Here is a 51746-nt window from a genome sequence, read left to right on the forward strand (position 1 = left end):
GTACTCAGGTTCTGGTACTGACGGGTGTTCCTTATGAAAATCTCGACCTACCGAAGCTGGACGATCTTTCTACCGGTGCGCGTTCCGAAAATATTCAACACACCCTGTATAAAGGCATGATGCTACCACTGGCTGTGCTGGCGGGCTTAACCGTGCTGGTTCGTCGCAACACCAAAAACGACCATCACGACGGAGGAGACGATCATGAGTCATGATCCACAACCGCTGGGCGGCAAAATCATCAGTAAACCGGTCATGATTTTTGGACCGTTAATCGTCATCTGTATGCTCCTGATTGTGAAACGTCTGGTGTTCGGTCTGGGCTCTGTCTCCGACCTGAACGGCGGCTTCCCGTGGGGCGTGTGGATCGCGTTTGACCTGCTGATCGGCACCGGCTTTGCCTGTGGCGGCTGGGCGCTGGCGTGGGCGGTATACGTCTTTAACCGTGGGCAATACCATCCGCTGGTGCGTCCGGCGCTGTTGGCGAGTCTGTTTGGTTACTCACTGGGTGGCTTGTCGATCACTATCGACGTGGGTCGCTACTGGAACCTGCCGTACTTCTACATTCCGGGTCACTTCAACGTGAACTCGGTACTGTTCGAGACGGCGGTCTGTATGACTATCTACATCGGCGTGATGGCACTGGAGTTTGCTCCGGCACTGTTTGAACGTCTGGGCTGGAAGGTGTCGCTCAAACGTCTGAACAAGGTGATGTTCTTCATCATCGCGCTTGGTGCGCTGCTGCCGACCATGCACCAGTCTTCAATGGGGTCGCTGATGATCTCGGCGGGCTACAAGGTGCATCCGCTGTGGCAGAGCTATGAAATGTTGCCGCTGTTCTCGCTGCTGACGGCGTTCATCATGGGCTTCTCGATTGTCATCTTTGAAGGTTCGCTGGTGCAGGCGGGTCTGCGCGGCAATGGTCCGGATGAGAAGAGCCTGTTCGTCAAGCTGACCAACACCATCAGTGTGTTGCTGGCGATTTTCATCGTGCTGCGCTTTGGTGAGCTAATCTATCGTGACAAGCTGTCCTTAGCGTTTGCCGGTGACTTCTACTCCGTGATGTTCTGGATTGAAGTCCTGCTGATGCTCTTCCCGCTGGTCGTTCTGCGTGTGGCGAAGCTGCGCAATGATTCCCGTATGCTGTTCCTGTCAGCACTGAGCGCGCTGTTAGGTTGTGCAACCTGGCGTCTGACCTATTCGCTGGTGGCATTTAACCCAGGCGGCGGTTACGCCTACTTCCCGACCTGGGAAGAACTGTTGATTTCTATTGGTTTTGTGGCTATTGAGATTTGCGCTTACATCGTACTCATTCGTCTACTGCCGATACTTCCTCCTTTAAAACAAAACGATCATAATCGTCATGAGGCGAGCAAAGCATGAGCCAGAGAATTACTATTGATCCGGTAACCCGTATTGAAGGGCATTTACGCATCGATTGCGAAATCGAAAATGGCGTCGTTTCGAAAGCATGGGCTTCCGGAACCATGTGGCGCGGCATGGAAGAGATCGTGAAAAACCGCGATCCGCGCGATGCATGGATGATTGTGCAACGTATCTGTGGCGTATGTACTACCACTCACGCGCTGTCTTCCGTTCGTGCGGCAGAGAGTGCGCTGAATATCGACGTTCCGGTTAACGCGCAATACATCCGTAACATCATTCTGGCTGCGCACACCACGCATGACCATATCGTTCATTTCTATCAGCTTTCGGCGCTGGACTGGGTGGACATCACTTCTGCACTGCAAGCTGACCCAACCAAAGCCTCCGAAATGCTGAAAGGCGTTTCGACCTGGCATCTGAACAGTCCGGAAGAGTTCACCAAAGTTCAGAACAAGATCAAAGAGCTGGTTGCCAGCGGTCAGTTGGGTATTTTCGCCAACGGCTACTGGGGTCACCCGGCGATGAAACTGCCGCCGGAAGTGAACCTGATTGCGGTAGCTCACTACCTGCAGGCGCTGGAGTGCCAGCGTGACGCTAACCGCGTCGTGGCTCTGCTGGGCGGTAAAACGCCGCACATTCAGAACCTGGCGGTAGGTGGGGTCGCTAACCCAATCAACCTCGACGGTCTGGGCGTGCTGAACCTTGAGCGCCTGATGTACATCAAGTCTTTCATCGACAAGCTGAGCGACTTTGTTGAGCAGGTTTACAAGGTTGATACCGCAGTTATCGCCGCGTTCTACCCTGAATGGCTGGAACGCGGTAAAGGTGCAGTGAACTACCTGAGCGTGCCGGAATTCCCGACCGACAGCAAAAACGGTAGCTTCCTGTTCCCAGGCGGCTACATTGAGAATGCGGATCTGTCCTCGTATCGTCCGATCACTTCCCATTCCGATGAATACCTGATCAAAGGGATTCAGGAAAGCGCGAAGCACTCCTGGTATAAAGACGAAGCACCGCAGGCACCGTGGGAAGGCACAACCATTCCTGCTTATGATGGCTGGTCTGACGACGGTAAATACTCGTGGGTGAAATCACCGACTTTCTACGGCAAAACGGTAGAAGTGGGTCCGCTGGCGAACATGCTGGTGAAACTGGCGGCAGGACGCGAGTCTACCCAGAACAAACTGAATGAAATCGTTGCAATTTATCAGAAACTGACTGGCAACACGCTGGAAGTGGCGCAACTGCACTCCACGCTGGGGCGTATTATTGGTCGTACTGTTCACTGCTGCGAATTGCAGGATATCCTGCAAAATCAATACAGTGCACTGATCACCAATATCGGCAAAGGCGACCACACCACGTTCGTGAAGCCGAACATTCCGGCAACGGGTGAGTTCAAAGGCGTTGGCTTCCTTGAAGCACCGCGCGGTATGCTCTCTCACTGGATGGTGATCAAAGACGGTATCATCAGCAACTATCAGGCAGTTGTTCCGTCAACCTGGAACTCTGGCCCGCGTAACTTCAATGATGACGTCGGCCCTTACGAACAGTCGCTGGTAGGCACGCCGGTTGCTGATCCGAATAAACCGCTGGAAGTGGTGCGTACCATTCACTCCTTCGACCCGTGCATGGCCTGCGCGGTACACGTAGTGGATGCCGACGGCAACGAAGTGGTTTCAGTGAAGGTTCTGTAATGCGTATTTTAGTCTTAGGGGTCGGCAATATTTTGCTGACCGATGAAGCCATCGGTGTGCGGATTGTCGAAGCGTTAGAGCAACGATACATTCTGCCGGATTATGTTGAAATCCTCGATGGCGGCACGGCGGGAATGGAGCTGCTTGGCGACATGGCAAATCGCGATCATCTGATCATTGCGGATGCCATTGTGTCGAAAAAGAACGCGCCGGGAACGATGATGATCCTGCGGGATGAAGAAGTTCCGGCGTTGTTTACTAACAAAATCTCTCCGCATCAGCTTGGCCTGGCCGACGTATTGTCGGCCCTGCGCTTCACCGGCGAGTTTCCGAAAAAGCTGACGCTGGTCGGCGTGATCCCGGAATCACTGGAGCCGCACATCGGCTTGACGCCGACGGTAGAAGCGATGATTGAACCTGCGCTTGAGCAGGTTCTGGCTGCGTTGCGCGAATCAGGCGTGGAAGCTATCCCACGGGAGGCTGCTCATGACTGAAGAGATAGCAGGTTTCCAGACCTCCCCGAAGGCGCAAGTACAGGCAGCGTTTGAAGAAATTGCCCGGCGTTCGATGCACGATCTTTCTTTTCTGCATCCTTCAATGCCGGTGTATGTTTCCGACTTTACGCTGTTCGAAGGTCAGTGGACGGGGTGTGTGATCACCCCGTGGATGCTGAGTGCAGTTATCTTCCCCGGCCCGGATCAACTCTGGCCGCTGCGCAAAGTGAGTGAAAAAATCGGTCTGCAACTGCCGTATGGCACTATGACCTTTACCGTTGGTGAACTGGACGGTGTTTCGCAATACCTCTCCTGCTCGCTGATGTCGCCGCTTTCGCACAGCATGTCGATTGAAGAGGGTCAACGCCTGACGGATGACTGTGCGCGAATGATCCTTTCGCTGCCGGTCACCAATCCGGATGTACCACACGCAGGGCGTCGCGCCCTGCTGTTTGGTCGCAGGAGTGGCGAAAATGCATGAGTTGTCGCTTTGCCAGAGCGCCGTTGAGATTATCCAACGGCAGGCGGAGCAGCACGATGTTAAGCGCGTCACCGCCGTGTGGCTGGAAATTGGCGCGCTCTCCTGCGTTGAGGAGAGCGCCGTCCGTTTTAGTTTTGAAATTGTCTGCCAGGGAACGGTGGCGCAAGGGTGCGATTTACATATCGTCTATAAACCCGCCCAGGCCTGGTGTTGGGATTGCAGCCAGGTAGTGGAGATTCATCAGCACGATGCGCAGTGCCCGCTCTGTCATGGCGAGCGGTTGCGTGTCGATACCGGCGATTCGCTGATCGTCAAAAGTATTGAAGTTGAATAAGACTGCGGACAACGCCTGAAAAGCGCACGGACGGTTCCCTCGCCCCTCCGGGGAGAGGGGTAAGGTGAGGGGAAACACCCAAAGGTTTTTTTCGCGTTTGTCTGCAATCGAAATAACCGGAGTTAACAATGTGTATTGGCGTTCCAGGCCAGGTGCTGGCTGTCGGTGAAGATATTCACCAGCTTGCGCAGGTTGAAGTATGTGGTATCAAGCGCGACGTGAATATCGCGCTGATTTGCGAAGGTAACCCTGCCGATCTGCTGGGTCAGTGGGTACTGGTGCACGTCGGATTTGCCATGAGTATCATCGACGAAGACGAAGCCAAAGCCACATTAGACGCACTGCGCCAAATGGATTACGACATTACCAGCGCGTGAAAATTAGCTTTCGTAGGCCTGATAAGACGCGGCAGCGTCGCATCAGGCATTGTGCTCGATTGCCGGATGCGGCGTAAACGCCTTATCCGGTCTACATCGGCCTTTATGGCTTGCTGCGACGAACACCAACCCTTACCCCTGACGCTTATCTTCCGTATTCGTCTCAAAATCACTGGCGTCATGGCGCTCATGCAACTGCTCGTTCAGCGGTCCGTTGGTGCGGTTAACAATACGCCCACGCTTCACCGCCGGACGTTCGCCCACTTCTTTCGCCCAGCGTTGCACGTGCTTATAACTGCCCGCATCAAGAAACTCTGCGGCATCATATACGCCGCCTAACACCACGTTGCCAAACCACGGCCAGATTGCCATATCAGCAATGGTGTACTCATCGCCCGCAACAAACTTATGCTGCGCCAGTTGCTTATCAAGCACGTCGAGCAGGCGCTTGGCTTCCATGGTAAAGCGGTTGATGGCGTACTCAATTTTCACCGGCGCGTAATGGTAAAAGTGACCAAAACCACCGCCGAGGAACGGCGCAGCGCCCTGTAACCAGAACAACCAGTTCAGTGTTTCCGTCCGTTTTGCCAAATCCTGCGGCAAGAAGTAGCCAAATTTCTCTGCCAGATAAAGCAGGATCGAACCAGACTCAAACACGCGGATTGGCGGATTATGCGTATGATCGCGCAGCGCGGGGATCTTCGAGTTCGGATTCACTTCCACAAAGCCGCTGGAGAATTGATCGCCATCGCCAATGCGAATCAGCCAGGCGTCGTACTCTGCACCAGTAACGCCCAGCGCCAGCAGCTCCTCAAGCATAATCGTTACTTTCTGACCGTTTGGCGTGCCCAGAGAATAGAGCTGTAACGGGTGCTTGCCAACCGGCAGCGTTTTTTCATGCGTCGGGCCAGAAACCGGGCGATTGATATTGGCGAATGCGCCGCCAGCAGATTTATCCCACGTCCAGACTTTCGCGGGCTGATAAGTATTGTCTGTCATACTGAATTGCCTTCTGAGTGGTAGTGTTGAAGCAGTGTAGCAGTTCGATTGCTATACAGATTGTGAATTTTTTAACCCTTTGCGCCAGCCGCTGCGTTGAGGTGTATGATAAGTCAGACCTCTGTCCGGTTAATGTCGCTGAGCAGGTAATCAGAGCACAACAATTACGCCAACTGCTTAGGTTGTATTGTTAAAGGTAAAGTGATGAGCAAAGGAACGACCAGCCAGGATGCCCCGTTCGGGACATTATTGGGCTACGCCCCAGGTGGTGTAGCAATCTACTCTTCAGATTACAGTTCTCTCGATCCGCAGGAATACGAAGATGACGCCGTATTCCGTAGCTATATCGACGACGAATATATGGGCCACAAATGGCAATGCGTTGAATTTGCTCGCCGTTTTCTCTTTCTGAATTACGGTGTGGTCTTCACAGACGTGGGTATGGCGTGGGAGATTTTCTCGCTGCGCTTTCTGCGTGAAGTGGTTAACGACAACATCCTGCCGTTGCAGGCATTTCCTAACGGTTCGCCGCGTGCGCCAGTCGCGGGTGCGCTTCTTATCTGGGATAAAGGCGGAGAATTTAAAGACACCGGCCATGTCGCCATCATTACCCAATTGCATGGCAACAAAGTTCGCATTGCTGAACAAAACGTGATTCATTCCCCGTTGCCGCAAGGGCAGCAGTGGACACGCGAACTGGAGATGGTGGTCGAAAACGGCTGCTATACCCTCAAAGACACGTTTGATGACACCACCATTCTGGGCTGGATGATCCAGACGGAAGATACTGAATACAGCTTACCGCAGCCGGAAATTGCAGGCGAGCTGCTGAAAATCAGCGGAGCGCGCCTGGAAAACAAAGGCCAGTTTGACGGTAAATGGCTGGATGAAAAAGATCCGCTACAAAACGCCTATGTGCAGGCCAACGGTCAGGTGATCAATCAGGATCCATATCATTATTACACCATTACCGAGAGTGCCGAGCAGGAGCTGATTAAAGCTACCAACGAGCTGCACCTGATGTATCTTCACGCTACCGATAAGGTGCTGAAAGATGACAACCTGCTGGCATTGTTCGATATTCCAAAAATCCTCTGGCCGCGTTTGCGCCTCTCCTGGCAGCGTCGCCGGCACCATATGATCACTGGTCGCATGGATTTCTGTATGGATGAGCGTGGCCTGAAGGTCTACGAATACAATGCCGATTCCGCCTCTTGTCATACTGAAGCGGGCTTGATCCTCGAACGTTGGACGGAGCAAGGCTATAAAGGCAACGGCTTCAATCCGGCGGAAGGGCTGATTAACGAACTGGCAGGCGCATGGAAACACAGTCGTGCACGTCCATTTGTCCATATCATGCAGGACAAAGATATCGAGGAGAACTATCACGCGCAGTTTATGGAGCAGGCGCTGCAACAGGCGGGCTTTGAAACGCGTATCTTGCGCGGGCTGGATGAACTGGGCTGGGATGCTGCCGGGCAACTGATTGATGGGGAAGGGCGACTGGTTAACTGCGTATGGAAAACCTGGGCGTGGGAAACGGCGTTTGATCAGATTCGTGAAGTCAGCGACCGTGAGTTTGCTGCGGTGCCGATTCGTACCGGGCATCCGCAAAATGAAGTGCGTCTTATCGACGTATTGCTGCGCCCGGAAGTGCTGGTCTTTGAGCCGCTGTGGACGGTGATCCCCGGCAACAAAGCGATTCTGCCGATCCTCTGGTCGCTGTTCCCGCACCATCGCTATCTGCTGGATACTGATTTCACTGTTAATGATGAACTGGTGAAAACCGGTTATGCCGTGAAGCCGATTGCCGGTCGCTGTGGCAGCAATATTGACCTCGTCAGCCATCATGAAGAGGTGCTTGATCAGACCAGCGGTAAATTTGCCGAGCAGAAAAACATCTATCAACAGTTGTGGTGCTTGCCGAAAGTGGACGGTAAATACATCCAGGTATGTACCTTCACCGTTGGCGGCAACTATGGCGGGACTTGCTTGCGCGGCGATGAATCACTGGTCATCAAAAAAGAGAGTGATATTGAACCGTTAATTGTGGTGAAAGAGTAATACATGTTGTAGCAACCTCGTACTGATTATAAAGAGTAATCAGTACGGGGATTAATCAAAATATTTAATGTTTATATATTTTATTATTTATTCATTTCACGCATGAATATATGGACTGACGAAATGTCTGTGTATTAATTATATCTAATAATTTTGAATGAATGCTTATTGTCTGATACACAAGAAATAACACTCTTTTTATCGTTAAAAATGATATTTCACTTTGCCCGCGCCGTGAAAGTCACTGATAATGCCTCCGTTCGTAAATTCAAAATGGCGTAATCTAATATATGCTAAATTTATTTGTTGGCCTTGATATATATACGGGGCTTTTGTTATTACTTGCTCTGGCATTTGTGTTGTTCTACGAAGCAATCAATGGTTTTCATGACACGGCAAATGCGGTGGCAACCGTTATTTATACCCGTGCCATGCAACCACAACTTGCTGTGGTGATGGCGGCATTTTTTAACTTTTTTGGCGTATTGCTTGGCGGACTTAGCGTCGCCTATGCCATCGTCCATATGTTGCCAACCGATTTGCTGCTGAATATGGGGTCAACCCACGGTCTGGCGATGGTCTTTTCCATGCTGCTGGCGGCGATTATCTGGAATCTGGGAACGTGGTTTTTTGGTTTACCGGCCTCCAGTTCGCATACTTTAATTGGCGCGATTATCGGCATCGGTTTAACTAATGCGATGTTAACCGGCTCATCGGTGATGGACGCGTTAAATCTGCGTGAAGTGACCAAGATTTTCTCCTCACTGATTGTCTCCCCAATTGTGGGGCTGGTGATTGCGGGAGGACTGATTTTCCTGCTGCGTCGCTTCTGGAGCGGCACGAAAAAGCGTGACCGTATTCACCGCATTCCTGAAGATCGCAAAAAGAAAAAAGGCAAACGTAAACCGCCATTCTGGACGCGTATTGCACTGATTGTTTCCGCTGCGGGCGTGGCGTTTTCGCATGGTGCGAACGATGGACAAAAAGGGATCGGTCTGGTGATGCTGGTGCTGGTGGGAATTGCGCCCGCCGGGTTTGTCGTCAATATGAACGCCTCCGGCTATGAAATTACCCGTACCCGCGATGCTGTCACTAACTTTGAACATTATCTGCAACAGCATCCTGAATTGCCGCAGAAATTGATTACGATGGAACCCCCGCTGCCTGCGACTCAGACGGATGGCACACAAGTGACGGAGTTTCACTGTCATCCGGCAAATACCTTTGATGCCATCGCGCGCGTTAAAACGATGTTGCCGGGCAATATGGAAAGCTATGAGCCGTTAAGCGTGAGTCAGCGCAGCCAGCTGCGCCGCATTATGCTTTGCATCTCTGATACTTCCGCGAAGCTGGCGAAACTGCCAGGCGTCAGTAAAGAAGACCAGAACCTGCTGAAAAAACTGCGCAGCGATATGTTAAGTACCATTGAATACGCTCCGGTGTGGATCATTATGGCGGTGGCACTGGCGCTGGGTATTGGCACCATGATTGGCTGGCGTCGTGTGGCGATGACCATCGGTGAGAAGATTGGTAAGCGTGGCATGACGTATGCGCAAGGCATGGCGGCGCAGATGACGGCGGCGGTATCTATTGGCCTTGCCAGTTATATTGGGATGCCAGTTTCCACAACACACGTACTTTCTTCGGCGGTAGCAGGGACGATGGTCGTGGATGGTGGAGGCTTACAGCGTAAAACGGTAACCAGCATCCTGATGGCGTGGGTGTTTACCTTACCGGCGGCGATTTTTCTGTCTGGTAGTTTGTACTGGATAGCATTGCAGTTAATTTAACCTTCCTGAAAATGCCCGGTACTGGCGATCGGGCATTTTCATCTCTGATTAGTGATAACCCCGTGCTGTCATAAAATCCGTAATCGCTTTTTCTGCGTCAACGAGTACCTGTTCCAGCGGCTGGTTGGCATCGATATCAACCAGTTGTGCACCGCCAAAGGTTAACTGTGGCGTTATGGCAATCTTCCTTGCCAGCGATTCCCGTTTATGGTCGGGTTTACGCGCGCAGGCAACTTCAAGGTCAACATTGAGTTTGATAACCAAATCAGGCTTATGACTTGCCATCCAGTGAAACGCTTTACGTTCCTGGCTTGCCAGCCATGAGACAAAACGACCGCCTTTAACGTTAGGTGGAAACACCGTACCATCGTAAGCGCCAGGAATTTGGTTCTGCGGAAAACGGTCGGTTAAAACAATTAACCCGCGACGACGACAGGCGAGCATATGACGAAAGCGCAGTAAGCGACGGGCAACAAACGCCGTAATTACCAGCGCCGGAACCGGCCCCGGTAATTTTTTTGCCGTTTTCACTTCATTTTTTTCAATGGTTTTATGCAGGGATTTTCCCATCAACGGTAGTTTTGTCACCGCGCGTCCGACATTCCCTGCCTGTTTTCCAAGATGAACTCTTTCGGCGGCACCATATTTTTCGACAACGGTAATAAGATGTTCACACACCGTTGACTTGCCTGAACCATCGCTACCAATAACGGCAATTAATGGAGGGGTTATTGACTGCATGAATATATCCTTAAATTTAAATATCCACCCAAAATATTTATTTGATTAATATGTTTTTATGAAAGTGTAATTCAGGTCAATACCACAATTAACCATTGTCACAATAAGATTGAGCAGATATTCTGAGCACGGACCACGTAATATTCAATACATTATTTGCTGCCGGGTTTTTCGTGAATCAACGTAATATGTCAATAATTAATTCCACGCCAGTGCGTGTTATTGCCATTGTGGGGTGTGATGGTTCAGGTAAATCGACTCTCACAGCAAGTCTGGTGAATGAACTGGCAACAAAAATGCCAACAGAACACATTTATCTCGGGCAGTCTTCCGGGAGAATTGGCGAATGGATATCACAGCTCCCCATTATTGGTGCACCTTTTGGGCGTTATCTGCGGGGTAAAGCGGCACATGTGCATGAAAAGCCGTCAACGCCGCCTGGCAATATTACCGCACTGGTTATTTATTTGCTTTCCTGCTGGCGAGCCTACAAGTTTCGCAAAATGTTGCGTAAAAGCCAGCAGGGTTATCTGTTGATTACCGACCGTTACCCACAGGTCGAAGTGCCAGGTTTTCGCTTTGATGATCCGCAACTGGCAAAAACCTCTGGCGGTAACGGCTGGATAAAAATGTTAAGGCAACGCGAGCTGAAACTATACCAGTGGATGGCGTCTTATTTGCCCGTGTTATTGATTCGTCTTGCTATTGATGAACAGACGGCATTTTCCCGCAAACCCGATCATCAACTGGCGGCGTTACAGGAAAAAATCGCCGTTACGCTACAACTGACGTTCAATGGCGCAAAGATACTGGAACTGGACGGGCGACAACCTGCTGATGAAATCCTGCAAGCCTCATTATGCGCGATTCACGCCGCGCTTTTCTGATCACCAAAATGGATAAGGGATGATTGAACGAATGGATGCACTACAAACGCAAACTGTTAACAGTACAACCGCGCCGCAACCCAACTACATTCCAGGGCTGATTGCGGTGGTCGGGTGCGATGGCACCGGTAAATCTACGCTAACCACCGATTTGGTTAAATCGCTGCAACAACACTGGCAAACTGAGCGTCGTTATCTGGGGCTGCTATCCGGCGAAGACGGCGACAAAATTAAACGCTTGCCGCTCGTTGGCGTCTGGCTGGAACGGCGTCTGGCGGCCAAATCCTCGAAAACCCAAAGCATGAAAACCAAATCTCCGGCGCTATGGGCGGCGTTGATTATGTATTGCTTCTCGCTGCGAAGAATGACGAATCTGCGCAAGGTTCAGCGGCTGGCGCAAAGTGGCGTTCTGGTGGTCAGCGATCGCTTTCCGCAGGCTGAAATTTCCGGTTTTTATTATGACGGACCGGGGATTGGCGTCGAACGTGCCAGCGGCAAAATCAACATGTTTCTGGCGCAGCGCGAGCGACGCTTATATCAACAAATGGCGCAATATCGTCCTGAATTAATTATTCGTCTGGGCATTGATATTGATACTGCCATCTCCCGCAAGCCAGATCACGACTATGCCGAGTTGCAGGACAAAATCGGCGTCATGTCGAAGATTGGCTATAACGGCACAAAAATTCTTGAGATTGATTCCAGAGCGCCCTACAGCGACGTGCTGGAACAGGCGCAGAAAGCGGTTTCTCTGGTGGCCATCGTTTCTGATCGCCGAAGTTTAACTTAAGGCTGGTGCCTATTTTTCATTTTTCAACGATAAGGTCAGGCTGAATTGGCGGGTTTTAACATCAAACATTGGTTTGCAGATGGAGCCTTTCGCACCATTATTCGCAATAGCGCCTGGTTAGGCTCCAGCAATGTCGTGAGCGCCTTGCTGGGCTTACTGGCGCTCTCGTGCGCTGGTAAAGGGATGACGCCAGCGATGTTTGGCGTACTGGTGATTGTGCTATCGTATGCCAAGTCGATCAGCGATTTTATTAAGTTTCAGACATGGCAGTTGGTAGTGCAGTACGGAACGCCAGCCTTAACCAACAATAATCCCCAACAATTTCGCAATGTCGTCTCGTTTTCCTTTTCGCTGGATATCGTCAGCGGCGCGGTGGCGATTGTCGGCGGCATTGCCTTACTGCCATTTCTTTCTCACTCATTAGGTCTGGATGACCAAAGTTTTTGGCTGGCGGCGCTCTATTGCACGCTCATTCCTTCAATGGCTTCCTCCACGCCGACCGGCATTCTGCGTGCGGTAGATCGCTTCGATTTGATTGCTGTACAGCAGGCGACGAAGCCTTTTCTGCGCGCAGCGGGGAGCGTAATCGCCTGGTATTTTAACTTTGGTTTTGCGGGGTTTGTTATAGCCTGGTACGCCTCGAATCTGGTTGGCGGCACCATGTACTGGTGGTTTGCTGCGCGCGAATTGCGCCGCAGAAATATCCATAACGCGTTTAAATTGAATCTGTTCGAGTCTGCCCGACACATCAAAGGGGCGTGGAGTTTTGTCTGGTCAACCAACATTGCCCACTCCATCTGGTCGGCGCGTAACTCGTGCAGCACAGTGCTGGTGGGGATTGTGTTGGGGCCAGCCGCAGCCGGGTTATTTAAAATTGCCATGACATTCTTCGACGCAGCCGGGACGCCGGCGGGTTTGCTGGGTAAAAGTTTTTATCCAGAAGTAATGCGCTTAGATCCGCGCACTACCAGACCGTGGTTGTTAGGCGTGAAGTCAGGGTTACTGGCTGGCGGAATCGGTGTTCTGGTGGCGCTCGCGGTGCTAATCGTCGGCAAGCCGCTCATTTCGCTGGTATTTGGCGTCAAATATCTCGAAGCATATGACCTGATCCAGGTGATGCTTGGCGCGATTGTTATTTCGATGCTGGGCTTCCCGCAGGAGTCATTGCTATTGATGGCGGGTAAACAGCGAGCCTTCCTCGTGGCGCAAACCATCGCTTCAATCGGCTACATCGTTTTGCTGTTCATGTTTTGTCATCTGTTTGGCGTGCTGGGAGCAGCGTTTGCTTATTTCGGCGGTCAATGTCTGGACGTGGCGCTCTCACTAATTCCGACCTTAAAGGCGTTCTTTCAGCGCCATTCATTGCTTTATAACGCAGCCGGAGAGAAATCCTGATGATGAGAAAATATTTCCCGCTTGAGGCGAGCGAGCGTTTATTTGTTGCGATTGAGGAAGATGATGTTGTTGACGCGCAGGTCAGTTTGCCGCCGACAATCGCCCTGGGTTGTACCGCCGAAATCATCCATGATAATTACGCGTTATGCCTGCAATTCTGGCTAAATGGCGTTGATCATAAGGAGTTGCTGCGTTTAATCCATAAACAAGCCAAAGGCGAGGGACTTACGGCTGATGAGCGCAAACAATTTAAATACATGCGAGCGCGCTATAAGCATTTACGTTTTGCTCAACGGTTGTATTTAAAGAAGCATCAGGCCGGATTTTTATTCGGCAAAACGACGGTATGTCTGGGCCATTTTCAGGATGGTTTTCGTAACGGTAAGAAAAATATCGTGTCGTATTACGGTAACCTGTTACGGATTTATTTAAGCTCTCCGGTCTGGTCGTTAGTGAACTGGTCATTACGCCATAGCCAGTTAGAAAGCGTGAACGGTTTTATTGCCTATCGGCAAAAGCAAATGCATATCCTGAAAGAGATTATTGCCAAACCGCGACTAACCGGCAGGGAATTTCATGATGTGCGAAAAATCATCAGTCAGCAGGTTTCTTATTACGACACCCTAAGATCGCTTGATCCTGAAAATAAAGAGGCGTTACAGATTTCTCGCTTCCTCGCTGCCATTAATGGTCTGATGGGGGATAAACACGACGACATGGTGGCGGATGATATGGAAAACCGCCGGTCATATGACGCACCGGTGGCGCTGGATAGCGATATTCGCCAGCGTTTAGAGCTGCTTATCTCGCGTTTTCCGCTATATCCGGAGCAATAATGCCATCTCGTCGGATTGTCGCTCTGATTATCGCACTCTTAGCACCAGGCACGGCGGCGCATAATTTCATCAATGGGAAGCAGGTTACGCCTGTTTATATCCAGGAAGGCGGCGAGCTACTGCTTAATAACGACGAAATTTACTACCAAAAGTGGAACAGTACGCAACTGAAGGGAAAAGTCCGCATTATCCAGTATATCGCCGGGCGCAAGTCGGCAAAGAAAAAGAACTCACTGTTAATCAAAGCAGTAGAAGTGGCGAACTTTCCGCAGGATCGTTTTCAGCCCACCACCATTGTGAATACCGATGATGCTATCTTTGGTACAGGCTATTTTGTGAGCGGTAAAATCGAGAAAAATAAACGCCGCTATCCATGGGCGCAATTCGTTATTGACGGCAATGGTCTGGGACGGGTTGCCTGGCTATTACCGGAGCAGAGTTCAACCATTCTGGTATTGAATAAAGCCGGGCAAATTCAGTGGGCAAAGGACGGCAGCCTGACGCCGGAAGAGGTAGATCATGTTATTGCGCTGGCGCAGAAGCTGATCAATGAATAAAAAACTCAAAGGATTTAGGGCGTTAGTGAGATGAAGCTGGTTGAACATTACATCATGCGCGGTACGCGCCGTCTGGTGCTGATTATCGTCGGTTTTCTGATCTTTATTTTCGCCAGCTATTCCGCACAGCGTTATCTGACCGAAGCGGCAAATGGCACTTTAGCTCTCAACGTTGTGCTGGATATCGTTTTCTACAAAGTGCTGATTGCACTGGAGATGTTGTTACCGGTTGGCCTGTATGTGTCGGTTGGCGTGACGCTTGGGCAGATGTATACCGACTCAGAAATTACCGCAATTTCTGCGGCGGGAGGCAGCCCGGCGCGTTTGTATAAAGCTGTTCTTTACCTTGCAATACCGTTAAGTATTTTTGTCACCGTTTTGTCGATGTATGGTCGGCCGTGGGCTTATGCGCAGATTTATCAACTGGAGCAACAGTCGCAGTCGGAGTTGGATGTCCGCCAGCTACGGGCAAAGAAATTTAATACTAACGATAATGGGCGGATGATCCTCTCGCAGACGGTTGATCAAGACAATAATCGCCTGACTGACGCGCTGATATACACTTCTACAGCCAATCGAACCCGCATTTTTCGTGCCCGCTCCGTTGATGTTATCGATCCCTCTCCGGACAAACCGACCGTCATGTTGCATAACGGCACAGCCTATCTTCTCGATCATCAGGGCAATGACGACAACGAACAGATCTACCGCAATCTACAATTACATCTGAATCCGCTGGATCAAAGCCCTAACGTCAAACGCAAAGCGAAGTCGGTCACGGAGCTGGCGCATTCTGTCTTTCCTGCCGATCATGCCGAATTGCAATGGCGACAAAGCCGTGGCGTGACTGCGTTGTTAATGGCATTGATGGCTATCTCTTTAAGTCGGGTAAAACCACGGCAGGGGCGATTTTCTACCTTATTGCCTTTAACGTTACTGTTTATTGCCATTTTTTATGGCGGAGATGTTTGCCGCACTCTGGTGGCAAACGGTGCAATTCCTGTTATCCCTGGTTTGTGGTTAGTGCCTGGACTGATGTTGACTGGTTTGTTGGTGCTGGTTGCTCGCGACTTCTCTTTACTGCAGAAATTTTCCCGATGAATGTCTTCAGTCGCTATTTAATCCGTCACCTGTTTCTCGGTTTTGCCGCTGCTGCAGGGCTACTGCTGCCGCTTTTTACCACCTTCAACCTGATTAACGAGCTGGATGATGTCAGCCCTGGCGGTTATCGCTGGACTCAGGCGGTGCTGGTGGTGGTGATGACCCTGCCGCGCACACTGGTCGATCTTGCGCCGTTTATCGCGTTATTAGGGGGGATTGTCGGTCTCGGGCAGTTATCGAAAAACAGTGAACTTACCGCCATTCGCAGCACGGGATTTTCCATTTTCCGTATCGCGCTGGTGGCGCTGGTCGCCGGAATGCTGTGGACAGTCTCGTTAGGCGCGATTGATGAGTGGGTAGCGTCGCCATTGCAGCAACAGGCGATGCAAATCAAATCGACCGCCACCGCGTTAGGGGTAGACGATGACATCACCGGCAACATGTTGTGGGCCAGACGTGACAATGAATTTGTGACGGTGAAATCGCTGAATGAACAGGGCCAGCCGGTAGGTGTGGAGATATTTCATTACCGCGACGATCTGTCACTCGAATCTTACATTTACGCGCGCAGCGCCACCATCGAAGACGATAAAACGTGGCTCCTGCACGGTGTGAATCATAAAAAATGGCTTAACGGCAAAGAAACGCTGGAAACATTAGATAATCTGCCGTGGCAATCGGCATTCACCAGTATGAATCTCGAAGAGTTATCGATGCCGGGTAATAGCTTTTCTGTCCGCCAGCTCAACCATTACATCCATTATTTGCAGGCAACCGGGCAACCGAGCAGTGAATATCGTCTGGCACTGTGGGAAAAGCTGGGACACCCCATCTTAACTCTGTCGATGATTTTACTGGCTGTGCCGTTTACCTTTAGCGCCCCGCGTTCGCCGGGAATGGGCAGCCGTCTTGCTGTGGGCGTCATCGTTGGCTTGCTTACCTGGATTAGCTATCAAATCATAGTCAACCTGGGATTGTTATTTGCGTTGAGCGCCCCAGCGACCGCGCTCGGTTTACCAATCGTATTTGTGCTGGTGGCGTTGAGTCTGGTGTATTGGTATGACAGACAACACTAAACCCGCCGTGGCGTAATACCACGACGGGTTAACATTACTGTTTCAGCGTGGCGAACGCCTGAATGATGGCATCGATTTGTTCGCGGCTGTGAGCGGCGTTAACGCTACAGCGCAGCAGCGTAATGCCTGCAGGCGCGGCAGGTGGCAGGATAAGATTCACATAAACGCCCAGCGAAATAAGCTCGCGCCAGATGCGTAAACCTTCCTCTTTCGAACCGATTATTACCGGCACTACCGGGCTAATATGTGAACTTAACTCATAACCCAGTTTTTGCAGACCGTCATACAGATGGTTGGCGTTATCCATCAATTTTTGCCGCAACTCTGGTTGTGTGGCAATGGTTCTTAACGACGAGCGCACGGTCGCAATGCAGGAAGGAGAAGGGGAGGCGGTAAAAATATACGGGCGGCTACCGTAGCGCAGCACTTCCATCGCTTCCGAGCCTACGGCAAAACCGCCGATAGAGGCCAGACTCTTACTGAAGGTGCCAACGATAATATCAACATCGTCCTCAACGCCAACGGCCTCAACCAGCCCGCGCCCCGTTGCGCCTAACACGCCAAACGAATGAGCTTCATCGACAATCAAATAACCGCCGAGACGACGTTTGATATCAACAATTTCCGCCAGCGGTGCAACGTCGCCGAGCATACTGTAGATGCCCTCAACGATGATAATCGCCTCTTTCGCCCGTTCGCCGAGGCGAATCATGCGACGTTCCAGATCGTTGGCGTCGTTATGGCGAAAACGAATAATTTCCGCGCCGCCGAGAGAGCAGGCATCATAAATACTGGCGTGGCTGTCGGCATCCAGCAACACTACGGCGTTATGGTCGGCAAGTGCGCTGATGACGCCTAAATTGGCGGTATAACCGGTTGAAAAAACAATAGCAGTAGGGCGATTGAAAAACTCAGCAATCTCTTTTTCTAACGCCAGATGCGGCGCATAGCTGCCATTAGCCATTCGAGAACCGGTGGTGCCGGTGCCTTGTGCCGCTAACGCAGCCTGACCTTCGGCGATGGCCTCGTTATTGAAGGTTAAACCGAGATAATTATTGGTTCCGGCCAGGATCACTTTTTTATTGCCGATACGCCCTTCGGTGGCGGAATAGACTTCATCAATACAGGTGCCAAACGGTGTTAAACCGTTATCACTAAATTGCAGTCGCTCGCCAGCAAGACGCGCATATTTATCGTATAGCCCCATTATTTATTCTCCAGCCATGGAAGTAGTGTTTCCATTAATTGCGCAGGGGTTTTGACATCCAGCAGAATATTAATAGGAATGGAAATATCGAATCTGTCTTCCAGCATCATTAAGAGATCCATCACCTTGATCGACTCCAGGCCAAGATCGTTGACGAGATCGCTGTCGGGCTTAATTTCCACACCGTTTTCGACCAAATCCTGTAAACAGGAAAGGATGTAATCCATTACTATTTCACGATTTACCATAGAAACGTTAACACACCTTTAAACAAGACAATCAAAATAGCCCGTTGCGTAATGCGTGTTCCAGGCTAATCCCGGGAAACCAGTTAATATCTTCAGAAATACGGTTATTACTTGCCGACCAGTCGGCATGGGTTAATTCACGAATTTTTGAGCGCGTCAGCATTGGCTCTTTACCAGACAGACGACTTAATGTTGTGCTGATATCCGCAAGGCAGGTGAGCAACGGTAGAGGAATGCCGACCATCCACACGGAACCACGACGGGCGGCAGCAGCAAGCTGTTGTACGCGTTGCCAGTCATAGCCTCCGGAGACGCCATCGCATAATTCATATGTTTGCGTTGGTATAGTTTCGGCGCTTAACCACTGGCCTACAGCTTGCGCGAAATCGGTAACGTGCAGGAAAGAGAGTTGTGTATCTGGCGCACCAAGTCGTGGCAGCAGGCCGCGCAGCATCCAGTCAAACAGCGGTTTTAGCTCTTTATCGCCGGGGCCATAGACTGCTGTCGGACGAAAAATTCCCAGCATTATTTCGTCAGCCATTGCGATAAGCCGTTGTTCGGCGACGTGTTTGGATTTTGCATACCAGGAGAGTTCAGGATGGCGCGCCGCCAGCGAAGAGATAAACAGAAAACGTTGGCAAAAGCCGCTCTCTTTTGCCGCTTGCATCAGGCGCAGGCTGCCGTCAACGTTACAGCGGGTAAAAATCTCTTCTTTGTGCCCGCGCACTTGCCCGGCACAATGAACCACCGCACTGGCACCGGCAACCAGCTCGCTAAGCGAATGCGTGTCTTCCAGCGAACCACGCACCCAGATGAGGTTATCGCTGACGTGAGCGCGGGCAGTACGCGTCAACGCGCGAACATGAAAGCCGCGAACGAGCAGGTTATCGATAATATATTTACCAATAAACCCGGTAGCACCCGTCACCGCGACTGTTTGGCTCATACGAGAGATTCCTGCACTGGGGGATTAGCGGCGACGGCCTTCTGATAACGTTTTTTCGCTTCCGCGCGGGCGGGTTTGCCGGAAGACGTGCGGGGAATACTGTGGGGCGGTAACAGATCGATAGCCGCTGTCACGCCAAACTCGCTTTGTATCCGCGCCGCCAGCGAGTGGATAAGCTGCCTGCGACGTTCTTCGTCACTAATCCGACACTGGATCTGCAAAATGATTTTTTCCTGGGCGGTAACAAACGCAATGGCATCGCCAGAGTGGATTTCCGGCTCCTGCTCCGCCAGGTACTCAATATCCTGCGGCCAGATATTGCGGCCACGAATAATAATCAGATCTTTAATGCGCCCGGTGACATACAAATAACCGTTCAGCAGATAGCCGAGGTCGCCGGTATCTAACCAGCCCGTCGCGGCAATCTCGTCTTGCGAAACCTGGTCGCCAAAGTACCCGCTCATCAGGCTGGGGCCGGAGATGCAAATATGGCCTACTACACGTTCCGCAACCGGCATACCTGATTCATTGCGGATTTCAATGCCATGTTCCGGCAATGCTTTACCGCAGTTGACGAAAGTCGATACGGCGCGTGTTTCAGCACCCGGCGTAACAGCTTTACTCTGATATTCGAGGATGTCGCGATCCACTTCGTTAACTACAACGCCGGAGGTTTCGTCAGAAAAACTGACGGCAAGCGCGTTCTCTGCCAGCCCGTAGCATGGCATGAAAGTTTTATCGTCAAAGTTAGCCTGACGGAAACATTCAGCAAATTGATGGAGTTGCTCTGCGGAGATTGGCTCAGCGCCAATACCGGCGACGCGCCAGCAGGAGAGATCCAGTTCAGCGAGATCTTTTTCATTCACACGGCGCTGGCACAGTTCATAGCCAAACGGTGGCGCAACGGAAACGGTGCCGCGATTTTTGCTGATCAATTTAAGCCATTGCAGCGGGCGCATGGCGAAATCCTGAGTGCGCAAGTAATCCACTGAAAGCTGCGTGGCGACGGGGGTCAGGAGAAAGCCGACCAGTCCCATATCATGGTAGAAAGGCAGCCAGGAGACGCAGCGGTCGCCAGGGCGTAATTTAATGCCATCGTGGCTGATAGCACGTAGATTGGCCATCACTTCGCGATGAGTAATGATGACGCCACGAGGAAAACGGGTGCTGCCGGAGGTGTACTGGAGGTAGGCGATATCGTCTGGAACGGGATGCTGGAGCGTAACGTCGGCTTCCGGCAAGGATTTAAACCAGGCATGGCTTAACACATGCAACTCAGGGTTGTCATGCGTCGCGGCATTGACTAACGGTAACCACTCATCGCCGGTGATAATCGCGGCAGGCTGACAGCTTGCCAGTAAGCCCTGCAATTTGGCGCTCCAGGAATCTCGCTGACCGACCCCCATCGGAATCGCCAACGGGACGGCGACTAACCCGGCATACTGGCAGGCAAAAAATGCTTCGACAAACCCGCTACTGGTTTCGGCAATCAGCGCCACGCGATCGCCTTTTTTCAGGTTCAGCGATAACAACCGCTTTGCGCCTGCTTCGGCATGTGCTTTTAAATTGTGATATTCCAGTTCATCTTCAAGCTGGCAACGTCTGTCATAAAAGTTCATTCCGGCGCGGCCCAGAGCGGCATAATCCAAAGCATCAACCAGCGTTGGAAAATCGGCATAGCGCATAGGCAGGGAATACGTAAAAATTTTATTAGACATATACACCACGAGAAAATTGGATATCAAAAATAAAATGACAATAATGCGGTGGATTATATATGCATAAAAGATAAATGAGATAGTATTTTCACGGGTGCGATATTGAACATTGATTTAAATAATGATTTTAACTTTTTTGTTTTTATTGTGAATAATATTTGATTTGTGAATATATTAAGCAAATGGCCTGTCTGGCCGCATTAAGCACTAAATATTAATATTTTTCAGATAATGTAGGTGATGGTTTTATCGCAATAATTAAAAGCAGTATTTTATATTCATCGGATGGATTATTTAGATGCCGAACATCTCGGTTATTGTCCGTATTCCCTCCGTTAATTATTTGTTAGCCATTGAGGTAGGGAATGCGAGACGCTGATGATTAAAATTGAAAAAGTAATAAATAAACATGACCTTAAGGCATTTATCGCTTTTCCGTCATCACTTTATCCCGATGATCCAAACTGGATCCCTCCTTTATTCATTGAACGCAGCGAGCATTTGTCAGAGAAGAATCCGGGGACGGAGCATATTATCTGGCAGGCGTGGGTGGCAAAAAAAGCGGGGCAGATAGTTGGGCGTATTACCGCGCAAATCGATACCTTGCACCGTGAGCGTTACGGTGAAGATACCGGTCATTTCGGCATGATTGACTCCATTGATGATCCGCAGGTTTTTGCCGCGTTGTTTGGCGCAGCGGAAGCGTGGTTGAAGTCACAAGGTGCAAGTAAGATCAGCGGGCCTTTCAGCCTGAATATCAATCAGGAAAGCGGATTACTGATTGAAGGTTTTGACACACCACCCAGTGCGATGATGCCACACGGCAAACCGTGGTATGCCGCGCATATTGAACAACTGGGTTATCACAAAGGCATTGATTTACTGGCGTGGTGGATGCAGCGAACCGATCTCACGTTCTCTCCGGCGCTAAAAAAACTGATGGAGCAGGTACGCAAGAAGGTGACCATTCGCTGCATCAATCGCCGGAGGTTTGCCGAAGAAATGCAGATCCTGCGTGAGATTTTCAACTCTGGATGGCAGCACAACTGGGGATTTGTGCCGTTTACCGAACGCGAATTTGCGACCATGGGCGATCAGCTTAAATACCTGGTGCCGGACGATATGATCTACATCGCTGAGATAGATTCTGCACCCTGTGCGTTTATTGTCGGCTTACCGAACATCAACGAGGCGATTGCCGATCTGAATGGATCGCTCTTTCCCTTCGGCTGGGCAAAATTGCTGTGGCGCTTAAAAGTCAGCGGTGTGCGAACTGCGCGAGTACCGCTGATGGGCGTGCGGGACGAGTATCAGTTCAGCCGCATCGGCCCGGTGATTGCGTTGTTATTGATTGAAGCCTTACGCGATCCGTTTGCCCGCCGGAAGATCGATGCGCTGGAGATGTCATGGATCCTCGAAACCAATACAGGCATGAATAACATGCTGGAACGCATTGGGGCGGAGCCGTATAAACGTTACCGATTGTATGAAAAGCACATTTAATACCAGCTCCCATTAAGCGCAGGGGCGATCCCCTCGCCCCTCGAGGAGAGGGTTAGGGTGAGGAGGAAAACTCGGCTCACATTCACCCCGGATTCATCTCCAGCGGCACCGCCGAGCGAATCAAGTGGTGGCCTTCCAGCTCGATATCGTGGAGATTCTTTTTTACGGTCATCACGTGATCGCGGGCGGCGCGCTGGGCGACATGCGGCAACCGTTGTAAAACCGCGTTATAGATCCGCGCATGTTGGCGATCGATCTGTTTCTTCTGCTGTGGTCGATGATAGAGATTATTCACGCTGGCAAACACCGAATTAAACATCAGGTCGGTCAATGATTGCAGAGTAAATACCAGCACCTGATTGTGGGAAGCCTGACAAATCGCCCGATGAAAAGCGTGATCCAACTGCGCATGTTCGATCAGCGAAATCTCTTTGTTGTTCTCACTGGCGGCGAGCATTTTTTCATAACAGCGGGTTATCAAGACAAAATCAGCCTGGGTTCCCAGCGTTGCCGCCAGCCTGGCTGATTCACCTTCCAGCAGTGCGCGAACGTCGAGCAGATCGTACAGCGTTCGCGGCTGCGTACTGAACAGATGGATTAGCGGGCTGGTGTCCTGCACCCGATCAAGTCGAGCCACACGGGAATCACGCCCCTGCGCCGTTTCAATAATCCCGCGCCCGCGCAGCACAGTCAGCCCTTCGCGCAGTGCGGAGCGTGAGAAGCCGAGCTTTTCACACAGTCGGCGCTCTGAAGGAAGCGGCTGCCCAACCTTCAACACGCCGTCGATAATCAACCGTTCGATACTCTCTGCAACTACTTCGCAAATAGGGCGACGCTCATCTTTCATTCCCGGACCTCGTGCACAGGTAGGACCAATTTTTCTGTTCTTAATTCGCAAAACACGCACATCACGTAAGTGATTATGTTACATCAATTTAACATTAAGTTAACCAATGCAAGGTCACAGAGCTGGAAAAAAAATGGTCTGACCGGTAGCTAAAGAGATAGACGAAAACAAAAAGCCCGCTTAATAACTGTTCACAGAAGCAGCGCGCAAAAATCAGCTGCCACACAACACAACAAAGCGAAGCCTACTCATGAGCATCTTATACGAAGAGCGTCTTGATGGCGCTTTACCCGATGTCGACCGCACATCGGTACTGATGGCACTGCGTGAGCATGTCCCTGGACTGGAGATCCTGCATACCGATGAGGAGATCATTCCTTACGAGTGTGACGGGTTGAGCGCGTATCGCACGCGTCCATTACTGGTTGTTCTGCCTAAGCAGATGGAACAGGTGGCGGCGATTCTGGCTGTCTGCCACCGCCTGCGTGTACCGGTGGTGACCCGTGGTGCAGGCACCGGGCTTTCTGGTGGCGCGCTGCCGCTGGAAAAAGGTGTGTTGTTGGTGATGGCGCGCTTTAAAGAGATCCTCGACATTAACCCCATTGGGCGCCGTGCGCGCGTGCAGCCGGGCGTGCGTAACCTGGCGATCTCCCAGGCAGTTGCGCCGCATAATCTCTATTACGCGCCGGATCCTTCCTCACAAATCGCCTGTTCGATTGGCGGTAATGTGGCGGAAAACGCCGGGGGCGTCCACTGCCTGAAATACGGTTTAACCGTGCATAACCTGCTGAAAATTGAAGTGCAAACGCTGGACGGCGAGGCGCTGACGCTGGGATCGGACGCGCTGGATTCGCCTGGTTTTGACCTGCTGGCGCTGTTTACCGGATCGGAAGGTATGCTCGGCGTGACCACCGAAGTGACGGTAAAACTGCTGCCGAAGCCGCCCGTGGCGCGGGTTCTGTTAGCCAGCTTTGACTCGGTAGAAAAAGCCGGACTCGCCGTCGGTGACATCATCGCCAATGGCATTATCCCCGGCGGGCTGGAGATGATGGATAACCTGTCGATCCGCGCGGCGGAAGATTTTATTCATGCTGGTTATCCCGTTGATGCCGAAGCGATTTTGTTGTGCGAGCTGGACGGCGTGGAGTCTGACGTTCAGGAAGACTGCGAGCGGGTTAACGACATCTTACTGAAAGCGGGCGCGACTGACGTCCGTCTGGCACAGGACGAAGCGGAGCGCGTGCGTTTCTGGGCCGGTCGCAAAAACGCCTTCCCGGCGGTGGGGCGTATCTCGCCGGATTACTACTGTATGGATGGCACCATTCCGCGTCGCGCCCTGCCTGGCGTACTGGAAGGCATTGCCCGTTTATCGCAGCAATATGATTTACGCGTCGCCAACGTCTTTCATGCCGGAGACGGCAACATGCACCCGTTAATCCTTTTCGATGCCAACGAACCCGGTGAATTTGCCCGCGCGGAAGAGCTGGGCGGGAAGATCCTCGAACTCTGCGTTGAAGTGGGCGGCAGCATCAGTGGGGAACATGGCATCGGGCGCGAAAAAATCAATCAAATGTGCGCCCAGTTCAACAGCGATGAAATCACGACCTTCCATGCGGTCAAGGCGGCGTTTGACCCCGATGGTTTGCTGAACCCAGGGAAAAACATCCCCACACTGCACCGCTGCGCTGAATTTGGTGCCATGCACGTGCATCACGGTCATTTACCTTTCCCTGAACTGGAGCGTTTCTGATGCTACGCGAGTGTGATTACAGCCAGGTGTTACTGGAGCAGGTGAATCAGGCGATTAGTGATAAAACGCCGCTGGTAATTCAGGGAAGCAATAGCAAAGCCTTTTTAGGTCGCCCTGTCGCCGGGCAAACGCTGGATGTGCGTTGCCATCGCGGCATTGTTAATTACGACCCGACCGAGCTGGTGATAACCGCGCGTGCCGGAACGCCGCTGGTGGCGATTGAAGCGGCGCTGGAGAGCGCCGGGCAAATGCTTCCCTGCGAGCCGCCGCATTATGGTGAAGAAGCCACCTGGGGCGGGATGGTCGCCTGCGGGCTGGCGGGGCCGCGTCGCCCGTGGAGCGGTTCGGTCCGCGATTTTGTCCTCGGCACGCGCATCATTACCGGCGCTGGAAAACATCTGCGTTTTGGTGGCGAAGTGATGAAAAACGTCGCCGGATACGATCTCTCGCGGTTAATGGCCGGAAGCTACGGTTGTCTTGGCGTACTCACTGAAATCTCAATGAAAGTGTTGCCGCGACCGCGCGCTACCTTGAGCCTGCGGCGGGAAATCAACCTACAAGAAGCCATGAGTGAAATCGCCCAGTGGCAACTCCAGCCACTTCCCATTAGCGGCTTATGTTATTTCGACAACGCCTTGTGGCTCCGCCTTGAAGGCGGTGAAGGATCGGTAAAAGCAGCGCGTGAACTGCTGGGTGGCGAAGAGGTCGCTGGTCAGTTCTGGCAGCAATTGCGCGAACAACAATTGCCGTTCTTCTCATTACCGGGCACTTTATGGCGCATTTCCTTACCCAGCGATGCGCCGATGATGGATTTACCCGGCGAGCAACTGATCGACTGGGGCGGCGCGTTACGCTGGCTGAAATCGACAGCCGATGACAATCAAATCCACCGCATCGCCCGCAACGCTGGCGGTCATGCGACTCGCTTTAGTGCCGGAGATGGCGGCTTTGCTCCACTACCGGCTCCTTTATTCCGCTATCACCAGCAGCTTAAAAAGCAGCTCGACCCTTGCGGCGTGTTTAACCCCGGTCGCATGTACGCGGAACTTTGAGGAGCAGGCTATGCAAACCCGATTAACCGAAGAGATGCGTCAGAATGCGCGCGCGCTGGAAGCCGACAGCATCCTGCGCGCCTGTGTTCACTGCGGATTTTGTACCGCAACCTGCCCAACCTATCAGCTTCTGGGGGATGAACTGGACGGGCCGCGCGGGCGCATCTATCTGATTAAACAGGTGCTGGAAGGCAACGAAGTTACGCTTAAAACGCAGGAGCATCTCGATCGCTGTCTCACTTGCCGCAACTGTGAAACCACCTGTCCTTCTGGTGTGCGCTATCACAATTTACTGGATATCGGGCGTGATATTGTCGAGCAGAAAGTGAAACGCCCACTGCCGGAGCGAATGCTGCGCGAAGGATTGCGCCAGGTAGTGCCGCGTCCGGCGGTCTTTCGCGCATTGACGCAGGTAGGGCTGGTGCTGCGACCGTTTTTGCCGGAACAGGTCAGAGCAAAACTGCCTGCCGAAACGGTGAAAGCTAAACCGCGTCCGCCGCTGCGCCATAAGCGTCGGGTTTTAATGCTGGAAGGCTGCGCCCAGCCTACGCTTTCGCCCAACACCAACGCGGCAACTGCGCGGGTGCTGGATCGTCTGGGGATCAGCGTCATGCCAGCTAACGAAGCAGGCTGTTGTGGCGCGGTGGACTATCATCTTAATGCGCAGGAGAAAGGGCTGGCGCGGGCGCGCAATAATATTGATGCCTGGTGGCCCGCAATTGAAGCAGGTGCCGAGGCCATTTTGCAGACTGCCAGCGGTTGTGGCGCGTTCGTCAAAGAGTACGGGCAGATGCTGAAAAACGATGCGCTGTATGCCGATAAAGCACGTCAGGTCAGTGAACTGGCGGTCGATTTAGTCGAACTGTTGCGCGAGGAACCGCTGGAAAAACTGGCGATTCGCGGCGATAAAAAACTGGCCTTCCACTGCCCGTGTACCCTGCAACATGCGCAAAAGCTGAACGGCGAAGTGGAAAAAGTGTTACTTCGTCTTGGATTTACCTTAACCGACGTTCCCGATAGCCATCTGTGCTGCGGGTCGGCGGGAACATATGCGTTAACGCATCCCGATCTGGCGCGCCAGCTACGGGATAACAAAATGAATGCGCTGGAAAGCGGCAAACCGGAAATGATCGTCACCGCCAACATTGGTTGCCAGACGCATCTGGCGAGCGCCGGTCGTACCTCTGTGCGTCACTGGATTGAAATTGTAGAACAAGCCCTTGAAAAGGAATAACAAAATGAAAACTAAAGTCATTCTTAGCCAGCAAATGGCGAGTGCAATTATTGCCGCAGGTCAGGAAGAGGCGCAGAAAAATAACTGGTCTGTTTCTATTGCGGTTGCCGATGACGGCGGTCATCTGCTGGCGTTAAGTCGCATGGATGATTGCGCGCCGATTGCGGCTTACATCTCCCAGGAGAAAGCGCGTACCGCCGCGCTGGGGCGTCGTGAAACTAAGGGCTATGAAGAGATGGTGAACAACGGACGTACCGCGTTCGTGACTGCGCCGTTACTGACGTCGCTGGAAGGCGGCGTACCGGTTGTTGTGGATGGGCAAATTATTGGTGCCGTGGGCGTTTCTGGTTTAACCGGAGCACAGGATGCGCAGGTCGCGAAAGCGGCAGCAGCGGTGTTGGCGAAATAAGCGAAAACGAGGAGATAAATAATGAGTGAAACCATAACCCAGGGCCGTTTACGCATTGACGCCAATTTTAAACGTTTTGTGGATGAAGAAATTTTGCCGGGCGTGGAACTGGATGCTGCCGCGTTCTGGCGCAATGTTGATGAGATTGTTCACGATCTGGCACCAGAAAATCGTCAGTTGCTGGCAGAGCGCGATCGCATTCAGGCGGCGCTTGATGAGTGGCATCGCAGCAATCCGGGGCCGGTAAAAGATAAAGCGGCCTATAAATCTTTCCTGCGTGAACTGGGCTACCTGGTGCCGCAACCGGAGCACGTGACGGTGGAAACCACGGGCATCGACAGCGAAATCACCAGCCAGGCGGGGCCGCAACTGGTGGTTCCGGCAATGAATGCCCGCTACGCGCTGAACGCGGCGAACGCTCGCTGGGGTTCACTGTACGACGCGCTGTACGGCAGCGACATCATCCCGCAGGAAGGGGCGATGGTCAGCGGCTACGATCCGCAGCGCGGTGAGCAGGTTATTGCCTGGGTTCGTCATTTTCTTGACGAATCACTGCCGCTGGAAAACGGCAGCTATCAGGATGCGGTGGCGTTTAGCGTGGTCAACAAACAATTACGCATCCAGTTGAAAAATGGTAAAGAAACCACGTTACGTACTCCAGCACAGTTTGTCGGTTACCGTGGCGATGCCGCTGCGCCGACCTGCATTTTGCTGAAAAATAACGGCCTGCATATTGAGCTGCAAATCGATGCCAACGGGCGGATTGGCAAAGACGATCCGGCGCACATCAACGATGTTATCGTCGAAGCTGCCATCAGTACCATTCTCGACTGCGAAGATTCGGTCGCGGCGGTTGATGCGGAAGATAAAATCCTGCTGTACCGCAACTTGCTGGGCCTGATGCAGGGGACTCTGCAAGAGAAAATGGAGAAAAACGGTCGGCAAATCGTGCGTAAACTGAATGACGATCGTCAGTACACCGCCGCCGATGGCTCTGAAATTTCTCTGCACGGACGCTCGTTGCTGTTTATCCGCAACGTGGGTCATTTGATGACCATTCCTGTGATTTGGGACAGCGAAGGCAATGAAATCCCGGAAGGCATTCTTGATGGCGTCATGACTGGCGCGATTGCCCTCTACGATTTAAAAGTGCAGAAAAACTCGCGTACCGGCAGCGTCTATATTGTGAAACCGAAAATGCACGGTCCGCAGGAAGTGGCGTTCGCCAACAAACTGTTTACCCGCGTTGAGACAATGCTCGGTATGGCACCGAATACCCTGAAAATGGGCATTATGGATGAAGAACGCCGAACCTCGCTGAACTTGCGTAGCTGTATCGCTCAGGCACGCAACCGCGTGGCGTTCATCAATACCGGTTTCCTCGACCGTACCGGCGATGAGATGCATTCGGTGATGGAAGCTGGCCCGATGTTGCGTAAAAACCAGATGAAATCGACACCGTGGATCAAAGCCTACGAGCGCAATAACGTGCTGTCTGGTCTGTTCTGTGGGCTGCGCGGTAAAGCGCAAATCGGTAAGGGCATGTGGGCAATGCCGGATCTGATGGCAGACATGTACAGCCAAAAGGGCGATCAGTTACGTGCCGGGGCAAACACGGCCTGGGTTCCGTCGCCAACCGCCGCTACACTCCATGCGCTGCACTATCACCAAACCAACGTACAGAGCGTGCAAGCCAACATTGCCCAGACCGAGTTCAATGCTGAATTTGAACCTCTGCTGGACGATCTGCTGACTATTCCGGTAGCTGAAAACGCGAACTGGTCGGCGCAAGAGATCCAACAAGAGCTGGATAACAACGTGCAGGGGATTCTGGGGTACGTGGTGCGTTGGGTGGAGCAGGGGATTGGTTGTTCAAAAGTGCCGGATATTCACAACGTGGCGCTGATGGAAGACCGCGCAACGCTGCGCATCTCCAGCCAGCATATTGCCAACTGGTTACGTCACGGTATTCTGACCAAAGAACAGGTGCAGGCGTCGCTGGAGAACATGGCGAAAGTGGTGGATCAGCAAAACGCTGGCGATCCGGCGTATCGTCCGATGGTGGGGAATTTCGCTAACTCGTGTGCCTTTAAAGCCGCCAGCGATTTAATCTTCCTCGGTGTGAAACAGCCAAACGGTTATACCGAACCGTTATTACATGCCTGGCGTTTACGCGAAAAAGAAAGTCATTAATAGCAATAGCAAAAGCCCCGGCAAGTTTTATTGTCGGGGCTATTATAGTTACTGCGGTAGTACATTTACCCCGGAAATAACCGGAGCGATTATCAGGGTTTAACAATATTAAATACCCGTAGCGCATCACTAGCGGGATTAAAACAACAATATGGACATCTTAACGATACTCTGCGCCTGCGTGTGCGGAACAGAAACCCTTACCCGATATACTTGTTATGCCAGAGGTAGCAATTGCGTTAGCAGCGTGCTGTTGCTGTAAAGTATAACCCCTATATTTTACAGTTCGGTCCTCTTTTGCTTATTACAACCTTAAGTATATCAAGCATATAAAGATAATAAGAGACTGAACAATATGGTTACCTGGACCCAAATGTATATGCCGATGGGAGGACTGGGGCTATCCGCTCTGGTCGCCTTGATCCCGATAATATTCTTCTTCGTTGCACTCGCGGTATTACGTCTGAAAGGACATGTCGCCGGAGCAATAACCCTTATATTATCGATATTGATTGCGATATTCGCCTTTAAAATGCCGATCGATATGGCATTTGCTGCTGCGGGATATGGCTTTATTTATGGCTTATGGCCGATTGCGTGGATTATTGTCGCAGCGGTATTCCTCTATAAATTAACCGTTGCCAGCGGGCAGTTTGATATTATCCGCAGCTCGGTTATCTCTATCACCGACGATCAACGTTTGCAGGTGCTACTGATAGGTTTCTCCTTTGGCGCGCTGCTGGAAGGGGCGGCTGGCTTTGGTGCGCCGGTGGCGATTACCGGTGCGCTGCTGGTGGGCCTGGGCTTCAAACCGCTATACGCGGCGGGGCTATGTCTGATCGCCAACACTGCGCCGGTGGCGTTTGGTGCGTTGGGCGTGCCGATTCTGGTTGCCGGTCAGGTAACGGGAATCGATCCGTTCGACATCGGTGCAATGGCGGGACGTCAGTTGCCGTTCCTGTCCGTTCTTGTACCGTTCTGGCTGGTGGCGATGATGGACGGCTGGAAAGGGGTGAAAGAGACGTGGCCAGCGGCGCTGGTTGCGGGTGGTAGCTTTGCGGTTACTCAGTTCTTTACTTCTAACTATATTGGCCCGGAACTGCCGGATATTACTTCGGCGCTGGTGAGTATCGTCTCACTTTCTTTATTTCTTAAAGTCTGGCGGCCAAAAAATACCGAAACGGCAATCAGCATGGGACAATCCGCAGGTGCGATGGTGGTGAATAAGCCATCTTCTGGCGGTCCCGTGCCTTCAGAATATAGTCTGGGGCAAATCATTCGTGCGTGGTCACCGTTTTTAATCTTAACGGTGCTGGTCACAATCTGGACGATGAAGCCATTTAAAGCGTTATTTGCTCCGGGCGGCGCGTTTTATTCGCTGGTGATTAATTTCCAGATCCCTCATTTGCATCAGCAGGTACTGAAAGCGGCGCCCATTGTCGCCCAGCCGACACCGATGGATGCGGTTTTTAAATTCGACCCGCTCTCTGCTGGCGGCACCGCTATTTTTATTGCGGCGATTATCTCTATCTTCATCCTCGGCGTGGGGATCAAGAAAGGCATTGGCGTCTTTGCTGAAACGCTAATTAGCCTGAAGTGGCCGATATTGTCGATTGGCATGGTGCTGGCATTTGCCTTCGTGACCAACTATTCCGGTATGTCCACCACGCTGGCGCTGGTACTGGCGGGCACTGGCGTGATGTTCCCGTTCTTTTCGCCATTCCTCGGCTGGCTGGGGGTATTCCTTACCGGCTCGGACACTTCCTCTAACGCCCTGTTTGGTTCACTGCAATCGACCACGGCGCAGCAAATCAACGTCTCTGACACTCTGCTGGTGGCAGCAAACACCAGCGGCGGCGTAACTGGCAAGATGATCTCCCCACAATCTATCGCCGTGGCCTGCGCCGCGACGGGCATGGTGGGTCGAGAATCTGAACTGTTCCGCTACACCGTGAAGCACAGTCTGATTTTTGCCAGCGTTATCGGCATTATCACGCTGTTGCAGGCGTATGTGTTTACCGGAATGTTAGTCTCGTAAGTCAACAAAGCCGGATGATCGTCAATATCATCCGGCTTCATTCTTTGCTGGTTACATTATTCTGTCTTATTAATTAAAAAATCATTTCCTGATTTATTATCTATGCAGCAATAATGTTTTGCGTTCAGATAACCCGCTAAATAATTAAGTGCGTGAGAATATCTATTTTTTTGTCCCGCAAAACAAGTCTGTATTAATTATGTTCGCTTGATGAGTAAACACCGTGCTATCTGTTGCTTTTGCAATCGCAATCGTTAAAACTATCAACAGCTTGAGATAGTCACATTGTGAATAATTGTTACTTTTTTGTTTGTTAAATCTTTTGGTAAATACCCCGACTGACATCGTATAGGGGATATTCTTATAAATTTTACCTGTTTCGTTATCAATAATGCAGTTTTCTTAAGAATGGAGGAAATTATTAGAGAAGATAAAGCATAAAACTATTTCCCCAGTTACGAATCTTTTAACTTTATTTTGTCACTTGCGTTATTAATGAATAAGAAATTTAAATATAAGAAATCGCTTTTAGCGGCTATTTTGAGCGCAACCCTGTTAGCCGGTTGTGATGGCGGTGGTTCAGGATCGTCCTCCGATACTCCGCCTGTAGATTCTGGAACAGGGTCTTTGCCGGAAGTGAAACCTGATCCAACACCAAACCCGGAGCCGACGCCGGAGCCTGAACCTACTCCGGAGCCGACACCTGATCCAGAGCCAACGCCAGAACCGGAGCCAGAACCTGTTCCTACGAAAACGGGTTATCTGACCCTGGGCGGAAGCCAGCGGGTAATCGGTGCTAAATGTAATGGTGAATCCAGCGACGGCTTTACTTTTACACCTGGCGAGGACGTTACTTGCGTGGCGGGTAACACGACAATTGCCACCTTCAACACTCAGTCAGAAGCTGCGCGTAGCCTGCGTGCGGTTGAAAAAGTGTCGTTTAGCCTTGAGGACGCGCAAGAACTGGCGGAGTCCGACGATAAGAAAAGCAATGCGCTCTCGCTGGTAACCTCCATGAACAGTTGTCCGGCAGATACAGAACAGGTTTGCCTGACGTTCTCCTCGGTGATGGAGAGTAAACGCTTCGATTCGCTGTATAAGCAAATCGATCTGGCACCGGAAGCGTTCAAAAAGCTGGTCAATGAAGAGGTGGAAAACAATGCCGCGACCGATAAGGCGCCATCCACTCATACTTCACCGGTAGTGCCCGTCACGACGCCGGGAACAAAACCGGATCTGAACGCTTCCTTCGTGTCGGCTAACGCGGAACAGTTTTATCAGTATCAACCTACGGAAATCATTCTTTCTGAAGGCCGCCTGGTAGATAGCCAGGGGAATGGCGTGGCTGGCGTCAACTACTACACCAATTCTGGCCGTGGTGTAACCGGAGAAAACGGCGAGTTTTCCTTTAGCTGGGGGGAAACCATCTCCTTTGGCATCGACACCTTTGAGCTTGGCTCAGTGCGCGGTAACAAGTCGACTATTGCGCTGACGGAACTGGGTGATGAAGTTCGCGGCGCGAATATCGATCAGCTGATCCACCGCTATTCGAAAGCTGGGCAAAATAATACCCGTGTCGTTCCGGACGATGTGCGCAAGGTCTTTGCTGAATATCCCAACGTGATCAACGAGATTATCAATCTCTCTTTATCCAACGGTGCGACGCTGGGTGAAGGTGATCAAGTTGTTACGCTGCCTAACGAATTTATCGAACAGTTTGAAACGGGTCAGGCCAAAGAGATCGATACTGCAATCTGTGCGAAAACCGACGGTTGTAACTCTCCGCGCTGGTTCTCGCTGACCGCGCGCAGCATTAATGAAGGTCAGATTCAGGGCGTTATCAACAAGCTGTGGGGCGTGGATCAGAGCTACAAATCTGTCAGCAAGTTCCATGTCTTCCATGACTCCACCAACTTCTATGGCAGCACCGGTAATGCGCGTGGTCAGGCGGTGGTGAATATCTCCAACGCGGCATTCCCGATTCTGATGGCGCGTAATGATAAAAACTACTGGCTGGCCTTTGGCGAAAAACGTGCCTGGGATAAAAACGAGCTGGCGTACATTACAGAAGCGCCTTCTCTTGTGGTGCCAGAAAACGTCACGCGCGATACCGCCACCTTCAACCTGCCATTTATTTCGCTGGGGCAAGTTGGTGAGGGCAAACTGATGGTTATCGGTAACCCGCACTACAACAGCATCCTGCGTTGCCCGAACGGTTACAGCTGGAACGGGAGCGTTAATAAAGACGGACAGTGTACGCTCGACAGCGATCCGGACGACATGAAGAACTTCATGGAAAACGTGTTGCGCTATCTGTCAAATGAACGCTGGCTGCCGGACGCGAAAACCAGCATGACCGTGGGCACTAACCTGGATACGGTTTATTTCAAAAAAGCGGGTCAGGTATTAGGAAATAGCGCACCGTTTGCTTTCCATAAGGATTTCGCAGGTATCACGGTTAAACCGTTGACCAGTTATGGCAATCTGAATCCAGATGAAGTTCCTCTGCTGATCCTCAATGGCTTTGAGTATGTGACTCAGTGGTCTGGCGATCCCTATGCAGTGCCTCTGCGTGCAGATACCAGCAAACCGAAGCTGACTCAGCAGGATGTGACCGATCTGATCGCCTATCTGAACAAAGGCGGATCGGTGCTGATCATGGAAAACGTGATGAGCAACCTTAAGGAAGAGAGCGCATCTGGCTTTGTACGTCTGCTTGATGCCGCAGGTCTGTCGATGGCGCTTAACAAATCGGTGGTGAATACCGATCCGCAGGGTTATCCAGACCGCGTGCGCCAGCGTCGAGCGACTGGCATTTGGGTTTATGAACGTTATCCGGTTGTGGAAGGTGAACTGCCGTACACCATTGATTCCCAAACAGGAAAAGTTACCTGGAAATATCAGATTGATAACAAACCTGATAAGAAACCGAAACTGGAAGTTGCCAGCTGGCAGGAAGATGTCGATGGCAAACAGGTCAAACGCTATGCCTTTATCGATGAGGCGGAGTTTAAAACAAAAGAGTCTCTGGAGGCGGCAAAGGCAAAAATCTTTGAGGCGTTTCCTGGATTAAAGGAATGTAAGGACCCGGCATATCACTATGAGGTCAACTGTCTGGAATACCGTCCTGGCACGGGAGTTCCTGTAACGCCAGAGAATAATACTGGCATGTTTGTTCCGCGCTATACGCAACTGAATCTCAGCGCCGACACCGCGAAAGCGATGCTACAGGCAGCGGATTTGGGAACCAACATTCAGCGCCTGTATCAGCACGAGCTTTACTTCCGTACCAATGGTCGCAAAGGTGAGCGTCTGAGCAGCGTCGATCTGGAACGTCTGTACCAGAACATGTCTGTCTGGCTGTGGAACGATACGAAATATCGTTACGAAAGCAACAAGGATGACGAGCTGGGCTTTAAAACGTTCACCGAGTTCCTGAACTGCTATGCCAACAATGCCTATGCCGAGGGCACGCAGTGTTCTGCAGATCTGAAAAAATCGCTTGTCGATAACAATATGATCTACGGAGATAATACTGCCAAAGCTGGCATGATGAACCCGAGCTATCCGCTCAACTATATGGAAAAACCGCTGACTCGCCTGATGCTGGGGCGTTCCTGGTGGGATCTGAACATCAAAGTTGATGTCGAGAAGTATCCGGGAGCAGTATCGGCTGAAGGTGAGAATGTTACTGAAACCATCAGCCTGTACTCGAATCCGACCAAATGGTTTGCGGGTAACATGCAGTCTACTGGTCTGTGGGCTCCGGCTCAGAAAGAGGTCACCATTAAGTCCAATGCGGACGTTCCTGTGACTGTCACCGTGGCGCTGGCCGACGACCTGACCGGACGTGAGAAGCATGAAGTCGCGCTGAACCGTCCGCCAAGAGTGACTAAAACCTATGATCTGAAAGCCAATGGTGAGGTGAAGTTTACGGTTCCTTACGGTGGTCTGATTTATATCAAGGGCGATAGCAAGGAGAATAATAAATCTGCCAGCTTCACCTTTACCGGTGTGGTAAAAGCGCCGTTCTATAAAGACGGTAAATGGAAAAACGATCTGAAATCCCCTGCGCCGTTGGGCGAGCTGGAGTCAGACGCTTTCGTTTATACCACGCCGAAGAAGAACCTTGAGGCCAGCAATTTCACTGGTGGTGTAGCAGAATTCGCTAAAGATCTGGATACCTTTGCCAGCTCGATGAATGACTTCTACGGTCGTGATGAAACGAGCGGTAAGCACCGGATGTTTACCTATAAAGCATTGACGGGGCATAAACATCGTTTCGCCAACGATGTGCAGATCTCCATTGGTGATGCGCACTCTGGTTATCCGGTGATGAACAGCAGCTTCTCGACGAACAGCACCACGCTGCCGACGACGCCGCTGAACGACTGGTTGATCTGGCATGAAGTGGGGCACAACGCCGCAGAAACGCCGCTGACTGTACCGGGCGCAACTGAAGTAGCGAACAACGTGCTGGCGCTGTACATGCAGGATCGCTATCTCGGCAAGATGAACCGTGTCGCTGACGATATTACCGTTGCGCCGGAATATCTGAACGAGAGCAACGGTCAGGCATGGGCGCGCGGCGGTGCGGGTGACCGTCTGCTGATGTACGCACAGTTGAAGGAATGGGCAGAGAAAAACTTTGATATCACGAAGTGGTATCCAGAGGGGCAACTGCCAGCGTTCTACAGCGATCGTGAAGGGATGAAAGGCTGGAACCTGTTCCAGTTGATGCACCGTAAAGCGCGCGGCGATGATGTTGGTAAAACTAAGTTTGGCGAAAAAAATTACTGTGCCGAATCCAACGGTAACGCTGCGGACACGCTGATGCTGTGTGCCTCCTGGGTCGCACAGGCGGATCTTTCGGAGTTCTTTAAGAAATGGAATCCGGGCGCGAATGCTTACCAGCTTCCGGGGGCGAGCGAGATGAGCTTCGAGGGCGGCGTGAGCCAGTCGGCTTACAACACGCTCGCGGCGCTTGGTCTGCCGAAACCGCAGCAAGGGCCGGAAACCATTAACAAGGTTACCGAGCATAAGATGTCAGCCGAGTAAGCCTGTAGGCATGAAATAAGGCGCACCGGGTTAACACATGTGCCCGATGCGCCAACTTATCGGAGCTACAGGGAAAGTCGCGATTACTTGCGTTGGCAGACTCCTGTAAGCCGGATAAGGCGTTTTACGCCGCATCCGGCAAATTACAACAAACAACCTTTAACCATGCATTTTGATGTTTTTCAGCAATATCCAGCGGTGATGCCCATCCTGGCAACCGTTGGAGGATTAATCATCGGCAGTTTTTTGAATGTGGTGATTTGGCGTTACCCCATCATGCTTCGCCAACAAATGGCGGAGTTTCACGGTGAAACGCCGAGTGCGCAGTCAAAAATAAGCCTGGCGCTGCCACGTTCGCACTGTCCGCATTGCCAGCAGACCATCCGCGTTCGTGACAATATTCCGCTATTCTCCTGGCTGATGCTCAAAGGGCGCTGCCGCGACTGTCAGGCGAAAATCAGCAAGCGTTATCCGCTGATGGAGTTATTGACGGCACTCGCTTTTTTGCTGGCGAGTCTGGTCTGGCCGGAAAGTGGATGGGGGCTGGCGGTGATGATATTATCCGCCTGGCTGATTGCCGCGAGTGTCATCGACCTCGATCACCAATGGCTGCCCGATGTTTTTACTCAGGGCGTATTGTGGACAGGACTTATTGCGGCATGGGCGCAGCAGAGTCCGTTAACGCTACAAGACGCAGTCACCGGCGTCCTGGTGGGGTTTATCACTTTTTACTCGCTGCGCTGGATAGCCGGAATAGTTCTGCGTAAAGAAGCATTAGGCATGGGCGATGTATTACTCTTCGCCGCTTTAGGTGGCTGGGTGGGGGCGTTGTCGCTGCCCAATGTTGCTTTAATCGCCTCATGCTGCGGCTTGATATATGCCGTTATTACAAAAAAAGGATCAACCACACTGCCTTTTGGACCGTGTTTAAGTCTGGGCGGTATAGCAACACTTTATCTACAGGCATTGCTTTAATGATAACAACGTCATTATCGAAGTGACATTTTTACTCTTATTAATAACCTTAGAGATTATTAACCATGTCGATAAAAAAGATGCCAGGGAGGGTATTAATATCGCTATTGTTGAGCGTTACAGGATTATTAAGTGGCTGCGCCAGCCATAATGAAAACGCCAGTTTACTGGCGAAAAAACAGGCGCAAAATATCAGTCAAAACCTGCCAATTAAATCTGCGGGATATACCTTAGTGCTGGCGCAAAGTAGCGGTGCGACGGTAAAAATGACCATTATCAGCGAAGCGGGTACACAAACCACGCAGACGCCTGACGCCTTTTTAACCAGCTATCAACGACAAATGTGCGCTGACCCGACGGTGAAATTAATGATCACTGAGGGAATTAATTACAGCATAACGATTAATGATACACGTACAGGTAACCAGTATCAGCGGAAACTGGATCGTACCACCTGTGGAATAGTCAAAGCATAACGTCGGGTATATAAATTGGCGCGGGTTGTTTTTCGTGACGCACGAATTTATCTCATTCAATGGCTGACTAAAATTCGTCACACTCTTAGCCAGAGACAATCTCTTAATACAGACAAAGAGCATCTGCGAAAAATTGTACGCGCGATGTTCTGGCTGATGCTGCTTATTATTTCTGCAAAAATGGCATATTCACTCTGGCGCTATATCTCCTTTTCTGCGGAATATACGGCGGTTTCCCCATCGGTGAATAAACCGGCACGTGCGGATGCCAAAACGTTCGAGCAAAAAGACGTGCAATTAATCAGCCAGCAAAACTGGTTTGGCAAATATCAGCCCGTCGCCGCGCCGGTAAAACAACCCGAACCTGTGCCTGTGGCAGAAACGCGTCTTAACGTGGTGCTGCGCGGGATCGCCTTTGGTGCCAGACCCGGCGCGGTTATTGAAGAAGGCGGCAAACAGCAGGTCTATTTACAGGGGGAACGGCTTGGCTCTCACAACGCGGTGATTGAGGAAATCAATCGCGACCATGTGATGCTGCGCTATCAGGGAAAAATGGAGCGCCTGAGTCTGGCAGAAGAGGAGCGTTCCACCGTAGCCGTGACCAACAAAAAAGCCGTCAGTGACGAAGCAAAGCAAGCTGTTGCTGAGCCTGCTGCCAGTGCGCCAGTTGAGATCCCGGCTGCCGTGCGTCAGGCGCTGGCGAAAGATCCGCAGAAAATTTTTAACTATATCCAGCTTACGCCCGTGCGTAAGGAGGGGATTGTCGGTTATGCAGTGAAACCGGGGGCAGATCGTTCTCTGTTCGATGCCAGCGGTTTCAAGGACGGCGATATCGCCATTGCGCTAAATCAGCAGGATTTTACTGATCCGCGAGCAATGATTGCTCTGATGCGGCAGTTACCTTCAATGGATTCCATTCAACTTACGGTTTTACGCAAGGGTGCGCGCTACGATATTTCCATCGCGCTGCGCTAACCGCATTTAATCCAGGAGAATCATTCATCGTGTTTTGGCGTGATATTACGTTGTCGGTCTGGCGTAAGAAGACAACTGGCCTCAAAACAAAAAAGCGTTTACTGCCGCTGGTGCTGGCAGCGGCATTATGTAGTTCACCGGTCTGGGCGGAAGAAGCCACCTTCACCGCCAATTTTAAAGATACCGACCTGAAATCGTTCATCGAAACCGTCGGCGCTAACCTTAATAAAACCATCATTATGGGGCCGGGCGTGCAGGGGAAAGTGAGTATTCGTACCATGACCCCGCTCAATGAACGCCAGTATTACCAGCTATTCCTTAACCTGCTGGAAGCACAGGGGTATGCCGTCGTACCGATGGAAAACGACGTGCTGAAGGTGGTGAAATCCAGCGCCGCGAAAGTCGAGCCGCTGCCGCTGGTCGGTGAAGGTAGCGACAACTACGCGGGTGATGAAATGGTCACTAAAGTGGTGCCGGTACGCAATGTGTCGGTACGCGAGCTGGCACCGATTTTGCGCCAGATGATCGATAGCGCAGGTTCTGGCAACGTCGTTAATTACGATCCCTCCAACGTGATTATGCTCACCGGACGCGCCTCAGTTGTGGAACGGCTGACGGAAGTGATCCAGCGTGTGGATCACGCGGGAAATCGCACCGAAGAGGTGATCCCGCTGGATAACGCCTCGGCTTCGGAAATTGCTCGCGTGCTGGAAAGCCTGACTAAAAACAGCGGCGAGAACCAGCCAGCGACGCTGAAATCACAGATTGTCGCCGATGAACGCACCAACAGCGTGATTGTCAGTGGTGACCCCGCCACGCGAGACAAAATGCGCCGCCTGATCCGTCGTCTGGACTCAGAAATGGAGCGCAGCGGCAACAGCCAGGTGTTCTATCTCAAATACAGCAAAGCCGAAGATCTGGTCGATGTTCTGAAACAGGTCAGCGGCACACTCACCGCCGCCAAAGAAGAGGCGGAAGGCACGGTCGGTAGCGGGCGTGAGGTTGTCTCCATCGCCGCCAGCAAACACAGTAATGCCCTGATTGTTACCGCGCCGCAGGACATCATGCAGTCGCTGCAAAGCGTGATTGAACAACTGGATATCCGTCGTGCTCAGGTGCATGTCGAGGCGTTGATCGTGGAAGTTGCCGAAGGCAGCAATATCAACTTCGGCGTGCAGTGGGCGTCGAAAGATGCCGGATTAATGCAGTTTGCTAATGGTACGCAGATCCCTATCGGTACGCTGGGCGCAGCCATTTCTCAGGCGAAACCGCAGAAAGGCTCGACGGTGATCAGTGAAAACGGCGCAACCACCATTAATCCGGATACCAACGGCGATCTCTCCACGCTCGCCCAGCTTCTTTCCGGCTTTAGCGGTACGGCGGTTGGCGTGGTGAAAGGCGACTGGATGGCGCTGGTACAGGCGGTTAAAAATGATTCCAGCTCGAACGTCCTCTCCACGCCGAGCATCACCACGCTGGACAACCAGGAAGCCTTCTTCATGGTGGGGCAGGATGTTCCGGTATTAACTGGATCTACCGTTGGTTCCAATAACAGCAATCCTTTCAACACCGTAGAGAGGAAAAAAGTCGGCATCATGCTGAAAGTCACGCCGCAGATTAACGAAGGTAACGCGGTACAGATGGTGATTGAGCAGGAAGTCTCGAAGGTGGAAGGACAGACCAGCCTCGACGTCGTGTTTGGTGAGCGCAAACTGAAGACCACCGTGCTGGCTAACGACGGTGAGCTGATCGTGCTTGGCGGTCTGATGGATGACCAGGCGGGAGAAAGTGTGGCGAAAGTGCCGTTGCTGGGCGATATCCCGTTGATTGGCAACCTGTTTAAGTCCACGGCAGATAAAAAAGAAAAACGTAATCTGATGGTGTTTATCCGTCCAACCATTCTGCGTGACGGTATGGCGGCAGATGGCGTGTCGCAGCGCAAATATAACTATATGCGCGCCGAGCAAATCTATCGTGATGAGCAAGGCTTAAGCCTGATGCCGCACACCGCGCAGCCGGTACTGCCAGCGCAAAATCAGGCCTTACCGCCGGAAGTACGCGCGTTTCTCAATGCCGGGAGAACGCGTTAATGGTGCCTGCAGCACAGGAAACCGCCGCTAACACCGTGCGTCTGCCCTACAGTTTCAGCCGTCGGTTTAGCCTGGTGGCATGGTGCGAAGCGTCGCTGGAGATCCTCCATGTGCATCCGCTGTCGCTCTCTGTTTTGCAGGAGCTGCAACGGGGGCTGAACGCGCCCTTTACGCTGCGGCAAATCGATGAGGCCGAGTTTGAACAGCGGCTGAATGCGGTCTGGCAGCGTGACTCTTCCGAGGCTCGCCAGCTGATGGAAGATCTCGGTTCTGCCGAGGACTTTTTTACCCTCGCAGAAGAACTGCCGGAAACGGAAGATCTGCTGGAAAGTGACGACGATGCGCCGATCATCAAACTGATCAACGCCATGCTGGCAGAGGCGATTAAAGAAGGCGCTTCGGATATCCACATCGAGACGTTTGAAAAGAGTCTGGTGATCCGTTTTCGCGTTGACGGCACATTACATGAAATGCTGCGACCGGGGCGCAAACTGGCCTCGTTGCTGGTATCGCGTATCAAGGTGATGGCGCGGCTGGATATTGCCGAAAAACGCGTACCGCAGGATGGACGTATTGCGCTGCTGCTGGGCGGTCGGGCGATTGACGTGCGTGTCTCCACCATGCCTTCCGCCTGGGGCGAGCGCGTGGTGCTGCGACTGCTGGACAAAAACCAGGCTCGCCTGACGCTGGAACGTCTGGGTTTAAGTCACAAACTGACCGCGCAATTGCGCCAGCTACTGCACAAACCGCACGGTATCTTTCTGGTGACGGGGCCTACAGGTTCCGGCAAAAGCACCACGCTGTACGCCGGATTGCAGGAGCTGAACAACCACTCGCGCAACATTCTCACGGTTGAAGACCCCATCGAATACATGATTGAAGGGATCGGTCAGACGCAGGTCAACACCCGCGTCGGGATGACCTTCGCCCGTGGCCTGCGCGCGATTTTGCGTCAGGATCCGGATGTGGTGATGGTGGGTGAAATCCGCGATACCGAAACCGCAGAAATCGCCGTCCAGGCGTCATTGACCGGACACCTGGTACTGTCAACCCTGCATACCAACACGGCGGTGGGGGCGATCACACGTTTGCAGGATATGGGCGTGGAGCCTTTCCTGCTCTCTTCCAGTCTGACGGGCGTGATGGCGCAGCGGCTGATTCGCACGCTGTGCCCCGACTGCCGCCAGCCCGCGCCTGCCACTGACGAAGAAAAACGCCTGTTGGGGATTACCGATGCGCGTACCGTCACTCTGTACCATCCGCAGGGCTGTCCCGCCTGTAATCACAAAGGTTTTCGCGGACGTACTGCCATCCATGAGCTGATCGTGGTGGACGCCACATTGCGTGATTTGATCCACCGTCAGGCCGGGGAACTGGAGCTGGAACGTTATGTCCGGCAACACTCTGCGGGTATCCGCAGCAACGGCATTGAGAAAGTGCTCGCCGGAGAAACCTCTCTCGATGAAGTTCTGCGGGTAACCATGGAGGCGTAATGGCACTGTTTTACTATCAGGCGCTGGAGCGTAATGGTCGCAAAACTAAAGGCATGATTGAGGCGGATTCCGCGCGTCATGCCCGTCAATTGTTACGCGGTAAAGACCTCATTCCTGTGCACATTGAAGCCCGGCTGAATGCTTCGTCAGGGGGAATGTTGCAGCGTCGGCGACACGCACATCGTCGCGTGGCGGCGGCAGATCTGGCGCTGTTCACTCGTCAACTGGCAACGCTGGTGCAGGCAGCAATGCCGCTGGAAACCTGCTTACAGGCGGTCAGTGAGCAAAGTGAAAAACTGCATGTAAAAAGCCTCGGTATGGCGCTACGCAGCCGGATTCAGGAAGGTTATACCCTGTCGGACAGCCTGCGCGAACATCCCCGCGTCTTTGATTCCCTGTTTTGTTCGATGGTGGCTGCCGGAGAAAAATCCGGGCATCTCGACGTGGTGCTTAATCGCCTGGCGGATTACACCGAACAGCGACAGCGCCTGAAATCACGCCTGCTGCAGGCCATGCTCTATCCGCTGGTATTGCTGGTGGTGGCAACGGGCGTGGTCACTATTTTGCTGACGGCGGTAGTGCCGAAAATCATCGAACAGTTTGATCATCTCGGACACGCGCTGCCCGCTTCCACCCGAATGCTCATCGCCATGAGCGACGCGTTACAGACCAGCGGCGTTTACTGGCTGGTAGGTTTGCTGGGGCTTCTGGTGCTGGGGCAACGGTTACTCAAAAGTCCTGCCATGCGCCTGCGCTGGGATAAAACCTTGCTGCGCCTGCCCGTGACGGGGCGTGTTGCGCGCGGGCTGAATACGGCGCGCTTTTCCCGCACGTTAAGCATCCTCACCGCCAGCAGTGTTCCGCTGCTGGAAGGCATTCAGACCGCTGCCGCCGTGTCGGCAAATCGTTATGTCGAGCAACAACTGCTGCTGGCGGCAGATCGCGTCCGCGAAGGAAGCAGTCTGCGCGCTGCGCTGGCGGAGTTGCGCCTGTTCCCGCCGATGATGTTGTACATGATCGCCTCCGGTGAACAGAGCGGCGAGCTGGAAACCATGCTTGAACAGGCCGCAGTCAACCAGGAACGGGAATTTGATACCCAGGTGGGGCTGGCATTAGGACTGTTTGAACCGGCGCTGGTGGTGATGATGGCGGGCGTGGTGCTGTTTATCGTCATCGCCATCCTCGAGCCGATGCTGCAACTGAACAATATGGTTGGAATGTAATTTACGGAGTTATCACATGAATTCGTTATCCCGCACACAAAAACCACGGGCAGGTTTTACCCTGCTGGAAGTGATGGTGGTGATTGTTATTCTTGGCGTCCTGGCAAGTCTGGTGGTGCCTAACCTGTTGGGCAACAAAGAGAAAGCGGATCGGCAAAAAGCCATCAGCGATATCGTGGCACTGGAAAACGCGCTGGATATGTACCGACTGGATAACGGGCGTTATCCGACCACCGAGCAGGGGCTTGAGGCGCTGATCCAGCAACCGGCCAATATGGCGGATTCCCGCAACTACCGTCCAGGTGGATACATTAAACGACTGCCAAAAGATCCGTGGGGCAATGATTATCAGTATCTCAGCCCTGGCGAAAAAGGGATGTTTGATGTTTACACCTTAGGGGCGGATGGTCAGGAAAACGGGGAAGGCGCTGGCGCAGATATCGGTAACTGGAATTTGCAGGAGTTTCAGTAATCAGTGCCTGGACGCGGATTCACTCTTCTGGAAATCATGCTGGTGATTTTCCTTATCGGCCTTGCCAGTGTGGGCGTGGTACAGACGTTTGCGACCGATTCTGAATCGCCTGCGAAAAAAGCGGCGCAGGATTTTCTGACTCGCTTTGCGCAGTTTAAGGACAGGGCAGTGATCGAAGGGAAAACACTCGGTGTGCTAATCGACCCACCTGGCTACCAGTTTATGCAACGTCGTCAGGGGCAGTGGTTGCCCGTTTCTGCGACCCGGTTATCGGCACAGGTTACGGTGTCGAAACAGGTGCAGATGCTGTTACAACCCGGAAGTGATATCTGGCAGAAAGAGTATGCGCTGGAGCTGCAACGTCGTCGCCTGACGCTGCATGATATTGAACTGGAACTGCAAAAAGAGGCGAAAAAGAAGACTCCGCAGATCCGTTTTTCGCCTTTTGAACCCGCCACGCCGTTTACGCTGCGCTTTTACTCGGCGGTGCAAAACGCATGTTGGGCGGTAAAACTGGCGCACGATGGCGCGTTATCCCTCAATCAATGTGATGAGAGGATGCCATGAAGCGCGGATTTACCTTGCTGGAAGTGATGCTCGCACTGGCGATTTTTGCGCTGGCTGCCACGGCGGTATTACAGATCGCCAGCGGTGCGCTGAGTAATCAGCAGGTTCTTGAGGAGAAAACGGTAGCGGGCTGGGTAGCTGAAAACCAGACCGCACTGCTCTACCTGATGACCCGCGAACAACGGGCGGTCAGGCATCAGGGCGAGAGCGATATGGCAGGAAGCCGCTGGTACTGGCGAACCACACCGCTGAATACCGGTAACGCGCTGCTCCAGGCGGTGGATATTGAAGTCAGCCGTCATGAAGACTTTTCGTCGGTGATCCAGTCACGACGCGCCTGGTTTAGCGCCGTGGGAGGCCAACAGTGAGAAGGACTCGCGCTGGTTTCACATTACTGGAAATGCTGGTGGCAATCGCCATTTTTGCCTCGCTGGCACTTATGGCGCAGCAGGTGACAAACGGCGTTACGCGCGTGAATAGCGCCGTCGCCGGACACGATCAAAAACTAAACCTCATGCAGCAAACGATGAGTTTTCTGACCCACGATCTGACACAAATGATGCCGCGTCCGGTAAGAGGCGAGCAGGGGCAGCGGGAACCGGCGTTACTGGCGGGTGCAGGCGTGCTGGCGTCCGAGAGTGAAGGGATACGCTTTGTGCGTGGCGGTGTGGTTAATCCGTTGATGCGCCTGCCGCGCAGTAATCTGCTCACCGTCGGTTACCGCATTCATGACGGTTATCTCGAACGGTTAGCCTGGCCGCTGACCGATGCAGCAGGCAGTGTGAAGCCAACAACGCAAAAATTAATCCCGGCGGATTCGCTCCGTTTGCAGTTCTACGACGGCACGCGCTGGCAGGAGAGCTGGTCGTCAGGGCAGGCGATCCCTGTGGCAGTGCGCATGACCCTGCATTCGCCACAATGGGGCGAGATTGAACGCATCTGGTTGTTACGCGGGCCGCAATTATCATGATCACCTCACCACCAAAACGCGGAATGGCACTGGTTGTGGTGCTGATATTGCTGGCGGTCATAATGCTGGTAACCATCACGCTTTCCGGGCGGATGCAACAACAACTTGGGCGAACGCGCAGCCAGCAGGAGTACCAGCAGGCGCTGTGGTACAGCGCCAGTGCAGAAAGCCTGGCGTTGAGCGCACTCAGTCTGAGCCTGAAAAATGAACAACGCGTGCATCTGGCACAGCCGTGGGCATCCGGCCCTCGTTTCTTCCCTCTGCCGCAGGGGCAAATTGCCGTCACCCTGCGCGACGCACAGGCCTGCTTTAACCTGAATGTTCTAGCTCAGCCGACGACGGCATCGCGTCCGCTCGCGGTACAACAGTTGATTGCCCTGATCTCGCGCCTGGATGTGCCAGCTTATCGAGCTGAACTGATAGCCGAAAGCCTGTGGGAGTTTATTGACGAGGATCGCAGCGTGCAGACGCGGCTGGGGCGTGAAGACAGCGAGTATCTCGCCCGCTCGGTGCCGTTCTATGCCGCGAATCAACCGCTGGCTGATATCAGCGAAATGCGCGTGGTGCAGGGAATGGACGCCGGACTCTATCAAAAACTGAAACCGCTGGTTTGTGCGCTGCCGATGACCCGCCAGCAAATCAACATCAACACATTAGACGTCACGCAAAGCGTGATTCTTGAGGCGCTGTTTGACCCGTGGTTAAGCCCTGTTCAGGCGCGGGCGTTATTACAACAACGTCCGGCGAAGGGGTGGGAAGATGTCGATCAGTTTCTTGCGCAGCCGCTACTTGCTGACGTCGATGAGCGTACTAAAAAACAGCTAAAAACCGTCCTGAGCGTGGACAGCAATTACTTCTGGCTGCGTTCGGATATCACCGTGAATGAGATTGAACTGACGATGAACTCGTTAATTGTCCGCATGGGGCCACAACACTTTTCTGTTCTCTGGCATCAGACAGGAGAAAGCGAGTGAGTTCCATCCTTGAGATTTTTTTCCCGCTTTGCGCCACCGACCCCATCCGCTGGCAGCGCCGTACCGCCGACGTGGAGTGCGGTATCTGGCCTGACGTCGACAACCAACAGCTTCAGCAATGGCTGCAAACCGATGCGATTCGACTCTACATTCCCGGCGAATGGATCAGCGTCTGGCAGGTTGAACTGCCTGATGTCGCCCGTAAGCAGATACCGACTATTCTGCCCGCCTTACTGGAAGAAGAGCTGAACCAGGATATCGATGAACTGCATTTCGCCCCGTTGAAAATCGACCAGCAACTGGCAACCGTGGCAGTGATTCACCAACAGCATATGCGCAACATTGCGCAGTGGTTGCAGGAAAACGGCATCACCCGCGCTACCGTCGCGCCGGACTGGATGTCCATTCCTTGTGGATTTATGGCTGGCGATGCGCAACGGGTTATCTGCCGCATCGATGAATGTCGAGGATGGAGCGCCGGGCGGGCGCTGGCTCCGGTCATGTTCCGCGCACAGTGCAATGAGCAGGCATCGCCGCTTTCGCTGACTGTGGTCGGCATTGCACCGGAAGAGCTATCAGCATGGGCTGGCGCAGACGCTGAACGCCTGACCGTTACGGCTCTGCCAGCCATTACCACTTATGGCGAACCGGAAGGGAACCTGCTAACAGGGCCGTGGCAGCCTCGTGTCAGCTACCGAAAACAGTGGGCGCGCTGGCGGGTGATGATTCTGCCGATATTGCTGATTCTGGTTGCGCTGGTAGTGGAACGGGGCGTGACGTTATGGAGCGTCAGCGAACAGGTGGCGCAAAGCCGCACCCAGGCGGAAAAACAGTTCTTAACACTGTTCCCGGAGCAGAAGCGGATTGTGAATTTGCGCTCTCAGGTGACGATGGCGCTGAAAAAATATCGCCCACAGGCCAACGATACCGGGCTGCTTGCAGAGTTATCAGCGATAGCCAGCACCCTGAAAACGGCGTCACTTTCCGACATCGAGATGCGTGGCTTCACCTTTGATCAAAAACGCCAGACGTTCCACCTTCAGTTGCGGGCAGCAAACTTTGCCAGTTTCGACAAACTGCGTAGCGCACTGGCAACTGATTATGTTGTGCAACAGGACGCGTTACAGAAAGAGGGTGATGCGGTTTCCGGCGGCGTAACGTTGCGGAGGAAATAACATGTTACGCGATAAATTTATTCACTATTTTCAGCAATGGCGTGAGCGCCAGTTAAGCCGTGGTGAACACTGGCTGGCTCAACATCTCGCGGGGCGTTCGCCGCGCGAAAAGGGCATGTTACTGGCTGCGGCGGTGTTTCTGTTTAGCGCCGGATATTACGTCCTCATCTGGCAACCTTTGAGCGAACGGATTGAGCGACAGGAGACGATGTTGCAGCAGCTGGTGGCGATGAACGCGCGACTGAAGAGCGCCGCGCCGGATATTATCGCAGCGCGAAAATCCGTCACAACAACGCCTGCGCAGGTATCGCGGGTCATTAGTGACAGTGCTTCGGCGCATTCAGTGGTCATTAAGCGGATAGCTGAGCGCGGGGAGAATATTCAGGTCTGGATAGATCCTGTGGTGTTTAATGACCTGCTGAACTGGTTAAACGCGCTGGATGAAAAGTATGCGCTGCGGGTGACACAAATTGATGTCAGCGCAGGTGAGAAGCCAGGGATGGTGAATGTGCAGCGACTGGAGTTGATAAGAGGATAAGTGTTCCAGTAAATTCCCTGTGAAATTCAGCCCGAAAGGTGAGTGTATAATCTTCTTATCCACTCACCGAATTGAATATTTTTGCAATAAGAAATATCCCATTCCTCTCATCACTGAATGTTCTGCAAAACAACAGATACGAGTTCTCTCCTGAAGCAGCCCAGCGTCCTATAAATATGCTTAAGTGTGGCAATACATCATGACCATTAATAGATGTAATGAATCATTGGGTGGCAATTGATAGGTCAAAACATATAGGATAATTCTTGTGTGATCTGTATTTTGTGTAGCCTGGAAATTACTAAAATTCCTGGAGACAATCAGAAGGGAAATTTTAAGTAAGTAAAATAATTTCCACAGAAACTATCCGTCGATTTGAAACAATGTCTGCTCAGGTATATCTACTGAGGGATAGTGCTGGCTGTAATACTGGTTAAAATAAACGCGCTAAATAATCAAGACATATATTTTAATCGACAACAATAATTGCTGCCGGAATTATTCCTGCGACTTAAATAACATTGTTTAAATGTGATGAATATCACAAATATGACCGCAAAGAGGGGACTGAAGATATAAATAAGAAGTACACGAGTGAATTTTAAATAGGGAAATAGTTTCTCAGTAAACAATTAATTGGTAATAAATTCGTGCGTTCTGGTGTGAAACAGATTGCAGGTGTTGCTACGCATAAAATTTATAGGTGGTGTTATAATCCAGTAGTTAACAGTAAAAGCAAAAATAATTTCTTGCGAAATTAACAGCTCATTTTAAATAAGTGTGTTCCGGAGTAATCCAGAATGCATGGCGCTTTATGTCTTTTTACTCACATAGGCTAAGCAAAAAGAGTTACGCATAATTTCCCGAGAAATTAACTCTACATTCTAAAACGGCCAGTTTTCTGAAATTACCAGAAGACCGAATACATTCATGCCTGAAGAATGGATTAGAAGAAATGAGACGGAAATAGATTAATTTATCCCTGCTGAAATAATTTCTGCTGAAATTGTTTGCGGCTATTAAAAAGTCAAACCGTCTGAACGTATTTTATCCAATTACAAACAAGTATTACCTCCAGTGTATTGGTAGCTGTTAAGCCAAGGGCGGTAGCGTACCTGAAGAGATTAGGATCACATCATCAAATGGCAAGAAGTGGATTTGAAGTCCAGAAAGTCACCGTAGAGGCATTATTTCTACGAGAAATACGAACACGTTTTGGTAAGTTTCGTCTGGGGTATTTGTGGGCGATTCTCGAACCCTCTGCGCATTTGCTGATACTGTTGGGCATTTTTGGTTACATTATGCACCGCACGATGCCAGACATCTCGTTCCCGGTGTTTTTACTTAATGGCCTGATTCCCTTTTTTATCTTTAGCAGTATCAGCAAACGTTCTGTCGGCGCTATTGAAGCGAACCAGGGGCTGTTTAATTATCGTCCAGTAAAACCCATCGATACGATCATTGCGCGCGCTCTGCTTGAGACGCTGATTTACGTTGCTGTTTATATTCTGCTTATGCTTATTGTCTGGATGGCGGGCGAATATTTCGAGATAACAAATTTTTTACAACTTGTGGCCGCCTGGGGTTTGCTGATCATACTTTCATGCAGCATTGGCTTAATATTCATGGTCGTTGGTAAAACCTTCCCCGAAATGCAAAAGGTTCTACCGATACTTCTTAAGCCCCTTTATTTCATCTCCTGCATCATGTTCCCTCTGCACTCAATTCCTAAGCAATATTGGTCTTATCTTCTCTGGAACCCATTAGTACATGTAGTGGAGTTAAGCCGCGAGGCCGTCATGCCTGGCTATATAAGCGAAGGTGTGAGTCTGAACTACCTGGCAATGTTTACATTGATAACTCTGTTCATTGGTCTGGCGTTATACCGAACTCGTGAGGAGGCAATGCTGACATCATGATTAAGATTGAGAATTTGACGAAGTCATATCGCACGCCAACGGGGCGACACTATGTGTTTAAGGATTTAAACATCGAAATCCCTTCAGGAAAAAGCGTTGCCTTTATTGGTCGTAATGGTGCAGGTAAATCAACGTTACTGAGAATGATTGGTGGCATTGACCGCCCCGATAGCGGAAAGATCATTACCAATAAAACGATATCATGGCCAGTCGGCCTCGCCGGTGGATTTCAGGGAAGTTTAACCGGACGCGAAAACGTAAAATTTGTTGCGCGGTTATACGCGAAGCAAGAAGAACTGAAAGAGAAAATAGAGTTTGTCGAAGAATTTGCCGAACTCGGTAAGTACTTCGACATGCCGATTAAAACTTACTCATCTGGTATGCGATCGCGTTTAGGCTTTGGTTTAAGCATGGCATTTAAGTTTGATTATTATATCGTCGATGAAGTAACCGCAGTCGGTGATGCCAGGTTTAAAGAGAAGTGCGCCCACTTATTTAAAGAAAGGCATAAAGAGTCTAGCTTTTTAATGGTTTCACACAGCTTGAATTCATTGAAAGAGTTTTGTGATGTGGCCATTGTGTTTAAAAATGATAACGCGGTTAGTTTTTATGAGGATGTTCAGGAAGGGATAGAGGAATATAAACAAGAATAAGATTTTAAACAATAATAAGACTAAATAGTCTTCTAATT

At 51.8% G+C, this 51746-nt stretch carries 46 protein-coding genes (1 of these 46 only partly in view); 39 read left to right on the forward strand and 7 right to left on the reverse strand.

Features of this window, described 5'->3' with window-relative positions; all coding sequences use genetic code 11:
- The 7 genes from hybA to hybG all read left to right on the forward strand — a co-directional run.
- Positions 1-215 carry the end of a hydrogenase 2 operon protein HybA gene (hybA, locus tag A7Z06_RS02330; protein WP_085461189.1) on the forward strand. The gene continues 772 nt to the left of window position 1, outside the view, so only the last 215 of its 987 coding nucleotides appear in the window; the start codon falls outside the window, past its left edge; its stop codon occupies positions 213-215.
- On the forward strand, positions 205-1383 hold the full coding sequence (gene hybB / locus A7Z06_RS02335) for a Ni/Fe-hydrogenase cytochrome b subunit (protein WP_000017694.1): 1179 nt from the start codon (positions 205-207) through the stop codon (positions 1381-1383). The genes hybA and hybB overlap by 11 nt, the downstream gene beginning before the upstream one ends.
- The gene (hybC, locus tag A7Z06_RS02340; RefSeq protein ID WP_000083078.1) at positions 1380-3083 is read left to right on the forward strand and encodes a hydrogenase 2 large subunit; all 1704 of its coding nucleotides are present in this window, start codon (positions 1380-1382) and stop codon (positions 3081-3083) included. The genes hybB and hybC overlap by 4 nt, the downstream gene beginning before the upstream one ends.
- Positions 3083-3577, forward strand: coding sequence for a HyaD/HybD family hydrogenase maturation endopeptidase (locus A7Z06_RS02345; RefSeq protein ID WP_001221938.1), 495 nt, complete (start codon positions 3083-3085; stop codon positions 3575-3577). The genes hybC and A7Z06_RS02345 overlap by 1 nt, the downstream gene beginning before the upstream one ends.
- The gene (hybE, locus tag A7Z06_RS02350) at positions 3570-4058 is read left to right on the forward strand and encodes a hydrogenase-2 assembly chaperone (RefSeq protein WP_000134014.1); all 489 of its coding nucleotides are present in this window, start codon (positions 3570-3572) and stop codon (positions 4056-4058) included. The genes A7Z06_RS02345 and hybE overlap by 8 nt, the downstream gene beginning before the upstream one ends.
- Positions 4051-4392, forward strand: coding sequence for a hydrogenase maturation nickel metallochaperone HypA (hypA, locus tag A7Z06_RS02355; RefSeq protein ID WP_000544957.1), 342 nt, complete (start codon positions 4051-4053; stop codon positions 4390-4392). Before hybE ends, hypA begins: the two co-directional genes overlap by 8 nt.
- 128 nt (positions 4393-4520) lie before the next feature.
- Complete coding sequence (hybG, locus tag A7Z06_RS02360; protein WP_000334896.1) at positions 4521-4769, forward strand: hydrogenase maturation factor HybG; 249 nt, start codon at positions 4521-4523, stop codon at positions 4767-4769.
- Between the two features lie 132 nt (positions 4770-4901).
- Here hybG and yghU read toward each other — a convergent pair whose 3' ends face one another.
- Positions 4902-5768 (reverse strand): glutathione-dependent disulfide-bond oxidoreductase, encoded by an 867-nt coding sequence (gene yghU, locus A7Z06_RS02365; RefSeq protein WP_000131798.1) that lies wholly within the window; start codon positions 5766-5768, stop codon positions 4902-4904.
- Positions 5769-5972: 204 nt separating this feature from the next.
- Here yghU and gss point away from each other — a divergent pair, with 204 nt between their 5' ends.
- Positions 5973-7832, forward strand: coding sequence for a bifunctional glutathionylspermidine amidase/synthase (gene gss, locus A7Z06_RS02370; protein ID WP_010347796.1), 1860 nt, complete (start codon positions 5973-5975; stop codon positions 7830-7832).
- 290 nt (positions 7833-8122) lie between these two features.
- Complete coding sequence (gene pitB / locus A7Z06_RS02375) at positions 8123-9622, forward strand: inorganic phosphate transporter PitB (protein WP_000933310.1); 1500 nt, start codon at positions 8123-8125, stop codon at positions 9620-9622.
- A gap of 48 nt (positions 9623-9670) precedes the next feature.
- Here the strand turns inward: pitB and A7Z06_RS02380 are convergent, their stop codons facing one another.
- Positions 9671-10363: a dTMP kinase gene (locus tag A7Z06_RS02380; protein ID WP_001190761.1), complete on the reverse strand. Its 693-nt coding sequence runs from the start codon at positions 10361-10363 to the stop codon at positions 9671-9673.
- 173 nt (positions 10364-10536) lie between these two features.
- Here A7Z06_RS02380 and A7Z06_RS02385 point away from each other — a divergent pair, with 173 nt between their 5' ends.
- Genes A7Z06_RS02385 through lptG form a run of 7 tightly spaced genes read left to right on the forward strand, consistent with a single transcriptional unit; the run spans position 10537 to position 17005 of the window.
- Complete coding sequence (locus A7Z06_RS02385) at positions 10537-11250, forward strand: dTMP kinase (protein WP_105279326.1); 714 nt, start codon at positions 10537-10539, stop codon at positions 11248-11250.
- Between the two features lie 31 nt (positions 11251-11281).
- Positions 11282-12040, forward strand: a complete 759-nt coding sequence (locus A7Z06_RS02390; RefSeq protein ID WP_024165222.1) for a hypothetical protein — start codon at positions 11282-11284, stop codon at positions 12038-12040.
- A 45-nt stretch (positions 12041-12085) separates the two neighbouring features.
- The gene (locus tag A7Z06_RS02395; RefSeq protein ID WP_000896848.1) at positions 12086-13435 is read left to right on the forward strand and encodes a lipopolysaccharide biosynthesis protein; all 1350 of its coding nucleotides are present in this window, start codon (positions 12086-12088) and stop codon (positions 13433-13435) included.
- On the forward strand, positions 13435-14271 hold the full coding sequence (locus A7Z06_RS02400) for a hypothetical protein (protein ID WP_000984959.1): 837 nt from the start codon (positions 13435-13437) through the stop codon (positions 14269-14271). The genes A7Z06_RS02395 and A7Z06_RS02400 overlap by 1 nt, the downstream gene beginning before the upstream one ends.
- Entirely contained in the window at positions 14271-14828 is a 558-nt protein-coding gene (locus A7Z06_RS02405; RefSeq protein ID WP_001141136.1) for a YtfJ family protein, read from the forward strand. Before A7Z06_RS02400 ends, A7Z06_RS02405 begins: the two co-directional genes overlap by 1 nt.
- Before the next feature lie 30 nt (positions 14829-14858).
- Positions 14859-15929 (forward strand): LPS export ABC transporter permease LptF, encoded by a 1071-nt coding sequence (gene lptF, locus A7Z06_RS02410; RefSeq protein WP_000779663.1) that lies wholly within the window; start codon positions 14859-14861, stop codon positions 15927-15929.
- The gene (gene lptG, locus A7Z06_RS02415; RefSeq protein WP_010347785.1) at positions 15926-17005 is read left to right on the forward strand and encodes an LPS export ABC transporter permease LptG; all 1080 of its coding nucleotides are present in this window, start codon (positions 15926-15928) and stop codon (positions 17003-17005) included. Before lptF ends, lptG begins: the two co-directional genes overlap by 4 nt.
- 34 nt (positions 17006-17039) lie before the next feature.
- Here lptG and spt read toward each other — a convergent pair whose 3' ends face one another.
- Genes spt through A7Z06_RS02435 form a run of 4 tightly spaced genes read right to left on the reverse strand, consistent with a single transcriptional unit; the run spans position 17040 to position 21124 of the window.
- A complete protein-coding gene (spt, locus tag A7Z06_RS02420) occupies positions 17040-18212 on the reverse strand; it encodes a serine palmitoyltransferase (protein ID WP_000524983.1) in 1173 nt (390 codons plus the stop codon).
- Positions 18212-18460 (reverse strand): acyl carrier protein, encoded by a 249-nt coding sequence (locus A7Z06_RS02425; protein ID WP_000248097.1) that lies wholly within the window; start codon positions 18458-18460, stop codon positions 18212-18214. The genes spt and A7Z06_RS02425 overlap by 1 nt, the downstream gene beginning before the upstream one ends.
- 31 nt (positions 18461-18491) lie before the next feature.
- Entirely contained in the window at positions 18492-19406 is a 915-nt protein-coding gene (locus tag A7Z06_RS02430; protein WP_000084339.1) for an NAD-dependent epimerase/dehydratase family protein, read from the reverse strand.
- Positions 19403-21124: a fatty acyl-AMP ligase gene (locus A7Z06_RS02435; protein ID WP_010347780.1), complete on the reverse strand. Its 1722-nt coding sequence runs from the start codon at positions 21122-21124 to the stop codon at positions 19403-19405. The genes A7Z06_RS02430 and A7Z06_RS02435 overlap by 4 nt, the downstream gene beginning before the upstream one ends.
- A 378-nt stretch (positions 21125-21502) precedes the next feature.
- Between A7Z06_RS02435 and yghO the strand changes: the two genes are divergently transcribed.
- On the forward strand, positions 21503-22627 hold the full coding sequence (gene yghO / locus A7Z06_RS02440; RefSeq protein ID WP_000590129.1) for a protein YghO: 1125 nt from the start codon (positions 21503-21505) through the stop codon (positions 22625-22627).
- A gap of 82 nt (positions 22628-22709) precedes the next feature.
- On the opposite strand, the gene glcC is transcribed toward yghO, so the two are convergent.
- Entirely contained in the window at positions 22710-23474 is a 765-nt protein-coding gene (gene glcC / locus A7Z06_RS02445; protein ID WP_029365893.1) for a transcriptional regulator GlcC, read from the reverse strand.
- A 250-nt stretch (positions 23475-23724) separates the two neighbouring features.
- On the opposite strand from glcC, the gene glcD reads away from it, so the two are divergent.
- The 22 genes from glcD (at position 23725) to A7Z06_RS02560 (ending at position 51708) form a co-directional block, all read left to right on the forward strand.
- Positions 23725-25224 (forward strand): glycolate oxidase subunit GlcD, encoded by a 1500-nt coding sequence (glcD, locus tag A7Z06_RS02450; RefSeq protein ID WP_000026093.1) that lies wholly within the window; start codon positions 23725-23727, stop codon positions 25222-25224.
- Positions 25224-26276, forward strand: a complete 1053-nt coding sequence (glcE, locus tag A7Z06_RS02455; RefSeq protein ID WP_000943111.1) for a glycolate oxidase subunit GlcE — start codon at positions 25224-25226, stop codon at positions 26274-26276. The genes glcD and glcE overlap by 1 nt, the downstream gene beginning before the upstream one ends.
- Positions 26277-26286: 10 nt before the next feature.
- Positions 26287-27510 carry a glycolate oxidase subunit GlcF gene (glcF, locus tag A7Z06_RS02460; protein ID WP_001194819.1) on the forward strand — a complete coding sequence of 408 codons (1224 nt, stop codon included), beginning with the start codon at positions 26287-26289 and terminating at the stop codon, positions 27508-27510.
- Between the two features lie 4 nt (positions 27511-27514).
- Entirely contained in the window at positions 27515-27919 is a 405-nt protein-coding gene (locus A7Z06_RS02465; protein WP_000853256.1) for a GlcG family protein, read from the forward strand.
- A 21-nt stretch (positions 27920-27940) separates the two neighbouring features.
- On the forward strand, positions 27941-30112 hold the full coding sequence (gene glcB, locus A7Z06_RS02470; RefSeq protein ID WP_105279327.1) for a malate synthase G: 2172 nt from the start codon (positions 27941-27943) through the stop codon (positions 30110-30112).
- Between the two features lie 355 nt (positions 30113-30467).
- Positions 30468-32150, forward strand: a complete 1683-nt coding sequence (gene glcA / locus A7Z06_RS02475; RefSeq protein WP_000259282.1) for a glycolate permease GlcA — start codon at positions 30468-30470, stop codon at positions 32148-32150.
- 495 nt (positions 32151-32645) lie between these two features.
- Positions 32646-37208: a lipoprotein metalloprotease SslE gene (gene sslE / locus A7Z06_RS02485; protein ID WP_001034458.1), complete on the forward strand. Its 4563-nt coding sequence runs from the start codon at positions 32646-32648 to the stop codon at positions 37206-37208.
- A 165-nt stretch (positions 37209-37373) separates the two neighbouring features.
- The gene (pppA, locus tag A7Z06_RS02490) at positions 37374-38183 is read left to right on the forward strand and encodes a prepilin peptidase PppA (protein ID WP_010347768.1); all 810 of its coding nucleotides are present in this window, start codon (positions 37374-37376) and stop codon (positions 38181-38183) included.
- A 65-nt stretch (positions 38184-38248) separates the two neighbouring features.
- The gene (gene gspS2, locus A7Z06_RS02495; RefSeq protein WP_024165221.1) at positions 38249-38659 is read left to right on the forward strand and encodes a type II secretion system pilot lipoprotein GspS-beta; all 411 of its coding nucleotides are present in this window, start codon (positions 38249-38251) and stop codon (positions 38657-38659) included.
- A 15-nt stretch (positions 38660-38674) separates the two neighbouring features.
- The gene (gspC, locus tag A7Z06_RS02500) at positions 38675-39634 is read left to right on the forward strand and encodes a type II secretion system protein GspC (protein ID WP_024165220.1); all 960 of its coding nucleotides are present in this window, start codon (positions 38675-38677) and stop codon (positions 39632-39634) included.
- Positions 39635-39663: 29 nt separating this feature from the next.
- Positions 39664-41724, forward strand: a complete 2061-nt coding sequence (gene gspD, locus A7Z06_RS02505; RefSeq protein ID WP_000498829.1) for a type II secretion system secretin GspD — start codon at positions 39664-39666, stop codon at positions 41722-41724.
- Complete coding sequence (gene gspE, locus A7Z06_RS02510) at positions 41724-43217, forward strand: type II secretion system ATPase GspE (protein WP_000248816.1); 1494 nt, start codon at positions 41724-41726, stop codon at positions 43215-43217. Before gspD ends, gspE begins: the two co-directional genes overlap by 1 nt.
- Positions 43217-44440 carry a type II secretion system inner membrane protein GspF gene (gene gspF / locus A7Z06_RS02515; RefSeq protein WP_105279328.1) on the forward strand — a complete coding sequence of 408 codons (1224 nt, stop codon included), beginning with the start codon at positions 43217-43219 and terminating at the stop codon, positions 44438-44440. The genes gspE and gspF overlap by 1 nt, the downstream gene beginning before the upstream one ends.
- 16 nt (positions 44441-44456) lie before the next feature.
- Positions 44457-44912, forward strand: coding sequence for a type II secretion system major pseudopilin GspG (gene gspG, locus A7Z06_RS02520; RefSeq protein WP_001087292.1), 456 nt, complete (start codon positions 44457-44459; stop codon positions 44910-44912).
- A gap of 3 nt (positions 44913-44915) precedes the next feature.
- Entirely contained in the window at positions 44916-45479 is a 564-nt protein-coding gene (gspH, locus tag A7Z06_RS02525) for a type II secretion system minor pseudopilin GspH (RefSeq protein ID WP_024165236.1), read from the forward strand.
- Entirely contained in the window at positions 45476-45847 is a 372-nt protein-coding gene (gene gspI, locus A7Z06_RS02530) for a type II secretion system minor pseudopilin GspI (protein ID WP_000820131.1), read from the forward strand. The genes gspH and gspI overlap by 4 nt, the downstream gene beginning before the upstream one ends.
- Complete coding sequence (gene gspJ, locus A7Z06_RS02535; protein WP_024165235.1) at positions 45844-46449, forward strand: type II secretion system minor pseudopilin GspJ; 606 nt, start codon at positions 45844-45846, stop codon at positions 46447-46449. Before gspI ends, gspJ begins: the two co-directional genes overlap by 4 nt.
- Positions 46446-47423, forward strand: a complete 978-nt coding sequence (gene gspK / locus A7Z06_RS02540) for a type II secretion system minor pseudopilin GspK (protein WP_000633181.1) — start codon at positions 46446-46448, stop codon at positions 47421-47423. The genes gspJ and gspK overlap by 4 nt, the downstream gene beginning before the upstream one ends.
- Positions 47420-48598: a type II secretion system protein GspL gene (gspL, locus tag A7Z06_RS02545; protein ID WP_000095003.1), complete on the forward strand. Its 1179-nt coding sequence runs from the start codon at positions 47420-47422 to the stop codon at positions 48596-48598. The genes gspK and gspL overlap by 4 nt, the downstream gene beginning before the upstream one ends.
- Position 48599: 1 nt before the next feature.
- On the forward strand, positions 48600-49136 hold the full coding sequence (gene yghD, locus A7Z06_RS02550) for a GspM family type II secretion system protein YghD (protein WP_000942773.1): 537 nt from the start codon (positions 48600-48602) through the stop codon (positions 49134-49136).
- Between the two features lie 1142 nt (positions 49137-50278).
- Positions 50279-51055: an ABC transporter permease gene (locus tag A7Z06_RS02555; protein WP_000124282.1), complete on the forward strand. Its 777-nt coding sequence runs from the start codon at positions 50279-50281 to the stop codon at positions 51053-51055.
- Positions 51052-51708 carry an ABC transporter ATP-binding protein gene (locus A7Z06_RS02560; protein ID WP_000590240.1) on the forward strand — a complete coding sequence of 219 codons (657 nt, stop codon included), beginning with the start codon at positions 51052-51054 and terminating at the stop codon, positions 51706-51708. Before A7Z06_RS02555 ends, A7Z06_RS02560 begins: the two co-directional genes overlap by 4 nt.
- The last annotated feature ends 38 nt before the right edge of the window (positions 51709-51746 follow it).

It is taken from the genome of Escherichia sp. MOD1-EC6819 (genome assembly GCF_002965765.1).
Lineage (GTDB): Bacteria > Pseudomonadota > Gammaproteobacteria > Enterobacterales > Enterobacteriaceae > Escherichia > Escherichia ruysiae.

What these genes read in the sequence shown, in the direction of transcription:
- gspG (WP_001087292.1), top strand. Translation starts at nt 44,457, where the DNA reads ATGAATTCGTTATCCCGCACACAAAAACCACGGGCAGGTTTTACCCTG.
- gspK (WP_000633181.1), top strand. Translation starts at nt 46,446, where the DNA reads ATGATCACCTCACCACCAAAACGCGGAATGGCACTGGTTGTGGTGCTG.
- pitB (WP_000933310.1), top strand. Translation starts at nt 8,123, where the DNA reads ATGCTAAATTTATTTGTTGGCCTTGATATATATACGGGGCTTTTGTTA.
- hybC (WP_000083078.1), top strand. Translation starts at nt 1,380, where the DNA reads ATGAGCCAGAGAATTACTATTGATCCGGTAACCCGTATTGAAGGGCAT.
- gss (WP_010347796.1), top strand. Translation starts at nt 5,973, where the DNA reads ATGAGCAAAGGAACGACCAGCCAGGATGCCCCGTTCGGGACATTATTG.
- lptG (WP_010347785.1), top strand. Translation starts at nt 15,926, where the DNA reads ATGAATGTCTTCAGTCGCTATTTAATCCGTCACCTGTTTCTCGGTTTT.
- hybG (WP_000334896.1), top strand. Translation starts at nt 4,521, where the DNA reads ATGTGTATTGGCGTTCCAGGCCAGGTGCTGGCTGTCGGTGAAGATATT.
- A7Z06_RS02435 (WP_010347780.1), bottom strand. Translation starts at nt 21,124, where the DNA reads ATGTCTAATAAAATTTTTACGTATTCCCTGCCTATGCGCTATGCCGAT.
- glcD (WP_000026093.1), top strand. Translation starts at nt 23,725, where the DNA reads ATGAGCATCTTATACGAAGAGCGTCTTGATGGCGCTTTACCCGATGTC.
- gspI (WP_000820131.1), top strand. Translation starts at nt 45,476, where the DNA reads ATGAAGCGCGGATTTACCTTGCTGGAAGTGATGCTCGCACTGGCGATT.
- A7Z06_RS02345 (WP_001221938.1), top strand. Translation starts at nt 3,083, where the DNA reads ATGCGTATTTTAGTCTTAGGGGTCGGCAATATTTTGCTGACCGATGAA.
- lptF (WP_000779663.1), top strand. Translation starts at nt 14,859, where the DNA reads ATGAAGCTGGTTGAACATTACATCATGCGCGGTACGCGCCGTCTGGTG.
- gspE (WP_000248816.1), top strand. Translation starts at nt 41,724, where the DNA reads ATGGTGCCTGCAGCACAGGAAACCGCCGCTAACACCGTGCGTCTGCCC.
- A7Z06_RS02405 (WP_001141136.1), top strand. Translation starts at nt 14,271, where the DNA reads ATGCCATCTCGTCGGATTGTCGCTCTGATTATCGCACTCTTAGCACCA.
- hybB (WP_000017694.1), top strand. Translation starts at nt 205, where the DNA reads ATGAGTCATGATCCACAACCGCTGGGCGGCAAAATCATCAGTAAACCG.
- glcA (WP_000259282.1), top strand. Translation starts at nt 30,468, where the DNA reads ATGGTTACCTGGACCCAAATGTATATGCCGATGGGAGGACTGGGGCTA.
- spt (WP_000524983.1), bottom strand. Translation starts at nt 18,212, where the DNA reads ATGGGGCTATACGATAAATATGCGCGTCTTGCTGGCGAGCGACTGCAA.
- yghO (WP_000590129.1), top strand. Translation starts at nt 21,503, where the DNA reads ATGATTAAAATTGAAAAAGTAATAAATAAACATGACCTTAAGGCATTT.
- gspF (WP_105279328.1), top strand. Translation starts at nt 43,217, where the DNA reads ATGGCACTGTTTTACTATCAGGCGCTGGAGCGTAATGGTCGCAAAACT.
- pppA (WP_010347768.1), top strand. Translation starts at nt 37,374, where the DNA reads ATGCATTTTGATGTTTTTCAGCAATATCCAGCGGTGATGCCCATCCTG.
- A7Z06_RS02425 (WP_000248097.1), bottom strand. Translation starts at nt 18,460, where the DNA reads ATGGTAAATCGTGAAATAGTAATGGATTACATCCTTTCCTGTTTACAG.
- sslE (WP_001034458.1), top strand. Translation starts at nt 32,646, where the DNA reads ATGAATAAGAAATTTAAATATAAGAAATCGCTTTTAGCGGCTATTTTG.
- A7Z06_RS02400 (WP_000984959.1), top strand. Translation starts at nt 13,435, where the DNA reads ATGATGAGAAAATATTTCCCGCTTGAGGCGAGCGAGCGTTTATTTGTT.
- hybE (WP_000134014.1), top strand. Translation starts at nt 3,570, where the DNA reads ATGACTGAAGAGATAGCAGGTTTCCAGACCTCCCCGAAGGCGCAAGTA.
- A7Z06_RS02555 (WP_000124282.1), top strand. Translation starts at nt 50,279, where the DNA reads ATGGCAAGAAGTGGATTTGAAGTCCAGAAAGTCACCGTAGAGGCATTA.
- glcF (WP_001194819.1), top strand. Translation starts at nt 26,287, where the DNA reads ATGCAAACCCGATTAACCGAAGAGATGCGTCAGAATGCGCGCGCGCTG.
- A7Z06_RS02390 (WP_024165222.1), top strand. Translation starts at nt 11,282, where the DNA reads ATGGATGCACTACAAACGCAAACTGTTAACAGTACAACCGCGCCGCAA.
- A7Z06_RS02430 (WP_000084339.1), bottom strand. Translation starts at nt 19,406, where the DNA reads ATGAGCCAAACAGTCGCGGTGACGGGTGCTACCGGGTTTATTGGTAAA.
- glcE (WP_000943111.1), top strand. Translation starts at nt 25,224, where the DNA reads ATGCTACGCGAGTGTGATTACAGCCAGGTGTTACTGGAGCAGGTGAAT.
- yghD (WP_000942773.1), top strand. Translation starts at nt 48,600, where the DNA reads ATGTTACGCGATAAATTTATTCACTATTTTCAGCAATGGCGTGAGCGC.
- A7Z06_RS02380 (WP_001190761.1), bottom strand. Translation starts at nt 10,363, where the DNA reads ATGCAGTCAATAACCCCTCCATTAATTGCCGTTATTGGTAGCGATGGT.
- glcB (WP_105279327.1), top strand. Translation starts at nt 27,941, where the DNA reads ATGAGTGAAACCATAACCCAGGGCCGTTTACGCATTGACGCCAATTTT.
- A7Z06_RS02560 (WP_000590240.1), top strand. Translation starts at nt 51,052, where the DNA reads ATGATTAAGATTGAGAATTTGACGAAGTCATATCGCACGCCAACGGGG.
- yghU (WP_000131798.1), bottom strand. Translation starts at nt 5,768, where the DNA reads ATGACAGACAATACTTATCAGCCCGCGAAAGTCTGGACGTGGGATAAA.
- hypA (WP_000544957.1), top strand. Translation starts at nt 4,051, where the DNA reads ATGCATGAGTTGTCGCTTTGCCAGAGCGCCGTTGAGATTATCCAACGG.
- glcC (WP_029365893.1), bottom strand. Translation starts at nt 23,474, where the DNA reads ATGAAAGATGAGCGTCGCCCTATTTGCGAAGTAGTTGCAGAGAGTATC.
- A7Z06_RS02465 (WP_000853256.1), top strand. Translation starts at nt 27,515, where the DNA reads ATGAAAACTAAAGTCATTCTTAGCCAGCAAATGGCGAGTGCAATTATT.
- gspS2 (WP_024165221.1), top strand. Translation starts at nt 38,249, where the DNA reads ATGTCGATAAAAAAGATGCCAGGGAGGGTATTAATATCGCTATTGTTG.